51 protein-coding genes and 2 tRNA genes (1 of these 53 only partly in view) are annotated in these 56,862 nt (G+C 71.3%); 6 read left to right on the top strand and 47 right to left on the bottom strand.

Going from position 1 to position 56,862, the window contains the following annotated elements:
• Nucleotides 1–140: 140 nt before the first annotated feature.
• The 14 genes from nusB to ACGF3H_RS30550 all read right to left on the bottom strand — a co-directional run bounded on the left by nusB (nt 141) and on the right by ACGF3H_RS30550 (nt 13,457).
• Nucleotides 141–575 (bottom strand): transcription antitermination factor NusB, encoded by a 435-nt coding sequence (nusB, locus tag ACGF3H_RS30485; protein ID WP_362498416.1) that lies wholly within the window; start codon nt 573–575, stop codon nt 141–143.
• A 2-nt stretch (nt 576–577) separates the two neighbouring features.
• Nucleotides 578–1,144 carry an elongation factor P gene (gene efp, locus ACGF3H_RS30490; RefSeq protein WP_361569458.1) on the bottom strand — a complete coding sequence of 189 codons (567 nt, stop codon included), beginning with the start codon at nt 1,142–1,144 and terminating at the stop codon, nt 578–580.
• 63 nt (nt 1,145–1,207) lie between these two features.
• The gene (locus ACGF3H_RS30495) at nt 1,208–2,314 is read right to left on the bottom strand and encodes an aminopeptidase P family protein (protein WP_362498414.1); all 1,107 of its coding nucleotides are present in this window, start codon (nt 2,312–2,314) and stop codon (nt 1,208–1,210) included.
• A 180-nt stretch (nt 2,315–2,494) separates the two neighbouring features.
• Complete coding sequence (locus tag ACGF3H_RS30500) at nt 2,495–3,358, bottom strand: Pro-rich N-terminal domain-containing protein (protein ID WP_362498412.1); 864 nt, start codon at nt 3,356–3,358, stop codon at nt 2,495–2,497.
• A 195-nt stretch (nt 3,359–3,553) separates the two neighbouring features.
• Nucleotides 3,554–4,645 carry a 3-dehydroquinate synthase gene (gene aroB, locus ACGF3H_RS30505; RefSeq protein WP_189230637.1) on the bottom strand — a complete coding sequence of 364 codons (1,092 nt, stop codon included), beginning with the start codon at nt 4,643–4,645 and terminating at the stop codon, nt 3,554–3,556.
• Nucleotides 4,642–5,157 carry a shikimate kinase gene (locus tag ACGF3H_RS30510; protein WP_362498408.1) on the bottom strand — a complete coding sequence of 172 codons (516 nt, stop codon included), beginning with the start codon at nt 5,155–5,157 and terminating at the stop codon, nt 4,642–4,644. The genes aroB and ACGF3H_RS30510 overlap by 4 nt, the downstream gene beginning before the upstream one ends.
• Nucleotides 5,154–6,338, bottom strand: a complete 1,185-nt coding sequence (aroC, locus tag ACGF3H_RS30515; protein ID WP_362498405.1) for a chorismate synthase — start codon at nt 6,336–6,338, stop codon at nt 5,154–5,156. The genes ACGF3H_RS30510 and aroC overlap by 4 nt, the downstream gene beginning before the upstream one ends.
• Before the next feature lie 160 nt (nt 6,339–6,498).
• Nucleotides 6,499–6,819, bottom strand: a complete 321-nt coding sequence (locus ACGF3H_RS30520; protein ID WP_362498403.1) for a hypothetical protein — start codon at nt 6,817–6,819, stop codon at nt 6,499–6,501.
• Between the two features lie 48 nt (nt 6,820–6,867).
• Nucleotides 6,868–7,704, bottom strand: coding sequence for a shikimate dehydrogenase (locus ACGF3H_RS30525; RefSeq protein WP_362498401.1), 837 nt, complete (start codon nt 7,702–7,704; stop codon nt 6,868–6,870).
• On the bottom strand, nt 7,694–9,382 hold the full coding sequence (mltG, locus tag ACGF3H_RS30530) for an endolytic transglycosylase MltG (protein ID WP_362498398.1): 1,689 nt from the start codon (nt 9,380–9,382) through the stop codon (nt 7,694–7,696). The genes ACGF3H_RS30525 and mltG overlap by 11 nt, the downstream gene beginning before the upstream one ends.
• Nucleotides 9,383–9,510: 128 nt before the next feature.
• Entirely contained in the window at nt 9,511–9,975 is a 465-nt protein-coding gene (gene ruvX, locus ACGF3H_RS30535; RefSeq protein ID WP_361569473.1) for a Holliday junction resolvase RuvX, read from the bottom strand.
• Between the two features lie 8 nt (nt 9,976–9,983).
• On the bottom strand, nt 9,984–12,656 hold the full coding sequence (gene alaS, locus ACGF3H_RS30540; protein WP_362498394.1) for an alanine--tRNA ligase: 2,673 nt from the start codon (nt 12,654–12,656) through the stop codon (nt 9,984–9,986).
• A complete protein-coding gene (locus ACGF3H_RS30545; protein ID WP_362498392.1) occupies nt 12,656–13,006 on the bottom strand; it encodes a hypothetical protein in 351 nt (116 codons plus the stop codon). Before ACGF3H_RS30545 ends, alaS begins: the two co-directional genes overlap by 1 nt.
• A gap of 7 nt (nt 13,007–13,013) precedes the next feature.
• Entirely contained in the window at nt 13,014–13,457 is a 444-nt protein-coding gene (locus ACGF3H_RS30550) for a DUF948 domain-containing protein (RefSeq protein WP_318217756.1), read from the bottom strand.
• Nucleotides 13,458–13,627: 170 nt separating this feature from the next.
• On the opposite strand from ACGF3H_RS30550, the gene ACGF3H_RS30555 reads away from it, so the two are divergent.
• Nucleotides 13,628–15,811: a regulator gene (locus ACGF3H_RS30555; RefSeq protein WP_362498389.1), complete on the top strand. Its 2,184-nt coding sequence runs from the start codon at nt 13,628–13,630 to the stop codon at nt 15,809–15,811.
• 29 nt (nt 15,812–15,840) lie between these two features.
• Here ACGF3H_RS30555 and rpsD read toward each other — a convergent pair whose 3' ends face one another.
• The 5 genes from rpsD to ACGF3H_RS30580 all read right to left on the bottom strand — a co-directional run bounded on the left by rpsD (nt 15,841) and on the right by ACGF3H_RS30580 (nt 20,978).
• Nucleotides 15,841–16,455, bottom strand: a complete 615-nt coding sequence (gene rpsD, locus ACGF3H_RS30560; protein ID WP_030973190.1) for a 30S ribosomal protein S4 — start codon at nt 16,453–16,455, stop codon at nt 15,841–15,843.
• Nucleotides 16,456–16,748: 293 nt separating this feature from the next.
• A complete protein-coding gene (locus ACGF3H_RS30565; protein ID WP_362498386.1) occupies nt 16,749–18,104 on the bottom strand; it encodes a replication-associated recombination protein A in 1,356 nt (451 codons plus the stop codon).
• A 41-nt stretch (nt 18,105–18,145) separates the two neighbouring features.
• Nucleotides 18,146–18,808 carry a vitamin K epoxide reductase family protein gene (locus ACGF3H_RS30570; protein ID WP_362498383.1) on the bottom strand — a complete coding sequence of 221 codons (663 nt, stop codon included), beginning with the start codon at nt 18,806–18,808 and terminating at the stop codon, nt 18,146–18,148.
• A 189-nt stretch (nt 18,809–18,997) separates the two neighbouring features.
• Nucleotides 18,998–20,260: a histidine--tRNA ligase gene (gene hisS / locus ACGF3H_RS30575; protein ID WP_362498381.1), complete on the bottom strand. Its 1,263-nt coding sequence runs from the start codon at nt 20,258–20,260 to the stop codon at nt 18,998–19,000.
• 13 nt (nt 20,261–20,273) lie between these two features.
• Entirely contained in the window at nt 20,274–20,978 is a 705-nt protein-coding gene (locus ACGF3H_RS30580; protein WP_362498378.1) for an MBL fold metallo-hydrolase, read from the bottom strand.
• A gap of 181 nt (nt 20,979–21,159) precedes the next feature.
• Between ACGF3H_RS30580 and ACGF3H_RS30585 the strand changes: the two genes are divergently transcribed.
• Both ACGF3H_RS30585 and ACGF3H_RS30590 read left to right on the top strand, forming a co-directional pair.
• Nucleotides 21,160–22,011: a peptidylprolyl isomerase gene (locus tag ACGF3H_RS30585; RefSeq protein ID WP_362498375.1), complete on the top strand. Its 852-nt coding sequence runs from the start codon at nt 21,160–21,162 to the stop codon at nt 22,009–22,011.
• Between the two features lie 135 nt (nt 22,012–22,146).
• Nucleotides 22,147–23,376 (top strand): DUF349 domain-containing protein, encoded by a 1,230-nt coding sequence (locus ACGF3H_RS30590; protein WP_362498372.1) that lies wholly within the window; start codon nt 22,147–22,149, stop codon nt 23,374–23,376.
• 76 nt (nt 23,377–23,452) lie between these two features.
• Here the strand turns inward: ACGF3H_RS30590 and relA are convergent, their stop codons facing one another.
• The 15 genes from relA to pgsA form a co-directional block, all read right to left on the bottom strand.
• Nucleotides 23,453–25,993 (bottom strand): GTP pyrophosphokinase, encoded by a 2,541-nt coding sequence (relA, locus tag ACGF3H_RS30595; RefSeq protein ID WP_362498369.1) that lies wholly within the window; start codon nt 25,991–25,993, stop codon nt 23,453–23,455.
• 173 nt (nt 25,994–26,166) lie between these two features.
• On the bottom strand, nt 26,167–26,715 hold the full coding sequence (locus ACGF3H_RS30600; RefSeq protein ID WP_362498367.1) for an adenine phosphoribosyltransferase: 549 nt from the start codon (nt 26,713–26,715) through the stop codon (nt 26,167–26,169).
• Entirely contained in the window at nt 26,712–27,827 is a 1,116-nt protein-coding gene (secF, locus tag ACGF3H_RS30605) for a protein translocase subunit SecF (RefSeq protein ID WP_362498365.1), read from the bottom strand. Before secF ends, ACGF3H_RS30600 begins: the two co-directional genes overlap by 4 nt.
• 3 nt (nt 27,828–27,830) lie before the next feature.
• The gene (gene secD, locus ACGF3H_RS30610) at nt 27,831–29,642 is read right to left on the bottom strand and encodes a protein translocase subunit SecD (protein WP_362498434.1); all 1,812 of its coding nucleotides are present in this window, start codon (nt 29,640–29,642) and stop codon (nt 27,831–27,833) included.
• 122 nt (nt 29,643–29,764) lie between these two features.
• Entirely contained in the window at nt 29,765–30,262 is a 498-nt protein-coding gene (yajC, locus tag ACGF3H_RS30615) for a preprotein translocase subunit YajC (RefSeq protein ID WP_362498361.1), read from the bottom strand.
• Between the two features lie 175 nt (nt 30,263–30,437).
• Nucleotides 30,438–31,511, bottom strand: a complete 1,074-nt coding sequence (gene ruvB / locus ACGF3H_RS30620) for a Holliday junction branch migration DNA helicase RuvB (RefSeq protein ID WP_362498358.1) — start codon at nt 31,509–31,511, stop codon at nt 30,438–30,440.
• Nucleotides 31,512–31,538: 27 nt separating this feature from the next.
• Nucleotides 31,539–32,144: a Holliday junction branch migration protein RuvA gene (ruvA, locus tag ACGF3H_RS30625; RefSeq protein WP_362498355.1), complete on the bottom strand. Its 606-nt coding sequence runs from the start codon at nt 32,142–32,144 to the stop codon at nt 31,539–31,541.
• The gene (ruvC, locus tag ACGF3H_RS30630) at nt 32,141–32,725 is read right to left on the bottom strand and encodes a crossover junction endodeoxyribonuclease RuvC (RefSeq protein ID WP_362498352.1); all 585 of its coding nucleotides are present in this window, start codon (nt 32,723–32,725) and stop codon (nt 32,141–32,143) included. The genes ruvA and ruvC overlap by 4 nt, the downstream gene beginning before the upstream one ends.
• Before the next feature lie 117 nt (nt 32,726–32,842).
• The gene (locus tag ACGF3H_RS30635) at nt 32,843–33,595 is read right to left on the bottom strand and encodes a YebC/PmpR family DNA-binding transcriptional regulator (RefSeq protein ID WP_362498350.1); all 753 of its coding nucleotides are present in this window, start codon (nt 33,593–33,595) and stop codon (nt 32,843–32,845) included.
• A gap of 47 nt (nt 33,596–33,642) precedes the next feature.
• Nucleotides 33,643–34,251, bottom strand: coding sequence for a pyridoxal 5'-phosphate synthase glutaminase subunit PdxT (gene pdxT / locus ACGF3H_RS30640; protein WP_362498347.1), 609 nt, complete (start codon nt 34,249–34,251; stop codon nt 33,643–33,645).
• Between the two features lie 11 nt (nt 34,252–34,262).
• Nucleotides 34,263–35,174: a pyridoxal 5'-phosphate synthase lyase subunit PdxS gene (gene pdxS, locus ACGF3H_RS30645; RefSeq protein WP_362498345.1), complete on the bottom strand. Its 912-nt coding sequence runs from the start codon at nt 35,172–35,174 to the stop codon at nt 34,263–34,265.
• A gap of 127 nt (nt 35,175–35,301) precedes the next feature.
• The gene (locus tag ACGF3H_RS30650) at nt 35,302–35,844 is read right to left on the bottom strand and encodes a hypothetical protein (protein WP_362498342.1); all 543 of its coding nucleotides are present in this window, start codon (nt 35,842–35,844) and stop codon (nt 35,302–35,304) included.
• A gap of 231 nt (nt 35,845–36,075) precedes the next feature.
• Nucleotides 36,076–37,242 (bottom strand): glycosyltransferase family 4 protein, encoded by a 1,167-nt coding sequence (locus ACGF3H_RS30655; protein ID WP_362498339.1) that lies wholly within the window; start codon nt 37,240–37,242, stop codon nt 36,076–36,078.
• A complete protein-coding gene (locus ACGF3H_RS30660; protein ID WP_362498337.1) occupies nt 37,239–38,168 on the bottom strand; it encodes a phosphatidylinositol mannoside acyltransferase in 930 nt (309 codons plus the stop codon). The genes ACGF3H_RS30655 and ACGF3H_RS30660 overlap by 4 nt, the downstream gene beginning before the upstream one ends.
• Nucleotides 38,165–38,890: a phosphatidylinositol phosphate synthase gene (gene pgsA, locus ACGF3H_RS30665; protein WP_362498431.1), complete on the bottom strand. Its 726-nt coding sequence runs from the start codon at nt 38,888–38,890 to the stop codon at nt 38,165–38,167. The genes ACGF3H_RS30660 and pgsA overlap by 4 nt, the downstream gene beginning before the upstream one ends.
• 217 nt (nt 38,891–39,107) lie before the next feature.
• Here pgsA and ACGF3H_RS30670 point away from each other — a divergent pair, with 217 nt between their 5' ends.
• Nucleotides 39,108–41,306, top strand: a complete 2,199-nt coding sequence (locus ACGF3H_RS30670; protein WP_362498335.1) for an elongation factor G-like protein EF-G2 — start codon at nt 39,108–39,110, stop codon at nt 41,304–41,306.
• A gap of 219 nt (nt 41,307–41,525) precedes the next feature.
• Nucleotides 41,526–43,187 carry a hypothetical protein gene (locus ACGF3H_RS30675; protein WP_362498332.1) on the top strand — a complete coding sequence of 554 codons (1,662 nt, stop codon included), beginning with the start codon at nt 41,526–41,528 and terminating at the stop codon, nt 43,185–43,187.
• A 122-nt stretch (nt 43,188–43,309) separates the two neighbouring features.
• Here the strand turns inward: ACGF3H_RS30675 and ACGF3H_RS30680 are convergent, their stop codons facing one another.
• The 4 genes from ACGF3H_RS30680 to ACGF3H_RS30695 form a co-directional block, all read right to left on the bottom strand.
• Nucleotides 43,310–43,855, bottom strand: a complete 546-nt coding sequence (locus tag ACGF3H_RS30680; RefSeq protein WP_362498329.1) for an HIT domain-containing protein — start codon at nt 43,853–43,855, stop codon at nt 43,310–43,312.
• A gap of 83 nt (nt 43,856–43,938) precedes the next feature.
• Nucleotides 43,939–45,915, bottom strand: coding sequence for a threonine--tRNA ligase (thrS, locus tag ACGF3H_RS30685; protein ID WP_362498326.1), 1,977 nt, complete (start codon nt 45,913–45,915; stop codon nt 43,939–43,941).
• A 91-nt stretch (nt 45,916–46,006) separates the two neighbouring features.
• Complete coding sequence (locus ACGF3H_RS30690; protein ID WP_362498323.1) at nt 46,007–47,233, bottom strand: hypothetical protein; 1,227 nt, start codon at nt 47,231–47,233, stop codon at nt 46,007–46,009.
• Nucleotides 47,230–47,796: a DUF4365 domain-containing protein gene (locus tag ACGF3H_RS30695; protein ID WP_362498320.1), complete on the bottom strand. Its 567-nt coding sequence runs from the start codon at nt 47,794–47,796 to the stop codon at nt 47,230–47,232. Before ACGF3H_RS30695 ends, ACGF3H_RS30690 begins: the two co-directional genes overlap by 4 nt.
• A gap of 171 nt (nt 47,797–47,967) precedes the next feature.
• Between ACGF3H_RS30695 and ACGF3H_RS30700 the strand changes: the two genes are divergently transcribed.
• Complete coding sequence (locus ACGF3H_RS30700; RefSeq protein WP_362498318.1) at nt 47,968–48,693, top strand: 3'-5' exonuclease; 726 nt, start codon at nt 47,968–47,970, stop codon at nt 48,691–48,693.
• A 142-nt stretch (nt 48,694–48,835) separates the two neighbouring features.
• Here ACGF3H_RS30700 and ACGF3H_RS30705 read toward each other — a convergent pair.
• The 9 genes from ACGF3H_RS30705 to ACGF3H_RS30745 form a co-directional block, all read right to left on the bottom strand.
• Nucleotides 48,836–48,907 (bottom strand) — tRNA-Val (locus ACGF3H_RS30705).
• A 39-nt stretch (nt 48,908–48,946) separates the two neighbouring features.
• Nucleotides 48,947–49,396, bottom strand: a complete 450-nt coding sequence (locus tag ACGF3H_RS30710; protein ID WP_362498315.1) for an SRPBCC family protein — start codon at nt 49,394–49,396, stop codon at nt 48,947–48,949.
• A gap of 39 nt (nt 49,397–49,435) precedes the next feature.
• Nucleotides 49,436–52,174, bottom strand: coding sequence for a Tat pathway signal sequence domain protein (locus ACGF3H_RS30715; RefSeq protein ID WP_362498312.1), 2,739 nt, complete (start codon nt 52,172–52,174; stop codon nt 49,436–49,438).
• Between the two features lie 102 nt (nt 52,175–52,276).
• A complete protein-coding gene (locus ACGF3H_RS30720; RefSeq protein ID WP_362498309.1) occupies nt 52,277–52,876 on the bottom strand; it encodes a hypothetical protein in 600 nt (199 codons plus the stop codon).
• 12 nt (nt 52,877–52,888) lie between these two features.
• Entirely contained in the window at nt 52,889–53,779 is an 891-nt protein-coding gene (locus tag ACGF3H_RS30725) for a carbohydrate ABC transporter permease (protein ID WP_362498307.1), read from the bottom strand.
• Nucleotides 53,776–54,777 (bottom strand): sugar ABC transporter permease, encoded by a 1,002-nt coding sequence (locus tag ACGF3H_RS30730; RefSeq protein WP_362498305.1) that lies wholly within the window; start codon nt 54,775–54,777, stop codon nt 53,776–53,778. The genes ACGF3H_RS30725 and ACGF3H_RS30730 overlap by 4 nt, the downstream gene beginning before the upstream one ends.
• Nucleotides 54,777–56,066 carry an extracellular solute-binding protein gene (locus ACGF3H_RS30735; RefSeq protein ID WP_362498302.1) on the bottom strand — a complete coding sequence of 430 codons (1,290 nt, stop codon included), beginning with the start codon at nt 56,064–56,066 and terminating at the stop codon, nt 54,777–54,779. The genes ACGF3H_RS30730 and ACGF3H_RS30735 overlap by 1 nt, the downstream gene beginning before the upstream one ends.
• 385 nt (nt 56,067–56,451) lie before the next feature.
• Nucleotides 56,452–56,523, bottom strand: a tRNA-Val gene (locus ACGF3H_RS30740).
• Between the two features lie 79 nt (nt 56,524–56,602).
• Nucleotides 56,603–56,862, bottom strand: the 3' portion of a protein-coding gene (locus tag ACGF3H_RS30745; protein WP_362498300.1) for a TIGR02611 family protein. 193 nt of this gene lie beyond the right edge of the window; only the last 260 of its 453 coding nucleotides appear in the window; its start codon lies beyond the right edge, outside the window — the gene reads right to left on this strand; its stop codon occupies nt 56,603–56,605.

A 56,862-nucleotide genomic window follows, 5' to 3' on the forward strand; every position in this document is an offset into this window, starting at 1 on the left:
GTGGCCGGAAACCTGAGGGTTTCCGGCCACCCCGGCGGCGTGTGCGGGCACCGGCGCTCCGGGAGCACGAGGAGACGCCGATGGGCCTGCGGCGACCGTGTCGGTCGCCGCAGGCCCATCGGCGTCTGTGTCTGTCTCCGTCAGGCCTCGTCACGGCGCAGCGAAGGCTTCAGGTCCTTCAGCCGGCCGAGCAGACCGTTGACGAACGCCGGCGACTCGTCCGTGGAGAACTCCTTCGCCAGCTGCACCATCTCGTCGAGGACGACGGCGTCGGGGGTCGCGTCCACCCAGATCAGCTCGTACGCGCCGAGGCGCAGGATGTTGCGGTCGACGACCGGCATCCGGTCGAGCGTCCAGCCGACCGAGTACTGGGCGATGAGCTCGTCGATGCGCTTCGCGCGCTCGGCGTAGCCCTCGACCAGCTCCATCGTGTACTCGCTCACCGGCGGCTGCCGGGTGTCGGACCGGGAGTGCCGGACCCAGTCGGCGAGGACCGTCAGGACGTCGGCGCCGCGCTGGTCGCCCTCGAAGAGGATCTGGAAGGCGCGCTTGCGGGCCGTGTTGCGGGCAGCCACGGTTAGCTGTTCACCCGGCCGAGGTAGTCGCTCGTGCGGGTGTCGACCTTGATCTTCTCACCGGTGGTGATGAAGAGCGGGACCTGGATCTGGTGGCCGGTCTCCAGCGTGGCGGGCTTGGTGCCGCCGGTGGAGCGGTCGCCCTGGACGCCCGGCTCGGTCTCCTGGACGGTCAGCTCGACGGCGGCGGGCAGCTCGACGAAGAGCACCTCGCCCTCGTGCTGGGCGACGGTGGCGGTGAAGCCCTCGACCAGGAAGTTGGCGGCGTCGGAGACCGTCTTGCGGTCGACCATCAGCTGGTCGTACGTCTCCATGTCCATGAAGACGAAGTAGTCGCCGTCCATGTACGAGAACTGCATGTCGCGCTTGTCGACAGTGGCCGTCTCGACCTTGACGCCGGCGTTGAAGGTCTTGTCGACGACCTTGCCGGAGAGCACGTTCTTGAGCTTGGTGCGCACGAAGGCGGGGCCCTTGCCGGGCTTGACGTGCTGGAACTCGACGACGGACCAGAGCTGGCCGCCTTCGAGCTTGAGCACCAGGCCGTTCTTGAGGTCGTTCGTGGAAGCCACGGTTGCGGAATCTCCTGGACTGACGTGGACGACCCCGGTGCCGGCCCGCGCACAGCGCGAAGGCTAGAGCGCGAGCAGCTCCTTGGTCGTGATGGTGAGTAGCTCGGGTCCGCCGTCCGCCTCGGGGCGCACGACGAGCGTGTCATCGATCCGGACACCGCCCCGGCCCGGGAGGTGGACCCCCGGTTCGACGGTGACCGGCACACAAGCGTCCAGTTTACCCATGGCCGTCGGGGCCAACTGCGGGTCCTCGTCGATTTCGAGTCCCACACCGTGACCCGTGAGGGCCGGAAGGTTCTCCGCGTACCCGGCGGAGTCCAGCGCCTGGCGGGCCGCGCGGTCCACGTCACGGCAGGCGGCGCCGGGTGCGAGCGCCTCCCGGCCGGCCCGCTGCGCGGAGAAGACCAGGTCGTACAGGTCGATCTGCCAGTCGGCCGGCGAGGTGCCGATGACGAACGTACGGCCGATCTCGCAGCGGTAGCCGCGGTACGTGGCCCCCAGGCACACGGAGAGGAAGTCGCCCTCCTCCACGCGCCGGTCGGTGGGCCGGTGACCGCGGCGCCCGCTGTTCGGACCGGTGCCGACGGAGGTCGGGAAGGCGGGGCCGTCGGCACCGTGGTCGACCAGGCGGCGTTCCAGTTCCAGAGCGAGGTGCCGCTCCGTGCGGCCGACGAGGATGGATTCCAGCAGCTCGCCGAGGGCCTGGTCGGCGATCTCGGCGCCGATCCGCAGGCAGGAGATCTCCTCCTCGTCCTTGACCACCCGCAGCTGCTCGACCGCTTGGCCGAGGTCCGTCAGGCGCAGCCCGGGCGCGACCGAGCGCATGGCCCGCTGCCGGGCGACGGTGAGGTGGTGGTCCTCGGTGCCGAGGGACTCGGCGCCCTGTTCGGCGGCGAGTCCGGCGGCGGCGACGGCCGGGTCACCGCCGGGGCCGGGCAGGGAGCGCAGCGCCAGGGCCTCGTCGGGCCTGCCCTCCGTGGGCCGCTCGTCCGGCGGGCCGGAGCACACCAGGAGATCCTCGGTCTTGCCCAGCAGCAGCACGGCGCCGTGCGGGGCGGCGCCCGCGAGATAGCGCACGTTGGCGGGCCGGGAGACGAGCGCCGCCGCGCTGCCGCCCGCGTTGCAGCGTTCTCGTAGGCGCGTCCGGCGGGCCGCGTACACCTCTGACATGACCCGAGCGTATGGGCTCCGCTGCGGGGGCGCCGCTCGGGAGAGGCCGAGTGGGGAGGTGCGGGGCGTGCCGGGTGCGCGGTCCGGGGTGGCGGCTCCGGTTGTTCGGCGGCTCGCGGCCCGTGGGGGGCTGGTCGCGCAGTTCCCCGCGCCCCTGGAAGGGCGCGTCCTGGCCCCTGCCTACCAGTTCGGGGGGCTGGCTATCGAACGGGTCAGGACCTCGTTCAGGACCTGGGCCGTTTCCGGGACGTCGAGCTGGGAGTTGTCGATGATCGGCAGGCCCGAGCCGTACCAGCCGGCCATGCGGCCGTGGATGCGGGCGACCTCCTCGTCGGTCAGCCGCCGGTTCCCGCTGCGCTCGGCGTTGCGCTCGAGGACGACGTCCAGCCCGGGCAGGAGGACGACCGGGAGCAGGCCGGGCCCGACGTGCCGTTTCCAGCCGCCGAGGCCGACGACCGGGCGGTCCGGGAAGACGGCGTCGTCGAGGATGCACGAGATGCCGTTGGCGAGGAAGTTGCGCGCGGAGAAGCCGCAGGTACGGCGGGCGAGGCGGTACTGGGCCTCGGAGTTCTCGTTCCACCCGGACTGGGGGTCGGCGAAGCCCGATCGGACCCATTCGCGCACGTCGTCGAGGCTGATGTGGGCGGTGGGGACCCTGCGGTGGTCCGCCCAGTACTTGGCGACGCTGGTCTTGCCGGCGCCCGCGGGGCCGATGAGCAGCACCGCCAGGGTGGTGGTCGCCGGGTCGGGCACCGCGGCCGCGGCGGGCGGCATGCTGGGCGCGGCGACGGGACCGCCGGGCGGCAGTGGGACGTGTCCGGTGGTGTCCGGCACGGGCGGAGGGGCCGGGGCCTGCTGCGGGGGCCCGGGGTGCGGGGGCCCGGGGTGCGGGGCCTGCAGGGGGTAGCCCGGCGCCACCGGTGGGGGCACGGGGGCGGAACCCTGGTGCGGGCCCGGGTGGTGCGCGGCCGGGGACCAGCCGACGGCCGGTCCGTGCCCCGGCTGAGGGGGCGGCGGCAGCGGAGAACCCACTGCGTGCTGCATCCGGTGCCACTCCGTCTCGTACAGGCGATGGGCGCTGACAGCGGGACGGGTACCCGCTGTTCCCCACACCCTAAAGGGCGTGGGAGGGGCCCCACCCGAACGGTACCGTCCCCGGCCGTCCTTTGGTGAACGGCCGGGGACGGTCCGAAGTGCCCGCCCCGCAAGGCGAATCGGACGGAAGGTGCGACGGGGTACTTACTCGCCCACCTCGCCGTAGGCGGCGAGGAGGACGGCCGGGTCGGGTCCCTCCAGGACGGTCGGCTTGGCCAGGCCGTCCAGGACGATGAAGCGCAGCAGGTCACCGCGGGACTTCTTGTCGACCTTCATGTTCTCCACCAGCTTGGGCCACTGGTCGTAGCGGTAGTGCAGCGGCAGGCCGACCGCTTCGAGGATGCTGCGATGGCGGTCGGCGGTGGCGTCGTCCAGGCGGCCCGCGAGGCGGCCCAGTTCGGCGGCGAAGTGCATGCCGACGGAGACAGCGGCGCCGTGGCGCCACTTGTAGCGCTCGTTCTTCTCGATGGCGTGGCCCAGGGTGTGACCGTAGTTCAGGATCTCCCGCAGGCCCGCCTCCTTCAGGTCGGAGGAGACGACCTCGGCCTTGACCTTGATGGAGCGCACGATCAGCTCGGCGGTGTGCGGTCCGGCCGGGGTGCGCGCGGCCTGCGGGTCGGACTCGATCAGGTCGAGGATCGCCGGGTCGGCGATGAAGCCGGCCTTGATGACCTCGGCGAGGCCCGAGACGTAGTCGTTGACCGGGAGGGAGTCCAGGGCGGCCAGGTCGCACAGGACGCCGGCCGGCGGGTGGAAGGCGCCGACGAGGTTCTTGCCCTCGGCGGTGTTGATGCCGGTCTTGCCGCCGACGGCCGCGTCCACCATGGCCAGCACGGTGGTCGGGACGGCGATCCAGCGCACGCCGCGCAGCCAGGTCGCGGCCACGAAGCCGGCGAGGTCGGTGCTGGCACCGCCGCCGACGCCGACGATGACGTCGGTGCGGGTGAAACCGGACTGGCCCAGCGCCTTCCAGCAGTAGGCGGCGACCTCGGCGGTCTTGGCCTCCTCGGCGTTGGGCACCTGGATGGCGATCGCGTCGTAGCCCTGCTCGGCGAGGTCGGCGCGCAGCGCGTCGCCGGTCTCGGCGAGGGCCTCGGGGTGGATCACGGCGACCCGCTTGGCCTTCGGGCCGATCAGGCCGGCGAGTTCGCCCAGGAGCTGACGGCCCACCAGGACCTCGTAGGGGTCGGACCCCGCCGTGCCGCCGACCTGGATCCGGGTGACTGCCTCGCTCATGCTTCCTTCAACTCCAGTGCGTCCAGCGCCGCTTGGGTGACTTCTTCGGGCGTGCGTCCGTCGGTGGCGACGACGACCGTGGCGACCTCCTCGTAGAGGTGGCGCCGGGCCTCCATCAGCTCGCGCCACTGCTTGCGCGGGTTGACCGCGAGCAGCGGGCGCGCGGCGTTCAGGCCGGTGCGCTTGACCGCCTCCTCGACGTCCATCGACAGATAGACGACGCGCTGCCCGGCGAGCAGGCCGCGGGTGTCCGCGTCGAGGACCGCGCCGCCGCCGAGGGCGAGGACGCCGTCGTGCCCGGCGAGGGCCGTGTGCACGGCCTGCTTCTCCAGGGCGCGGAAGGCCGGCTCGCCCTCGTCCACGAAGATCTCGGCGATGCTCCGTCCCTGCGCGGAGACGATGTCGTCGTCGGTGTCCCGGTACGCCGTGCCGAGGCGCTCGGCGAGCAGCTGCCCGACGGTGGACTTGCCCACGCCCATCGGGCCGACCAGGACGATCAGCGGGGTGCTCATCGGATGGCCAGGTTGTCGAGGTACGAGGTGACGTTGCGGCGGGTCTCGGTGACGCTGTCGCCGCCGAACTTCTCCGCCACGGCGTCCGCGAGGACCAGGGCGACCATCGCCTCGGCGACGATGCCGGCCGCCGGGACCGCGGAGACGTCGGAGCGCTGGTGGTGGGCCTGCGCGGCCTCGCCGGTGCTCACGTCCACGGTCTTCAGGGCGCGCGGGACGGTCGCGATCGGCTTCATCGCGGCGCGGACCCGCAGCAGCTCACCGGTGGACAGGCCGCCTTCGGTGCCGCCGGCGCGCCCGGAGACGCGGCGGATGCCCTCGGGCGTGCCGACGATCTCGTCGTGCGCCTTGGAGCCGGGCACCCGGGCCAGCTCGAAACCGTCGCCGATCTCGACCCCCTTGATCGCCTGGATGCCCATCAGGGCGCCGGCCAGCCGGGCGTCCAGCTTGCGGTCCCAGTGCACGTGCGAGCCCAGGCCGACCGGAACGCCGTACGCCAGCACCTCGACCACGCCGCCGAGCGTGTCGCCGTCCTTGTGGGCCTGGTCGACCTCCGCGACCATCGCCTTGGAGGTGTCCGCGTCCAGGCAGCGCAGCGGGTCGGCGTCCAGCCTCTCGACGTCCGCCGGGGTGGGGTACGCGCCCTGCGGGGCCTTCACGGAGCACAGCTCGGTGACGTGGCTGACGATCTCGATGCCGGCCGTCTCCTTCAGGTACGACCGTGCCACGGCGCCCAGGGCCACCCGGGCGGCCGTCTCGCGCGCGGAGGCGCGCTCCAGGATCGGGCGGGCCTCCTCGAAGCCGTACTTCTGCATGCCCGCGAGGTCGGCGTGGCCGGGGCGGGGGCGGGTCAGCGGGGCGTTGCGGGCCAGTCCGGCGAGCACCTCCGGGTCGACCGGGTCGGCCGCCATGACCTGCTCCCACTTGGGCCATTCCGTGTTGCCCACCATGATCGCGACCGGGGAGCCCATGGTGAGTCCGTGACGGACACCGCCGAGGAAGGTGACCTCGTCACGCTCGAACTTCATCCGCGCGCCGCGCCCGTAGCCGAGCCGCCGCCTCGCCAGATGGTCCGCCACCATGTCCGTGGTGATCGGCACGCCGGCGGGCAGACCCTCCAGCGTCGCGACGAGTGCGGGACCGTGGGACTCCCCCGCGGTCAGCCAGCGCAACCTGCTCAACGGTGCTCCTCAGTGCTCGCGCCCCGGTATGCCTCGTACGCGTCTTCTCTGGCGTACGGCGACGGCGTGTCCGGGTGCGCGGGCCCCGGTCCGCCATGTCCGATCCTCCCACGTCCGGCCGCCGGGCCCGCCCGCCGGTCCATCTGACGGACGGGCGGTCTCAGGCGGAGCCGTCGCCCTGGCGCTGCGCGGGCGCGTAGGAACCGAGGAAGTCGGCGCCGCTCTGCTGCGGCCGGGGCGGGGCGTAGGGGCCCAGGTGGTCGGCGCCGCGGCCCTGGCCGTACTGCGCCGCCGCGGCCGGCGCACCACCGCGTGCCGCGCGCCGGCCGGCGATGCGGCGCGTCACCTTGACCACCCAGGACGCCACCAGGGCCAGCAGGACCAGGGCGATCACCGTGATCTGCACCCAGTCGGGCAGGAAGCCGAGCACGGCCTCGAACATCTGGCTCTTCACGGACGCCAGAGGCACGCCTGTGGACATGGATCGCTTTCCCCTCCCGGTTCCGCCCCCTGCGGAACCGGACGGATCCTAGCGCTCCGCGAGGGCGTGCTCGCCCGCTTTTCGCATGGCGGCCAGCGGGGCCGGGGTGCGGCCCGTCATCTGCTCGACCTGGAGCACCGCCTGGTGCACCAGCAGGTCGAGTCCGCCGACCACGGCGCCGCCGTACGCCGACCAGCGGGCCGCGAGCGCGGTCGGCCAGGGGTCGTACAGCACGTCGAAGAGGGTCCCGGGCATCTCGGGCACCGCGGAGGCCAGCGCGTCGGTGGTGCCGGCGGGAGTGGTGGCCACGACCAGCGGGGCGTGCAGCGCCTGCTCGGCGTGCGCCCAGTCGGCGATGCGCACGTCGACGTCCAGCCGCTCGGCCCAGCCCCGCATCTCGGCGGCGCGTGCCTCGCTGCGCACGTACACGGTGACCTCGCCCGTGCAGACCCGGGCCAGCGCGGCCAGCGCGGAGGAGGCGGTGGCGCCGGCGCCGAGGACCGCGGCGGCGTCGACCTTCTCGATGCCGTGCTCGCGCAGGGCGGCGACCATGCCGGGGATGTCGGTGTTGTCGCCGGTCCTGCGGCCGTCCTCGGTGAAGACGACGGTGTTCACCGCGTCCACCGAGGCCGCCGTGGCGCTGATCCCGTCGAGCAGCGGGATCACGGCCCGCTTGAGCGGCATGGTCAGCGACAGCCCCGCCCACTCCTGCCCCAGCTTCTCGAAGAAGCCCGGCAGAGCCGCCTCGTCGACGTCGAAGCGGTCGTACGTCCAGCCCTCCAGGCCCAGCTCGGCATAGGCGGCGCGGTGCAGCACCGGGGAGAGGGAGTGGGCGATCGGGGAGCCGAGTACGGCCGCCCGTCGCGCCCCGGCCCTAACTGGCATTGAACTTGTCCTTCAGCTTCAGGAACTCTTCGTGCGTCTTCGCGAACTCGGTCTTGTTCATGCCGTCCGTGGCCACGAAGTAGATCCAGCCGTCGTCCGTCGGGTCCATCGACGCCTGCAGCGCCTCGTCACCGGGGTTGCCGATGGGTCCGGGCGGCAGGCCCGTGTTGGTGTACGTGTTGTACGGGTCCTTGTCGCCGTTGATCTCGGACTCGCCGATGTGGATGTTGCTCTGGCCCTTCGCGTAGTTGAAGGTCGAGTCGAACTGGAGCAACCGGTTGGTCTCGGTGTTGTCGGGCTTGAGCCGGTTGTAGACGACCTCGGACATCTTGCGGAAGTCCTCGTGGGTCTTGCCCTCCGCCTGCACGAGGCTGGCCACGGTGAGCAGCTCCCAGGGGCCGTCCAGACCGAGGCTCTCCGCCTTCGACGCCAGGCCGAGCTCCGTGTACCGCTCGTTGGCCCGCGCCACCATCTGCTTGAGCACGTCCTCGGGCTTCTGGCCCTTGGCCGCGGGATAGCTGGACGGGAAGAGGAACCCTTCCAGCGGGTCCTTGACGTTCTGGTGGTTCATCGCCCAGGCGGGCAGGCCGAGGTTCTTCCACTGGCTCTTGGCGACGCCGGCGGTGGTGCCCTTCTTGAGCCCGAGCTGCTCGTCGATCTTCTGGTAGATCTGTACGTTCCGCCAGCCCTCGCCGATGATCAGGTTGCTGCGGCTCTTGGGGTCGAGCAGCCTCTGGACCGCGCTCGCGGCCGACATCTCCTTCTGCAGCGTGTACACGCCGTCCTGGATGCTCTTGCCGTCGGGGTTGCTCTGCTGGGCGCTGACGAAGGCGTCGACGCTCTTCACCACTCCCTGGCGCTTGAGCTCCTGGCCGATCGTCGCGCCGCCCGCGCCCTTGGGGATGGTGACGGTGACCTTCTGGCCGTTGCCGTCGCCCGCGTAGTCCGGGGCCGCGCCGAAACGATCCTGGTAGAACTGCAGGCCGAAGTAGCCGACGCCCGCCACACCGCCGCCGAGCACCAGGCAGACGACGAGGCAGGCGAGGCCGCTGCGGCCCTTCTTCTGCTTGCCGCCCCGGCCCCTGCGACCGCCGCTGCCGCCGCCGTCCTCGGGTTCACCGTCGTCCCCGCCCGCGAAGAAGGCGTGCTCGCCCTGGTCGGGACCGGGGTCCCAGTCGGTGTCCCGCGGTTCGGGTTCGGCGCGCCGGCGACCGGGCGGCTCCGGCGGCGGGTACGCCTCCGGGGTGCCGTAGAAGTCGGGCTGCTCCGCGCCGTAGGCGGCGCTCTGCTGGCCGTAGGGGTCCGACGGGTCGCCGGGGTACTGCGCGTGGGGATGCGCGCCGGTCCCCCAGCCGCCGTCGTCGTGGCCCTGGCCCTGCTGCGGCTGCGCCGCGTACTGCTGGTCGTACTGCTGCTGACCGTACTGGTCGTACTGCGGCGCGGGGAGCTGCTGACCGTACTGGTCGTACTGCTGCTGACCGTACGCGCCCTGGCCGCCGTCACCGCCCCACTCGCCGTACTGCGTCTGCTGCGGCTGCTGCGGGTAGTGCTGCGGCTGGCCGCCGTAGGGGGACTGCTGACCCGTCTGGGCCTGCTGTCCGCCCCATCCGCCGTCCCCGTACAACGGGTCCTCCGGATGCCACGGTTCGGAGCCTTGGCCCCGGCCATACTCAGTCATCGATCCCCTAGAGCCGCGAGGCGGCGGTGCGCGCGGCCTGACGTGGGGGGCCGGCTTCCGTTCCGCCTCTTGCTGTGCGGGGGCTGTTCGAATGCCGCCGCATCGCGCGGAACGTTACCGTATCGCGATCAGATGACCACTTCGACGCCCTCGCCGGGTGCATTGCCTGACACCCGTTCGGATTCCAGCGCCTGCTGGAGGATGATCACAGCGGCGGCCTGGTCGATGACCGATCTGCCCTTCTTGGACTTCACGCCCGAGGCACGCAGCCCCTGACTCGCCGTCACCGTCGTCATCCGCTCGTCGACCAGCCGTACGGGTACGGGCGCGATGCCCTTGGCCAGTTCCTGGGCGAAGCCCCGGACCTTGGCCGCGGCCGGGCCCTCGCCCCCCTTGAGGGAACGAGGGAGACCGACGACGACCTCGACGGGTTCGTACTCCTCGACCAGCTGGCGCAGGCGGCGGTGCGCCGCCGGGACGTCCCGCCCGGGAACCGTCTCCACGGGGGTGGCGAGGATCCCGTCGGGGTCGCACGAGGCGACCCCGATACGGGCGTCCCCGACGTCGATCGCGAGCCGGCGGCCTCTGCGCATCGCCGGTCCTACTTCGCGGTCTCGGCGACGAGGCGCTCGACGGCGTCGACGGCGTCGCCGATGGCGGCCGCGTTCTGGCCGCCGCCCTGGGCGACGTCCGGCTTGCCGCCACCGCCGCCACCGAGGGTCTTGGCGGCGGTGCGGACCAGGTCACCGGCCTTGAGACCGCGCTCGCGGGCGGCCTCGTTGGTGGCGATGACCGTCAGCGGCTTGCCATTGGCCGTCGTGAAGAGGGCGACCACGGCGGCCCGGCCGCCCTGGATGCGGCCGCGCACGTCGAGGACCAGCTTGCGCAGGTCGTCGGCGGTGGTGCCGTCGGGGACCTGACCGGTCACCAGGGCGACACCGCGCACGTCCTTGGCGGAGTCGGCGAGCGAGCCGGCGGCCTGGAGGACCTTCTCGGCGCGGAACTTCTCGATCTCCTTCTCGGCGTCCTTCAGCTTGCCGAGCATGGCGGAGACCTTCTCCGGGAGCTCCTCCGGGCGGCCCTTGATCAGCTCCTGGAGCTGGGCGACGACCGTGTGCTCGCGGGCGAGGAAGTTGTAGGCGTCCACGCCTACCAGGGCCTCGATGCGGCGCACTCCGGAGCCGATGGACGACTCGCCGAGCAGCTTGACCAGGCCGAGCTGGGCGGTGTTGTGCACGTGGGTGCCGCCGCACAGCTCCTTGGAGAAGTCGCCGATGGTCACGACGCGGACGCGCTCGCCGTACTTCTCGCCGAACTCGGCGATGGCGCCCTGCTTCTTGGCCTCGTCGATGCCCATGACGTCGGCGCGGACGTCGAGGTCGCGGGCGAGCACCTCGTTGATCTTCTGCTCGACGTCGGTCATCACGGCCGTCGGCACGGCGGACGGCGAACCGAAGTCGAAGCGGAAGCGGCCGGGCTGGTTCTCGGAACCGGCCTGGGCGGCCGTCGGGCCGAGGGCGTCGCGCAGGGCCTGGTGGGTGAGGTGGGTGGCCGAGTGGGCGCGGGCGATGGCGTGCCGGCGCCGGTCGTCGATGGAGGCGTGGGTCTTGGCACCGACGGTGATCTCGCCGACCTGGACGACGCCCTTGTGGACGTAGACCCCCGGGACCGGCTTCTGGCAGTCGCGGATCTCGATGACGGCACCGGAGTCGGCCTTGATCCTGCCGGTGTCGCCGATCTGACCGCCGCCCTCGGCGTAGAAGGGGGTGCGGTCGAGGACGATCTCGACCTCGTCGCCCTCGGTGGCGGCCGGCGAGGAGACGCCGTCGACGAGGATGCCGACGACCGTGGACTCGCCCTCGGTGTCGGTGTAGCCGATGAAGTCGGTGGCACCGGCACGGTCGGCGATCTCGCGGTAGGCACCGAGGTCGGCGTGGCCGGTCTTCTTGGCCTGGGCGTCGGCCTTGGCGCGCTCCCGCTGCTCCTTCATCAGGCGCCGGAAGCCGTCCTCGTCCACGGACAGCCCCTGCTCGGCGGCCATCTCCAGGGTGAGGTCGATCGGGAAGCCCCAGGTGTCGTGGAGCAGGAAGGCCTTGTCGCCTGCCAGGACGGTGCCGCCGGCGGCCTTGGTGTCGCTGACGGCGGTGTCGAGGATGTTGGTGCCGGCCTTGAGCGTCTTGAGGAAGGCGTTCTCCTCGGCGAGGGCGACCTTCTCGATCCGCTCGCGGTCGGTGATCAGCTCGGGGTACTGCTGCCCCATCATGCCGATCACGACGTCGATCAGGTCCTTGACGACCGGGCCGGTGGCGCCGAGCAGGCGCATGTTGCGGATGGCGCGGCGCATGATGCGGCGCAGGACGTAGCCGCGGCCCTCGTTGCCGGGGGTGACGCCGTCGCCGATGAGCATCACGGCGGTGCGGATGTGGTCCGTGACCACGCGCAGGGAGACGTCCGACTCATGGGTGTCGCCGTAGGCCACACCGGTCAGCTCGGTGGCCTTGTCGATGACGGCCATGGAGGTGTCGATCTCGTACATGTTCTGCACGCCCTGCAGAATCATGGCGAGGCGCTCCAGGCCGAGCCCCGTGTCGATGTTCTTGCTCGGCAGGTCCCCGAGGATCTCGAAGTCCTCCTTGCCGGTGCCCTCGCCCCGCTCGTACTGCATGAAGACGAGGTTCCAGATCTCCACGTACCGCTCGTCGTTGACGGCTGGGCCGCCCTCGACGCCGAACTCGGGGCCGCGGTCGTAGTTGATCTCGGAGCACGGGCCGCAGGGGCCGGGCACGCCCATGGACCAGAAGTTGTCCTTCTTGCCCAGGCGCTGGATGCGCTCGGCGGGGACGCCGACGACCTCGCGCCAGAGCTGCTCGGCCTCGTCGTCGTCCTGGTAGACGGTGATCCACAGGCGCTCGGGGTCGAGGCCGTAACCGCCCTTGTCCTGGGGGCTGGTGAGCAGCTCCCAGGCGAGCTTGACGGCGCCTTCCTTGAAGTAGTCGCCGAAGGAGAAGTTGCCGCACATCTGGAAGAACGTGCCGTGCCGGGTGGTCTTGCCGACCTCTTCGATGTCCGGGGTGCGCACGCACTTCTGGACGCTGGTGGCACGGTCGTAGGGCGGCTTGACCTCGCCGAGGAAGTACGGCTTGAACGGCACCATGCCGGCGTTGACCAGCAGCAGAGTCGGGTCGTCCGCGATGAGCGACGCCGAAGGGACGACGGTGTGCCCGCGCTCCTCGAAGAAGCTCAACCAGCGGCGGCGGATCTCGGCCGACTCCATCAGTGGTCCTCATTCCGGTTGTACGAGTACGTCGTCCTGTCGACGTACCTCGGGTCGTTGCTGTTCTCGATGGCCCGGTACCGCCTGGCAGCGGGCAGTTCGCGGTCGACGGGGGCGTTCAGCCCGAGCGCGTCGTCCAGTTCGGCCTCCCGCTGGGCCATGTTGTCGCGGACGTCGAGCGCGAAGCCCACCGCGCGGTCCTTGATCCGGGTGCCCGCGTCGATCGCCTTGTTCGCCGCGGCGGCGGCGAGGCTGTCGGGGGTCAGCTGCTTGAGCTTCCGGTTGACCTTGGTGGTGGCCCACACACCGGCGGCAACACCGGTGCCGAACCAGAACGTACGGCGGAACATCGCTGGATCAGTCCTTCTTCCGCTTCGTCCGCCGCGCGGCCGGGATCGTACGGCCGACGATCACGGTGCGCCGCGGCTCCTTGGCCGGGCCCGCGGGCACGTCCTCCTTGCGACCGCCGAGTGCCCTGCGCACGCCGTATCCGAACGCCGCGACCTTCACCAGTGGCCCGCCGAAGGTGGAGGCGACGGTGGTCGACAGCGCCGAGGCGTTCGACGTGACCTCCTGGACGTCGGAGGCGATCGCGTCGACCCGGTCGATCTGGGTCTGCGCGGAGCGCACCGCCGAGGAGGCGTCGGCCAGCAGCGGGACGGCCTGGTCGGTCACGTCCGCCACCAGCTTGGTGGTCGCCCTGAGCGTCTGGGCCAGCCTCGCCAGTGCGACGGCGAGGAAGGAGACCAGGATCGCCCAGAAGACGGCCACCAGGATCCCGGCCACCTCACCACCGGACACTTGTGCACCCGCTCCCTGAAACGTGCCTGAACATCGAGAACATCGAGAAAGTCGTGCACCGAGCCTATCGCGCCGGGCGCCGGGCTCCGTACCGGATATCGGTCCGCGGGCGGTGGAGTCGGGCGAAGCGATTGTACGGAGTGAATACGGGCCAGTACGCTCCGTGTTCCATGCGAGACCAACGGCGCGACGACAGCTCACCGCCCGGCAACCTTCCGCTGGAGCTCGACGTCTTCGTGGGGCGCGCGGCGGAACTCGCCGGGCTGGCCCGGGCTCTCGGCGCCGGCCGGCTGGTGACGGTGACCGGACCGGGCGGGGTGGGCAAGTCCCGCCTGGCGGCACGGGCGGCGTCCCGGTGCGCGCCCCGGGACGGCGTGTGGCGGGTGGACCTGGCGCCGGTGCGCGATCCGGAGTTCGTCGACTACGCGGTCGTGGAGGCCCTCGGCCTGACGGACCACACGACGCGCCTGCCCCGCGAGACGCTGCTCGCGCACCTCGCCGAGCGGGAGCTGCTGCTGGTCCTGGACGGGATCGAGCACCTCGTGGACGCCTGCGGTGCGCTGGCGACCGCCCTGCTGGGCCGCGCGCCGGGGCTGCGGGTGCTGGCGGTGGGGCGCAGGCCGCTGGGCGTGGCCGGGGAGCGGCTGGTCCCGCTGGCGCCGCTGGGCCCGGAGGAGGCGGTGGAGCTGCTGGCGGTCCGGGCGGCGCAGCGGGACCTCGCGTGCGCGGACGCCTTGGACACCGAGGCCGAGGGGGTGCTGCGGGAGCTGTGCCGGCGGCTGGACGGGATCCCGCTGGCGATCGAGCTGGCCGCCGGGCGGCTGGACGCGCTGTCGCCGGGGCAGGTGCTGCGGCGGCTGGACGACCGCTTCCGGCTGCTGACCGGCGGGGACCGCACGGCGCTGCCCCGGCACCGGACGCTGCGGACCGCGATCGGCTGGAGCCACGAGCTGTGCACGTCCGAGGAGCGGCTGCTGTGGGCCCGGCTGTCGGTGTTCACCGGGTCGTTCGACCTGGAGGCCGCCGAGTACGTGTGCAGCGGCGAGGGACTGCCCGCCGACGAGGTGCTCGACGTGGTCTGCGCGCTGCTGGCCCAGTCCGTGCTGACGCGTGAGGAGACGCCGGCCGGGGTCCGGTACCGGATGCTCGACACGGTGCGGGCGTACGGCGCCGACTGGCTGGAGGCGGCGGGCGACGCGGCCCGGCTGCGGCGGCGCCACCGGGACTGGTACGTGGGACTGGCGACCTGGTGCGAGCTGGAGTGGTTCTCGCCGCGCCAGCGTGAGGTGGCCGCCCGGGTCGAGGCGGAGCTGCCGAATCTGCGCGGCGCCCTGGAGCACTGCCTGGCGGAGCCCGACGAGGCGCACCTGGGGCAGTACCTGGCCGGTGCCCTGTGGTTCCACTGGGTCGGCTGCGGGCGGCTGTCGGAGGGGCGGCGGTGGCTGGAGCAGGCGGTGCGGCTGGACGTGGAGGGGCCGGCGGGCGAGCAGTCGCGGCTGAAGGCGCTGTGGGTGCTCGGCTACGTGGCGATCCTCCAGGGCGACACCGTTCCGGCGCTGGCGGCGCTCCACGAGTGCCGGGAGGAGGCCGAGCGGGCGGAGAACCCGACGGCGGTGGCGTACGCGGAGCACCGCACGGGCTGTCTGGCGCTGATCACGGACGACATGCCGCGTGCGGAGGCCCTGCTGCGTTCGGCGCTGCGCCGTTACCGGCAGATCGGCGAACTCAACACCAATGTGCTGATGGGCCAGGTGGAACTGGCGATGACGCGGGCCTTCCAGGGCGATCTGCCGGACGCGGTGCGGCTGTGCGAGGACGTGCGGCAGGTGTGCGAGGACCACGGCGAGCGCTGGGCCCGGGGGTACGCGCTGTACGTGCTGGCGTACGCGGCGTGGAGCGACGGCGATCCGGTGCGCGCCCGTGAGCTGCTCACCGACTGCCTGGCCGGTGCCCACCGCTTCCGGGACCAGCTGGGGTCGGTGCTGGCGGTGGAGCTGCTGGCCCTGGTCACGGCGGCGGAGGGTCATGCGGCGGAGGCCGCGGTGCTGCAGGGGGCGGCGGGGCGGATGTGGCCGTCGGTGGGGCTGCCGCTGTTCGGTTCGGCGCACTACAACGCGCCGCACGAGCTGTGCGAGGCGACGGCCCGGGAGCAGCTGGGCGACGAGCGGTACGAGGAGCACGTGCGGCACGGGGCGAGGCTCAGCCGTGCGGAGGCCGTGACGCGGGCGCTGCGGCGGCCGGGGGCGGCGGCGCTGCCGGCGCCGCGCGGGCCGGGCCGGCCGGCGACGGCGGGTGCGCACAGCGCGAAGCCCGCCGCCTCGCCCACCCGGAGGGGCGGGGAGACGGCGGGCTGAGGTACCGCTGGGTACTGCGTCCGGCTGGATCAGCGGGCGTAGTACTCGACGACGAGCTGCTCGTCGCAGATCACCGGGATCTCCTTGCGGTTCGGCTCACGGTCCAGGCGGAACGCCAGGGCCTTGAGGTTCACCTGGAGGTAGCGCGGGGTCTCGCCCTCGGGGGCGAAGCCACCTTCACGGGCGATCGTGAAGAGGGTCTTCTCCTTGGAGCGCTCGCGCACCTGCACGACGTCGTCCGGACGGACACGGAAGGACGGCTTGTCGACCTTCTGGCCGTTGACCTGGATGTGGCCGTGGACGACCATCTGGCGGGCCTGGTAGATCGTGCGGGCGATGCCCGAACGCAGGACCAGCGCGTCGAGACGGCGCTCGAGCTCGATGACCAGGGCCTCGCCGGTCTTCATGTTGGTCTTGGACGCACGCTCGTAGGCGCGGACGAGCTGGCGCTCGCTGAGGTCGTACTGCGCGCGCAGACGCTGCTTCTCGAGCAGACGGACCTTGTAGTCCGAGTTCTGCTTGCGGCCGCGGCCGTGCTCACCCGGCGGGTAGGGGCGGGCCTCGAAGTACTTGACGGCCTTCGGCGTCAGCGCGATGCCGAGGGCACGCGACTTCTTGACCTTGGGGCGGGACTGGTTCGCCACTGTCTGTGTCTCTTTTCTGAGTTTCCGGCTTGTCAGGGTTGAGGGAGGTCGCATCCGCAGCCGGGGAAACCCGCCGGGTCCGTGTGGACCTGCCGGGCAGCCGCTCCCCTGGTCTGGGCACATACGTGCAGCACGCGAGTGGCCCACCGACCGCTCCCGGAGCTCCGGGTGGTGGTGGGCTGCCCGCGACACCGATCGACGGTGCGCGACGCTCCTGGAACCCGCTGGGTTCCGGCTGGTTGTCCCGTTCTGACTGCACGGGACTCAGCGCTTCGGGCGATTCTACAGGCTGCTCAGGACCGCTTGCGACCGAGGTGCTCCCGGGTCCACTCCACCGCGTCCGCGTATCGGGCCTCGGCTCCGTGCCGGGTCGGGGTGTAGTACGTCCGGTCCTTCAGCTCGTCCGGGGCGTACTGCTGGGCGGCGATGCCCTCGGGCAGGTCGTGCGGGTACACGTAGCCCTGCCCGTGCCCGAGCTTGCCCGCGCCCTTGTAGTGGCTGTCGCGCAGGTGCGCCGGGACGGGTCCGGCGTGCCCCTTGCGCACGTCGTCCAGGGCGGCGCCGATGGCGGTGGTCGCGGCGTTGGACTTGGGGGCGAGGGCCAGGGCGATGGTGGCGTGGCTGAGGGTGAGGGCGGCCTCGGGGAAGCCGATCATGGCGACGGCCTGGGCGGCGGCGACGGCGACGGGCAGCGCGTTCGGGTCGGCGAGGCCGATGTCCTCGCTGGCGGAGATCATCAGGCGGCGCGCGATGAAGCGGGGGTCCTCGCCGGCCTCGATCATCCGGGCCAGGTAGTGCAGGGCGGCGTCCACGTCGGAGCCGCGGATGGACTTGATCAGGGCGCTGGCGACGTCGTAGTGCTGGTCGCCGTCGCGGTCGTACTTCACGGCCGCCCGGTCGACCGTCTCCTCCAGCGTCGCCAGGGTGATCTCGGCCTCGCCCTTGTCGAGCGCGGCCCCGGCTGCGGCCTCCAGGGCGGTCAGCGCGCGGCGGGCGTCACCGCCGGCGATGCGCAGCAGGTGGTCCTCGGTGTCCCCGGGGAGCGTGACGGCCTCCCCCAGACCGCGTCCGTCGGTCAGGGCGCGCCGGAGCAGGCCCCGGACGTCGTCGTCGGTGAGGGGTTCGAGGGTGAGGAGGAGGGAGCGGGAGAGCAGCGGGGAGATCACCGAGAAGTACGGGTTCTCCGTGGTGGCTGCGATCAGGGTGACCCAGCGGTTCTCGACGGCCGGGAGCAGAGAGTCCTGCTGGGCCTTGCTGAAGCGGTGGATCTCGTCGAGGAAGAGGACGGTCTCCTTGCCGTATCCCCCGACGGCGCGGCGGGCGCCGTCGATGACCGCGCGGACCTCCTTGACGCCCGCGGTGATCGCGGACAGCTCCACGAACCGCTTGTTGGTGGCCTTGGACACCACGTACGCCAGGGTCGTCTTGCCGGTGCCCGGCGGGCCCCAGAGGATCACCGAGGAGGGCCCGGCCGGACCGGACGCGCCCTCGCCGACCAGTCTGCGCAGCGGTGATCCCGGTTTGAGCAGGTGCTGCTGACCGACGACCTCGTCGAGGGTGCGCGGGCGCATCCGCACGGCGAGGGGGCTGCCGGTCGGGTCCTTCTCCTGGCGTTCTTCTGCTGCGGCGGTGAACAGGTCGGGCTCCACGCAAGAACCCTAAAGGACCGCACTGACAACGCGGCGCGCTGTCAGCTGGTCCAGAAGTCCCACCAGCGGGTGAGGATCATCATGCCGATGATGCCGATGTGCAGCACCGGCATGACCCAGGTGAACTCGCCGAAGAAGCCGCGCAGCCAGGTCGGCGCGGGCAGGAAGCCCTTGCGGACGTTGAAGGACGTGACGTACCAGAACATCAGGATGGTGGCGACCCAGGCCAGGCAGCACCACAGGCACAGCGCGTTGATCCGGTACAGGGACTGGAACTGCAGCCAGGTGCAGAAGCCCACGCCGAAGAGCGTGCCCGCGTTGAAGGTGAGCCAGTACCAGCGCGGGAAGCGGGCCCGGGCGAGCAGGCTCATGCCGACGCAGACGACGATGCCGTAGGTGACCAGGCCCAGCATCGGGTTGGGGAAGCCGAAGACGGCGGCCTGGTCGCTCTCCATGACGCTGCCGCAGGAGACGACCGGGTTGAGGCTGCACCCGGGGGTGAACGTCGTGCCCGCGACCTTGGCCTCGAGCAGCTTGAACTTGTCGAGCGTGATGACCCACGCGGCGAGCACCCCGGCGGCGCCCGTGATGACGAGCAGCAGGGCGAAGGCGCGGCCGGCGCCCTCGGTGCGCGGCGTTCCGGCGGTGGGTTCCGGCGCGGGCTCTGCCACGGTGGAGACGTCCTTCATTGTCGTCTTGCTCATCACGCCGATTCCGTCACTTGAGTCGGACCTGCTTCGGGCAGGGCCATTGTGCCGCATGGGCCTGTGCGGGCACCGTTCGCTGAACATAAGAACGCACCGGTGGCGGCCCTGGGCGAGGCATTCGGGCCGACGTCCGTTCGCCCGGGGCGCACGCGAGCGAACGCGTGCACCCCTGGGGCGTACGGGCCGTCAGCCGAGGCGTGACTCCAGCTCCGCGACGATCTCGTTGACGCCGATCGCGCTCTGCTCGCCGGACTCCATGTCCTTGAGCTGGACGACGCCTTCGGCGAGGTCGCGCTCGCCGAGGACCAGGGCGTACCGGGCGCCCGAGCGGTTGGCCGCCTTCATCGCGGCCTTCAGGCCCTTGCCGCCGTAGGAGAAGTCGGCGGCGACGCCGTTCTTGCGCAGCTCGGTGACCTTCGCGAACAGGATCCGGCGGGCCTCCTCGCCGAGCGGGACCGCGAAGACGGAGGTGGCGGACGGGATGTCCAGTTCGATGCCCTCCGCCTCCAGGGCGAGGACGGTGCGGTCGACGCCGAGTGCCCAGCCCACGGACGGCAGGGACGGGCCGCCGATCATCTCGGACAGACCGTCGTAGCGCCCGCCGCCGCCGACCGCGGACTGCGAGCCGAGGCCGTCGTGGACGAACTCGAAGGTGGTGCGGGTGTAGTAGTCCAGGCCGCGCACCAGCTTCGGGTCGTCCTCGTAGACGACGCCCGCCGCCGTGATCAGCTCGCGGACCTCCTCGTGGTACGCCTTGCAGGCGTCGCACAGGTAGTCGCGCAGCAACGGGGCGTCGGTGAGCTGCTTCTGGACGTCGGGGCGCTTGTCGTCCAGCACGCGCAGCGGGTTGATCTCGGCGCGGCGCAGCGTCTCCTCGTCCAGGTCGAGGCCGCGCAGGAAGTCCTGCAGCGCGGCCCGGTAGACCGGGCGGCACTCCTTGTCGCCCAGGGAGTTGAGCAGGATGCGGAAGTTCTGCAGGCCCAGCGAGCGGTACGACTGGTCGGCCAGGATGATCAGTTCGGCGTCCAGCGCCGGGTCCTCGGCGCCGATCGCCTCGGCGCCCACCTGGGAGAAGTGGCGGTAACGGCCCTTCTGCGGGCGCTCGTAGCGGTACTGGGAACCCGAGTACCAGACCTTCACCGGCAGGTTGCCCGCCTTGTGCAGGTTGGCCTCGAGGACGGCGCGCAGCACGGGGGCGGTCGTCTCCGGGCGCAGGGCGAGCCGGTCGCCGCCCTTGGTCTCGAAGACGTACATCTCCTTGGTCACGATGTCGGTGGACTCGCCGACACCGCGTGCGAACAGCTCGACGTTCTCGAAGCCGGGCGTCTCGATGTAGCCGTAGCCGGAGTTGCGCAGCGGGGCGGCGATCGCCTCGCGGACGGCCAGGTACTTCGCGGAGTCCGGCGGCAGCAGGTCGTACGTGCCCTTGGGGGCCTTGAAGGTGCTCACGGAAGGTCTCTCGTCACATTCCTCGTCGGGGCGCCTCGGCGCCCTGGCCGGCCGCCACCTGCCGCAGATACGGGTTGGTGGCGCGCTCCTGGCCGATGGTCGTCTGGGGGCCGTGGCCGGACAGCACCACGGTCGGGTCGTCGAGCGGCAGGACCACGCGGGCGAGGGACGCCAGCATGTCGTCCATGGAGCCGCCCGGCATGTCGGTGCGTCCGATGGAGCCGGCGAACAGCAGGTCGCCCGAGAAGAGGATCGGCGGGATGTCCGCCGCCTCGGGCATGCCGAAGGTCACCGACCCCTTGGTATGGCCCGGCGCGTGCGCGACCGTCAGCTCCATGCCCGCCAGCTCCAGCTTCGCGCCGTCGGTCAGCTCCTTGACGTCGTCCGGCTCCCCCACGGTGAGCTCGCCCATGAGCGGCATGCCGATGGTGCGGCCGATCCCCTTCTCGGGGTCGCTCATCATGTAGCGGTCGTCGGGGTGGATCCAGGCCGGCACGTCGTGCGCGCCGCACACGGGGACGACCGAGGCCACGTGGTCGATGTGGCCGTGGGTGAGGACGACGGCGACGGGCTTGAGCCGATGCTTGGCGAGTGCCTCCTCGACGCCCTGCGCGGCCTGGTGGCCGGGGTCGATGATCACGCACTCCTCACCCGCGGCGGGGGCGACGAGGTAACAGTTCGTCCCCCAGGCCCCGGCGGGGAACCCGGCAATGAGCACGATCGTCCTTCGTTTGTGTCGGTACGGGTGGCTTGCGGGCGGGCTGCGCCCGTGGTCAGAGCCTACCGGCGGTGCCGTTTCCTCAGCGAACCCATATACGGTACGGGGCTACACGCACGCGGTCGGTTCGTCACGCGCACGCGTACCGGTCGGCACACACGACGCATGAGGAGAGAACCCGGTGGTCAGCCAGGAGCAGCGGCGGCGTCAGCTCGCCCGGGAGAAGTTCTTGCGGCAGCAGCAGCGACGTACCTCCGCGCGACGCAAGGCGCGCATGCGCAACGCGGCGATCGCCTCGGTGCTCGGCGTCATCCTGATCGGCAGCGTCGCGCTGTACACGACCGGGGTGGTCCTGGGGGACGACGACGACAAGACGAACGCGAGCGCGGAGGCCACACCGAGCGCCTCCGCGAGCAGCAAGGCGCCGGACCCGTGCGACAAGCCCGCCGGGGGCAAGGTCAAGACGCAGACCTGGAAGAAGGAACCTGCGATGACCATCGACAAGTCGGCGAAGTACACGATGAAGCTGTCGACGAGCTGCGGCGACATGGACATCGCGCTGAAGGCGTCGGCGGCGCCGCACACCGTCAACTCGTTCGACTTCCTCGCGGGCAAGGGCTACTTCGACCACACGAAGTGCCACCGGCTGACCGACCAGGGCATCTACGTGCTGCAGTGCGGCGACCCGCAGGGCACCGGCGCCGGCGGGCCCGGCTACACGATCCCGGACGAGAACCTGAAGGACAAGAGCCTCACGGGCAACGTCTACCCGGCGGGCACGGTGGCGATGGCCAACCAGTACAACGCGCAGACCGGCGAGGGACGGAACACCGGCGGCAGCCAGTTCTTCCTGGTCTACCAGGACAGCCAGCTGCCGCCGGACTACACGCCGTTCGGCACGGTGTCCGAGGCGGGCATGAAGGTGCTCAAGAAGATCGCGGACGCCGGGGCCCAGGCCATGGACCCGACGACCGGGAACACCGCGCCCAACGCGACGGTCGTGATCAACAAGGCGACGGTCAGCGCATCCTGAGCCCCAACTGCGGAATTTCGGTCGCGCGGGATGCGGACAGGCCCCCCGCCGGTCGCCTATGTTGGCCGTGACGAAACTGTGGACGATGCCCGGGGGCAGCAGAGCCCTCCGCAGGCATCATGTGGAGGAGGCGCTGTGAGCAGCGACCCGTGGGGCCGCGTCGACGAGACGGGGACCGTGTACGTGCGTACGGCCGACGGCGAGCAGGTCGTCGGTTCCTGGCAGGCCGGATCTCCCGACGAGGCGCTGGCCTATTTCGAACGCAAGTACGAGGGCCTGGTTGTCGAGATCGGCCTCCTCGAGAAGCGTGTGAAGACCACCGACCTGTCCTCGAAGGACGCCCTGGCCGCCGTCGAGCACCTGCGCGAGCAGGTCGACGCGCACCACGCGGTCGGTGACCTGGAGGCGCTGCGGGCCCGGCTGGACAAACTGGTCGAGCTGGTGGACAAGCGCCGCGAGGAGCGCAAGGCACAGCGGGCCAAGCAGTCCGACGAGGCGCGGGGCGCCAAGGAGGCACTGGTCACGGAGGCCGAGGAGCTGGCGCAGTCCGACCAGTGGCGGGCGGCCGGCGAGCGGCTGCGGTCGCTGGTGGACACCTGGAAGGGGCTGCCGCGCCTGGACCGCAAGTCCGACGACGAGCTGTGGCACCGCTTCTCGCATGCGCGCTCGGCGTTCTCCAAGCGGCGCAAGCAGCACTTCGCGCAGCTGGACGCGCAGCGCGAGGAGGCCCGCCAGATCAAGGAACGGCTGGTCGCGGAGGCCGAGGCGCTGTCGGGCTCGACGGACTGGGGCCCGACGGCCGCGCGGTACCGCGATCTGATGTCCGAATGGAAGGCCGCGGGCCGCGCCCAGCGCGAGCACGAGGACGACCTGTGGAACCGCTTCCGCGGCGCCCAGGACGTCTTCTTCGCCGCCCGCAGCTCGGTCTTCGCCGAACGGGACGCGGAGCAGGCGGAGAACCTCAAGCTCAAGGAGGAGCTCGCCGAGGAGGCCGAGAAGATCCTGCCGGTCACGGATCTCAAGGCCGCCCGCGCCGCCTTCCGCTCGGTCAACGAGCGCTGGGAGGCCATCGGTCACGTGCCTCGTGACGCCCGGCCGAAGGTCGAGGGCCGGATGCACGCCGTGGAGCGGGCGATCCAGGAGGCCGAGGAGTCGGAGTGGCGCCGGACCAACCCGGAGGCACGTGCGCGTGCCGAGGGTCTGACCGGTCAGCTCCAGGCCGCCGTGGACAAGCTGCGTTCGCAGATCGACCAGGCGCGCGCCCAGGGCAACGACGCCAAGGCCGACAAGCTCCAGCGGGAGCTGGACGGCCGCCAGGCACTGCTGGACCAGGCCCTCAAGGGCCTGCAGGAGTTCGGCGGCTGAGGTCCGCCGAGCACGACGAGAGGGGCTCCCGTACTCGCTGTACGGGAGCCCCTCTCGTCGTGTGCCGTGCGGGCCGCTACGACGGCCTGCGCGCCGATGTCACCCGGTACACGTCGTACACGCCCTCCACGCCCCGGACGGCCTTCAGGACGTGCCCGAGGTGCTTCGGGTCGCCCATCTCGAAGGTGAAGCGTGAGGTGGCGACGCGGTCGCGGGAGGTCTGGACGGCCGCGGAGAGGATGTTGACGTGCTGGTCGGACAGCACGCGCGTGACGTCCGACAGCAGCCGCGAGCGGTCCAGCGCCTCGACCTGGATGGCGACGAGGAAGACCGACGACTGGGTGGGCGCCCACTCGACCTCGAGGATGCGCTCCGGCTCCCGGGACAGCGAGTCCACGTTCACGCAGTCGCTGCGGTGAACCGATACGCCGCTGCCTCGGGTGACGAAGCCGATGATCGGATCGCCGGGGACGGGCGTACAGCAGCGGGCCAGCTTGACCCAGACGTCCTCGACGCCCTTGACGACGACACCCGGGTCGGCGCTGGTGCGGCGTTTGCGGCCGCGGCCACGGGCCGGCGGAACCGATTCGTCGATCTCCTCGGTGGCGGCCTCCTCGCCGCCGAGCGCCTGGACCAGCTTCTGCACGATGTTCTGCGCGGAGACGTGTCCCTCGCCGATCGCCGCGTACAGCGCGGAGATGTCGGAGTACCGCATCTCGTGCGCCAGCGTGACCAGGGAGTCTCCGGTCAGGATGCGCTGGATCGGCAGGTTCTGCTTGCGCATGGCGCGGACGATGGCGTCCTTGCCCTGCTCGATCGCCTCGTCGCGGCGCTCCTTGGAGAACCACGCCCGGATCTTGTTGCGGGCCCGCGGGGACTTCACGAAGCCGAGCCAGTCGCGGGAGGGGCCCGCGCCCGCGGCCTTGGAGGTGAAGACCTCCACCAGGTCGCCGTTGTCCAGCGTGGACTCCAGCGGGACGAGCCGGCCGTTGACCCGTGCCCCTATGGTGCGGTGGCCGACCTCGGTGTGGACGGCGTAGGCGAAGTCCACGGGCGTGGCCCCGGCCGGGAGCGCTATGACGTCGCCCTTGGGCGTGAAGACGAAGACCTCGTTGCGGGAGAGGTCGAAGCGCAGGGACTCCAGGAACTCGCCGGGGTCCTCGGTCTCCTTCTGCCAGTCCAGGAGCTGCCGCAGCCACGCCATGTCGTTGATGGCGTCCTTGTCCTTGCCGGCCGACTTGGGCACGTCGGTGCGGACCTTGGAGGCGCCTGCGACGGCCTCCTGCTTGTACTTCCAGTGCGCGGCGATGCCGTACTCGGCGCGGCGGTGCATGTCGAAGGTGCGGATCTGCAGCTCGACGGGCTTGCCGTTGGGTCCGATGACCGTCGTGTGCAGCGACTGGTACATGTTGAACTTGGGCATCGCGATGTAGTCCTTGAACCGCCCCGGAACCGGGTTCCAGCGGGCGTGGACCGTGCCCAGCGCCGCATAGCAGTCGCGGACGGTGTCCACCAGGACGCGGATGCCCACCAGGTCGTAGATCTCCGCGAAGTCACGGCCGCGGACGATCATCTTCTGGTAGACGCTGTAGTAGTGCTTGGGGCGGCCGGTGACGGTCGCCTTGATACGGGCCGCGCGCAGGTCCTGCTGGACCTCGTCGGTGACGATGGCGAGGTACTCGTCGCGCTTGGGGGCGCGCTCGGCGACCAGGCGGACGATCTCGTCGTACATCTTGGGGTAGAGGATCGCGAAGGCGAGGTCCTCCAGCTCCCACTTGATGGTGTTCATGCCCAGCCGGTGGGCGAGCGGCGCGTAGATCTCGAGGGTCTCGCGCGCCTTCTTCTCCTGCTTCTCGCGCTTGAGGTAGCGCATGGTGCGCATGTTGTGCAGGCGGTCGGCGAGCTTGATCACCAGGACGCGCGGGTCCTTGGCCATGGCGACGACCATCTTGCGCACGGTCTCCGCCTGCGCGGCCTCGCCGAACTTGACCTTGTCCAGCTTGGTGACGCCGTCGACGAGCAGGGCGACGACGTCGCCGAAGTCGCGGCGCAGGTCCTCCAGCCCGTACTCGGTGTCCTCGACCGTGTCGTGCAGCAGGCCGGCCATCAGCGTGGCCGGGTCCATGCCGAGCTCGGCGAGGATGGTGGTGACGGCGAGCGGGTGCGTGATGTACGGGTCGCCGCTCTTGCGCTTCTGACCGCGGTGCCAGCGCTCGGCGACCTGGTAGGCGCGCTCGATCTGGCGCAGCGTCGCCGTCTCGATCTTGGGGTCGTTGCTGCGCACTATCCGCAGCAGCGGCTCCAGGACCGGGTTGTACGGGTTCGCGCGCTGCACGCCGAGACGGGCGAGGCGGGCACGGACGCGGTTGGAGGAGCCGGAACGCGCGGGCTGGCCGGCGGGCGTGCGGACCACGGGCGCGTTCTGGGGGCGCTCGGGCGGCAGCGGCTTGGGGCGCGGCTGCTGCTCCGCGGGCTTGTCGACCGGCGCGGACGGGGCGTGCTGGATCGGCCCGTGCGTGTCGTTCTTCGCCTGGGGCGTGCTCGGCGCGGGCTTCGCCGCGGGCGCCGAGGCGGACTCGGGCTTTGCGGCGGTCAGTGGCTGGGCCTCGTCTGGCAAGAGGACTCCTCGTGCGCGATCCGGGTCCCCCGGTCAGGCTCCGGAAACCCCATGGTAGCGATCCTGCCCCCCAGGATCGCCTTCAGGCCGGAGTGAGGGCCTTCTACGGGAGAAACGCCTGAGGCGGGCGCCGGATTCCTCCGGGCCCGCCTCCCTGTGCGGCACAGGCCGCGTCAGACGGTGAGCAGCGCCTCCAGCGGGGCGCCCGCCAGAGCGGGCTCCAGCCGGGCACGCCCGTCCAGGAAACCCAGCTCCATCAGCACGGCGAGGCCCGCGACCTGCGCGCCCGCCCTGCGGATGAGCTGGACGGAGGCCTCGGCGGTGCCTCCGGTGGCCAGTACGTCGTCGACGATCAGCACGCGGTCGTCGGCGTTCAGGTCCTCGGCGTGCACCTCGATCTCGGCCGACCCGTACTCCAGGTCGTAGGCCTGGCCGAGGGTGGCTCCGGGGAGCTTGCCCGCCTTGCGCACCGGGACGAAGCCGAGGCCGGAGCGCAGGGCGACCGGGGCGCCGAGGATGAAGCCCCGGGCCTCCAGGCCGACGACCTTGGTGGCGCCGGTCCGCCCGGCGACCTCGGCTAGGGCGTCGGTGAGCGCGGTGAACGCCGCCGGGTCGGCCAGGAGCGGGGTGATGTCCTTGAACACCACGCCCGGCTCCGGGTAGTCGGGCACGTCGCGGATGCGGCTGAGCAGCAGCGCCGGGACGTCTGCGAGCCCGGTCATCGGCGCTTCCCCGAGGGTCGGCCGCGGCCCCGGTTGCGGGACGCGGGCTGGTTGCGCGGGCCGACGACCGCGGGCGCGGCGTCCTCGGGCTCGTCGTCGTACGGCTCGTCGGCGACGGGTGTCTCCGGCTCCCCCTTGGCCCCGGCCTGGGCGCGCTTGGCGAGGACGCGCTTCTTGAGGGCCTTCATCTGCGGCTGGGCCTCCTTGAGGTCGGCGACCAGCGGCGTGGCGATGAAGATCGAGGAGTACGCACCGGCCGCGAGGCCCACGAACAGCGACAGCGAGATGTCGTTGAGCATGCCGGCGCCGAGGACACCGCCGCCGATGAACAGCAGGCCGCCCACCGGGAGCAGCGCGACCACCGTGGTGTTGATGGAGCGGACCAGGGTGCTGTTGATCGAGCGGTTGGCGATCTCGCTGTAGGTCCAGCGGGTCTGCTTGGTGATGTCCTTCGTCTGCTCCTTGAGGCTGTCGAAGACGACGACCGTGTCGTAGAGCGAGTAACCGAGGATCGTGAGCAGACCGATCACCGTGCCCGGCGTGACCTCGAAGCCGACGAGGGCGTAGATGCCGGTGGTGATGGTGATGTCGTGGATCAGGGCGATGAACGCGGCGAGCGCCATGCGCCACTCGAACGCGATCGCCAGGTAGATCACCACGAGGACCATGAAGATCGCGAGGCCCTGCCAGGCCTTGTTCGCGATCTGGTCACCCCAGCTGGGGCCGACCAGGTCGGCGTTGATCTTCTCCGCGTCGACCTTCAGGTCCTGGGAGAGGTCGTCCTTGATCTGGTCCGACTTGTCGGTGTCGATGCCCGCGATCTGGATGCGCAGGCTGCCGTCGCCGAGCTTCTGGACGATCGCGTCGTGGCCGGACGCCTCTTCCGCGTACGTCTCGGCCTGGGACACCGAGGCGCTCATGTTCTTCGGGGTGGTGAAGACCGCACCGCCCTGGAACTCGATGCCCATGTGCAGGCCGCGCACCGCCAGGCCCACGATCGCCGTGATGGTGATCAGGATGGAGATGCCGTACCAGATCTTGCGGTTCTTGATGAAGTCGTAGCCGACCTCGCCATGGTGCAGCCGGGCGCCGAGCTTGCCGAGCTTCGACATCTCTCACGCCTCCTTCGGGTCGACAGGGCCGGCGGACGGACGGCGGGTGCGGCGGAGCGGCGGCTTGGCACCCAGGCTCTTCGGGTCGAGGCCGGACCACTTGTGGCCGCTCGCGAAGAACTTGCGGCGGGCCATCAGCGTGAGCAGCGGCTTGGTGAAGAGGAACACCACCACGACGTCGAGCAGGGTGGTCAGGCCCAGCGTGAACGCGAAGCCCTGGACCTTGCCGACGGTGACGATGAAGAGCACCGCGGCGGCGAGGAACGACACGAAGTCGGAGACCAGGATGGTGCGCCGGGCGCGCGGCCAGCCACGCTCGACCGCGGGGCGCAGCGAACGTCCTTCGCGGATCTCGTCGCGGACGCGTTCGAAGTACACGATGAACGAGTCCGCCGTGATGCCGATGGCGACGATGGCTCCGCAGACGGCCGGAAGGTTGAGCGCGAAGCCGATGGTCGGGCCGAGCAGCGCCATGATCACGTACGTCAGGCCCGCGGACACCAGCAGCGAGGCGACGGCGATGAACGACAGACCGCGGTAGTAGAGCAGCAGGTAGAGGACGACCAGCGCGAGGCCGATCGCGCCGGCGATCAGGCCGGCCTTGAGCTGCTCACCGCCGAGCGCGGCGGTGACGGTGGTGACGCTGTCCTCCTTGAAGCTCAGCGGCAGGGCACCGTAGGACAGCATGTTGGCGAGGCTCTGCGCCTCTTCCTGGTCGAAGCTGCCGGAGATCTCCGCGTTGCCGCCGGTCAGGGCCTGGCTGACGTACGGGTCGGAGACGACCTCGTTGTCCAGGACGATGGCGAACTGGTTCTGCGGGGACTGGTTCTGGGCGAGCTTGCCGGTGATGTCCGCGAACTTCTTGGAGCCGGAGCCCGTGAACTTCATGGTGACGGTCCAGCCGGCGGCGGTCTGCGTGTTGAAGACCGCCTTGGCCTCGTCGACGTCGGTGCCGTCGACCGCGGCGGGGCCGAGGATGTACTTCTGCCACTGGCCCTGCGAGTTCTGGCCGCAGGCCACCGTCGAGTCGCCGGGCTTGGCGCCGTTGCCGGCCTTGGCGCGGTCCGCCTTCTTCGTGCAGTCGAGGGCCGCGTACTGGGCCTGGAGCTTGGCGGTGGCGTCGTCGCCGGTGGCGCTGGCGCTCGGGGACGGGGAGGCGTCGCCGGTGGCCTTGGCGGAGGCGGACGGGCTGGGGTCGGCCTTCAGGGCGTCGGTGACCGCGCGGCCCTGGGTGGTGGCACTGGCCGAGGCGGCGTCGGAGGGCGTGGCGCTCGCCTTCCCGTCGTCGGTCGCCTTCTCGGTGGACCCGTCGGTCGCCTTGTCGGTCGCCTTGTCCGTGGCCTTGTCGGTCGCCTTGTCCGAGGCACCGGAGGCGCTCGGCGTGGGGCTGCCGGAGGCGGCGGCGCCGGAGAGTTCGGTGGCGAGGACCGGACGGAAGTAGAGCTTGGCGGTGGTGCCGACCTGAGCCCGGGCTTCCTTGGAGTTCGTGCCCTTGGGGATGTTGACGATGATGTTGCGATCGCCCTGGGTCTGAACCTCGGCCTCGGAGACACCCAGACCGTTGACACGGTTGTTCATGATGTCAACGGCGGTGTCCATGTTGGTCTTGTTGATCGCGGATTCCTGGCCGGGTTCCGAGACCGCCCTGAGGGTGATGCTCGTGCCGCCGGCCAGGTCGATACCGAGACGCGGAGTCGTGTGTCCGGAGGCGAACATGCCTCCCGTGAGCGCCGCGATGACGATCACGATCAGGGCCAGCGAGCGCCCGGGCTTGCTCTGAGCGCTCGCGGTCTTTCCCTTTTTAGGTGCTACCACCTGTTCGTACTCCCTCTCGAGCCGCGTCACGCCGGGGCGGCGCACCGGCGGCCATCACATGGTGTGGGGATCCGCGCGACGCGCGGGGTGCGCGGGAACGGTCCGCGCACCTCGGGGCGCGGCTACTTCGCCTCGGAGCCGCCGTCGGCCTTCTTCGGCTGCTCGTCCGCCGTCGCCTCGGCGGGCGCGGCGTCGGCCGTCGGCTCGTCGGCCACGTCCTTCTTGCCGAGGTCGACGGACTTCTCGTCGGAGTCGTCGGCGGCGGCCGGGGCGTCGGTCTCGGTGAGGGAGGAGACGTCGTCCGGGACGACGTCGGCGTCGGACTTCAGGTCGTGCTCGATGCCGTGCACGATGCGGTTGTACTCGTCGTCGGTGAGGACGGCACCGATGGAGTTCTTGGCGAAGAGCAGCTCGACGCCGGGACCGGCGTCGAGGAGGACCGTGTCCTCGCTTACCTCCTTGACCGTGGCGTACATGCCCCCGATGGTGCGGACCCCGGAACCGGGTTGCATCTCGTTCCGCATGTTGGCGGCCTGCTGCTGCTTCTTCTTCGCCGACCGGGTCATCAGGAACATGGCCCCGATGAGCACGATGAACGGGAGGAGGGTCACGAGACTCACGGGTCGGTACTTCCTTCACACGACCGCGATGGTGAGCGGCCTGATGGTTGGGGGTGTGTGCGCCGCCGACTGGGGCGGCATCGGCGGAGTCTAAGCGAGTCCGCGCGCATGGAACAACGCTCAGCATGGCACCGGGGTTCCTGCTCCGGCGAATGTCCTCGCCGTGACGGGGGTGTCACGCCCCGAACAAGTCCTGTTGTCCGTTTCCGGAGTTCTGCGCATGCGGCGGGGTGAGGCCGAGATGCGCCCATGCTGCCGGGGTCGCGACCCGTCCGCGCGGGGTGCGGGCCAGGAGGCCCTCCCGTACGAGGAAGGGTTCGGCGACCTCCTCCACTGTCTCACGCTCCTCCCCCACGGCGACGGCGAGCGTGGAGAGGCCGACCGGGCCGCCGCCGAACAGCTTGAGCAGCGCCTCCAGCACGGCCCGGTCGAGGCGGTCCAGGCCCCGGGCGTCGACCTCGTAGACCGCGAGGGCGGCGGCGGCGATCTCCTGGGTGATCAGGCCGTCGGCCTTGACCTGGGCGTAGTCGCGGACACGGCGCAGCAGCCGGTTGGCGATGCGGGGGGTGCCGCGGGAGCGGCCGGCGATCTCGGCGGCACCGGCCGGGTCGATCTCGACGTCGAGCAGGCCCGCGGAACGGTGGACGACGCGCTCCAGCTCGGCCGGTCCGTAGAACTCCATGTGCGCGGTGAAGCCGAAGCGGTCGCGCAGCGGGGGCGGCAGCAGGCCCGCGCGGGTGGTGGCGCCGACCAGGGTGAAGGGGGGCAGCTCCAGCGGGATGGCGGTGGCACCCGGGCCCTTGCCGACGATGACGTCGACGCGGAAGTCCTCCATCGCCATGTACAGCATCTCCTCGGCGGGCCGGGACATGCGGTGGATCTCGTCCAGGAAGAGGACCTCGCCCTCCTGGAGGGAGGAGAGGATCGCGGCGAGGTCCCCGGCGTGCTGGATGGCGGGACCGGAGGTGATGCGGATGGGGGCGTCCATCTCGGCCGCGATGATCATGGAGAGAGTGGTCTTGCCGAGGCCGGGTGCGCCGGAGAGCAGGACGTGGTCGGCGGTGGCCCCGCGCGCCCGTGCCGCGCGCAGCACGAGGTCGAGCTGCTCACGGACCTTCTCCTGGCCGATGAACTCGCCGAGGTCCTTGGGGCGCAGGGCCGCCTCCACGGCCTGGTCCTCGCCGTCGGCGACCGAGCCCACCAGCCGCTCTCCGGCGGCCTCGGCGTCGGTCGTGTCGTCCCAGTTCATGAGGTGTGCCTCGGCTCTCGCTACGGACTATCGGGCGCGGTTGAGGGTCTGGAGGGCGGCCTTGAGCAGCTGTCCCACCTGCGGCGTGCCCTCGGCGGCCTCGGCCTGGGGCGCGACGGCGGACACGGCCTCGTCGGCCTCGCGGGTCGCGTACCCCAGGCCGATCAGGGCGGCGTGGAGCTGGTCGCGCCAGCCGGTACTGACCGGGGCGCCGACGGCGGGGGCACCGACGGGCGCGCCGAGGCGGTCCTTCAGTTCCAGGAGGAGCTTCTGGGCGCCCTTCTTGCCGATGCCGGGGACGGCGGTCAGGGCCTTCTCGTCCCCGGTGGAGACGGCTCGGCGCAGGGCGTCGGGGCTGTGCACGGCGAGCATCGCCTGCGCCAGGCGGGGGCCGACGCCGCTGGCGGTCTGGAGCAGCTCGAAGACCTGGCGTTCGTCGTCGTCGGCGAAGCCGTACAGCGTCAGGGAGTCCTCACGGACGACGAGCGAGGTGGCGAGCTTGGCGGGCCGGCCGACGCGGAGGGCGGAGAGCGTGTTCGGCGTGCACTGGACGGCCATGCCGACACCGCCGACCTCGACCACCGCGGTGTCGGGGGCGAGGGCGGCGACGGTGCCGCTGACGAAGGCGATCATGTCGTCTGGCCTTTCGGTGCGTGCGTGGCTTTCGGGGTGCGCGCGTTCCCCGGGGCCTGGAGGGTCCGGGAGGCGTGCCGGGCGGCGGCCTGCTGGAGCCGGTTCTGCGCGGGGGCGCGCCAGATGTGGCAGATGGCCAGGGCGAGCGCGTCGGCGGCGTCGGCGGGCTTCGGGGGCGCGGCCAGCCGCAGCAGGCGGGTGACCATGGCGCCCACCTGGGCCTTGTCGGCCCGTCCGCTGCCGGTGACGGCGGCCTTGACCTCGCTGGGGGTGTGCAGGGCGACGGGGATCCCGCGGCGGGAGGCGCACAGGATGGCGACCGCGCTGGCCTGGGCGGTGCCCATCACCGTGCGGACGTTGTGCTGGCTGAAGACGCGCTCCACGGCGACGAACTCCGGGCGGTGCTCGTCCAGCCACTGCTCGATGCCCTGCTCGACGGCGACGAGACGGTGACCGAGCTCGGCGTCCGCGGGGGTGCGGACGACGCCGACGCCGAGCATGGTCAGCGGCCTGCCCGCGACCCCCTCGACGACACCGATCCCGCAGCGGGTCAGCCCCGGGTCCACCCCCAGTACACGCACGCCTACGCCCTCCCGTCGATCACCTGTTTGTGCAGGCTATCGGGTGCCACTGACAACGGCGGCGGGCCGGGGGACGTGTCCCTCCGGCCCGCCGGGATGCCGCTGCGCGCGCGGACGCTACGCGTCGACCTTCTCCATGACCTCGTCGCTCACGTCGAAGTTGGCGAAGACGTTCTGCACGTCGTCGCTGTCCTCGAGGGCGTCGATCAGCTTGAAGATCTTCCGGGCGCCGTCCTCGTCCAGCTCGACCTGCATGGTCGGGACGAAGTTGGCGTCGGCGGACTCGTAGTCGATGCCGGCGTCCTGGAGGGCGGTGCGGACCGCGACCAGGTCGGTGGCCTCGCTGATGACCTCGAAGGTCTCGCCGAGGTCGTTGACCTCCTCGGCGCCCGCGTCCAGGACGGCGCCGAGCACGTCGTCCTCGCCCAGCTCGCCCTTGGGGACGATCACGACGCCCTTGCGGTTGAACAGGTACGACACCGATCCGGGGTCGGCCATGGAGCCGCCGTTGCGGGTCATGGCGACGCGGACGTCGGAGGCGGCGCGGTTGCGGTTGTCGGTGAGGCACTCGATGAGCACCGCGACACCGTTCGGGCCGTAACCCTCGTACATGATCGTCTCGTAGTCGGCGCCGCCGGCCTCCAGGCCGCCGCCGCGCTTGACCGCGGAGTCGATGTTCTTGTTCGGGACCGACTGCTTCTTCGCCTTCTGGATGGCGTCGTACAGCGTCGGGTTGCCCTCGACGTCGACGCCGCCCATGCGCGCCGCGACCTCGATGTTCTTGATCAGCTTCGCGAAGAGCTTGCCGCGCTTGGCGTCGATCACGGCCTTCTTGTGCTTCGTCGTAGCCCATTTAGAGTGGCCGGACATCTGCCTGTCTCCTTCGCGTAACCCGTCTTTGAACGAACGCAGGAATCCTACAAGGACTCCGCCGCCCGGTTCGCGCGGACCATGTCGGCGAAGAGGCGGTGGACGCGGTGGTCGCCGGTCAGCTCCGGGTGGAACGACGTGGCCAGCGCGTTGCCCTGGCGGACCGCCACGATGTGGCCGCCGTGCTCGGCGAGCACCTCGGCCGCGGCGCCCACGGACTCGACCCAGGGGGCCCGGATGAAGACGCCCTCCACGGGCCCGCCCTCGACGCCCTGGACGTCGACGGCCGCCTCGAAGGACTCGTTCTGCCGTCCGAAGGCGTTGCGGCGCACGATCATGTCGATGCCGCCGACGGTCTCCTGCCCGGAGCGCGGGTCGAGGATCTTGTCGGCCAGCATGATCATGCCGGCGCAGGTTCCGTAGACGGGCATGCCGTCCCGCACGCGCGCGCGGAGCGGCTCCATCACTCCGAAGAGGACGGCCAGCTTGGAGATGGTGGTGGACTCGCCGCCCGGGATGACCAGGCCGTCGACCTCGGCGAGTTCTTCGGGGCGCCTCACCGGCCTGGCCACGGCGTCGGCCGTGGCCAGGGCGACGAGGTGCTCCCGTACGTCGCCCTGGAGGGCCAGGACGCCGATGACGGGGGTGTCACTCATGGTTCGGTGCCTTACCAGCCGCGGTTGGCGTAGCGCTCGGTCTCGGGGAGGGTGTCGCAGTTGATGCCGACCATGGCCTCGCCGAGGTTGCGGGACGCGTCCGCGATGATCTTCGGGTCGTCGTAGAAGGTGGTGGCCTTCACGATGGCGGCGGCGCGCTTGGCCGGGTCGCCGGACTTGAAGATGCCGGAGCCGACGAAGACGCCCTCGGCGCCGAGCTGGCGCATCAGCGCGGCGTCGGCGGGGGTGGCGACACCGCCGGCGGAGAACAGGACGACGGGGAGCTTGCCCAGCTCTGCGACCTCGCGGACCAGCTCGTACGGGGCGCGCAGCTCCTTGGCGGCGGCGTACAGCTCGTTGTTGTCGTAGCCGCGCAGGCGGGCGATCTCGTTCTTGATCTGGCGCAGGTGGCGGACGGCCTCGACGACGTTGCCGGTGCCGGCCTCGCCCTTGGAGCGGATCATGGCCGCGCCCTCGGCGATGCGGCGCAGGGCCTCGCCGAGGTTGGTGGCGCCGCACACGAAGGGGGTCGTGAAGGCGAACTTGTCGCTGTGGTTGACCTCGTCGGCCGGGGTGAGGACCTCGGACTCGTCGATGTAGTCGACGCCGAGGGACTGCAGGACCTGGGCCTCGACGAAGTGGCCGATGCGGGACTTGGCCATCACGGGGATGGAGACGGCCTCGATGATGCCCTCGATCATGTCCGGGTCGGACATGCGGGCCACGCCGCCGTCCTTGCGGATGTCGGCCGGGACGCGCTCCAGGGCCATGACGGCGACGGCGCCCGCGTCCTCGGCGATCTTCGCCTGCTCCGGCGTGACGACGTCCATGATCACGCCGCCCTTGAGCTGCTCGGCCATGCCGCGCTTCACGCGGGCGGTGCCGGTCTCGGGGGCCTGGTTTTCGGAGAGCGTGCTGGACACGGGTACCTCACTGACGAGAAAGGGGGGTTTCTGCAGCACTGAGGGAACGCGATGGGACCAGGCCACGGCAAGGGCCAATGGACAGCCGGTGGATCCTTTTGCGGCGAAGGGGCCGGAACGACACCCTCTAGGCGGCCCTGTCCACCAGCGCGGCCGGCGGCTCGTCGTCCATCTCGAAGGCCAGTGGGAAGGGGGCGTGGCCGGCCAGCCGGAACCAGCGCACCTTGCGGTGTTCGCGCAGGCGGCGCGCGGCGCCCACGGCGTCGTTGTGGAAGCGGCGGGCCATCGGCACCCTGCGGACCGCCTCGGTCAGTTCGCGGGCCGCCTCCTCTCCCCCGGGTGCCTCGCGCACCGCCTCGACCTGCCGGGCGTCCTCGAACACCGCCCGCAGGGCCTGGCTCAGCTCGCTCTCGGCGACCTCGCGCTGCTCCTCCTCGGACTGCCGGGCGGCGTGCGCGGCCTCGTACAGGACGATCGAGGCGGCCGGGTCGAGCACGCCCGAGGTGGCCAGTTCCTGGGCCACGGAGGCCCTGCGCAGCAGCTGTGCGTCGAGCGCGGCACGGGCGGCGTCGATGCGGGCGTGCAGGCGGTCCAGGCGGCCCGCCGTCCAGCTGAGGTAGAGGCCGATCGCGACGAGGGCGACCAGGATCCAGATGAGGGTTGGCGTCACGGGCGGCAACCCTAACGCCACGCCCGTGCCGGGGGTGCCGGTGGTGGCCACCGGGGGCCTGCCCCGGACCCCGCTTCGGCCCGGACGGCCTCGTCCGCGGGCACCGGACAGGCCGGAACGACCGGACGGGCCGGAACGACCGGGCGGGCCGGAACGACCGGGGGGACGGGCGGACGGGCGGGCCGGAACGACCGGACGGGCGGACGGGCGGACGGACGGTAAGTCCCCGCCTCAGTCCTTCGCCGCCAGGCCGAACCTCGCGCGCAGGCCCGTCGCCCGCTCGTCGGCCGCCACCGCCGCCGCCCCCGCCGTCACCGTCTCGTAGACGGACAGGATGTCCGCGCCGACCGTCGACCAGTCGAAGCGCCGCACGTGCGCGCTGCCCCGCTGCCGCAGCTCGGCCCGGCGTCCGGGATCGGCCAGCAGCCGCACCGCCGCCTCGGCCAGCGCGTCGGCGTCCTCGTTGGCGAAGAGCTCGCCGGCCGCCCCCTGGTCGAGGACCTGGGCGAAGGCGTCGAGGTCGGACGCGAGGACCGGGGCGCCCGCCGACATGGCCTCGACGAGGATGATGCCGAAGCTCTCGCCGCCGGTGTTGGGCGCCACGTACAGGTCCACGCTGCGCAGGAGGCGGGCCTTGTCCTCGTCGCTGACCATGCCGAGGAACTCCACGCGGGAACGCAGTTCGGCGGGCAGGGACGCCACCGCCTCCTGCTCGTCTCCGCGCCCGGCGACCAGCAGGCGGGCCCCCGGACGGGCCGCGAAAATCTTCGGCAGGGCCCGCATCAGCACCGGCAGTCCCTTGCGGGGTTCGTCGATGCGCCCGATGAAGCCGATCGTGTCGCCCTGCCACTCGGGGTTCGGCTCGGCCCCGGCGAAGAACCCGACGTCGACGCCGTTGGGGATCACGACGGCGTCCCCGCCCAGGTGCTCGACGAGCGTGCGGCGGGCGTACTCGCTCACCGCGATCCGGGCGCTGATCTTCTCCAGGGCGGCCTGGAGGATCGCGTAGGCGGCGATCATCGCCCGGGAGCGCGGGTTGGAGGTGTGGAAGGTGGCCACGATCGGGCCCTGTGCCGCCCAGCAGGTCAGCAGGCCCAGTGACGGCGAGGTCGGCTCGTGGATGTGGATGACGTCGAACGCGCCGTCGTGCAGCCAGCGGCGTACCCGGGCCGCCGACAGGAAGCCGAAGTTCAGGCGGGCCACCGAGCCGTTGTAGGGCACCGGCACCGCGCGGCCGGCCGAGACGACGTACGGCGGCAGCGGGGTGTCGTCGTCGGCGGGCGCGAGGACGGACACCTCGTGGCCGAGGCGGATGAAGTACTCGGCGAGGTCGCGGATGTGGAACTGGACGCCGCCCGGCACGTCCCAGGAGTACGGGCAGACGATGCCGATCCTCACGAGGCGTCCCGCTCGCCGGCGGCGGGCGCCTTGGCCGGGTCGAGATCCTTCAGCCACAAGCGCTGCAGCATGTGCCAGTCCTCCGGATGGTCGGCGATCCCCGTGGCGAAGGCGTCGGCCAGCGCCTGTGTCATGACGGACGCCTTCTCCCGCCGGGTACCTGGCTCCGGTACCTCGACCGGGGGATGGACCCGGCCCTGCATGACCGGCGAGTCGTCGTACCACAGCGTCACCGGCAGCAGCCGTGCGCCGGTCTGCTGGGCGAGCAGGGCGGGGCCGGCCGGCATGCGGGCCGTCTCGCCGAAGAAGTCGACCTCCACCCCGGAGGCGGACAGGTCGCGGTCGGCGACCAGGCAGACCAGGCCGCCGTCGCGCAGCCGCCGCGCCAGCGTGCCGAACGCGGTGCCGCCGCTGTGCGGGAGGACCTCCATGCCGAGGCCCTCGCGGTAGGCGACGAAGCGGTCGTAGAGGGTCTCCGGCTTGAGGCGCTCGGCGACCGTCGTGAACGGGATGCCGAGATTCGTCGTGACCCAGGCGCCGGCGAGGTCCCAGTTGGCCAGGTGCGGCAGGGCGAGTATCACGCCCTTGCCCGCGTCCATGCCCTCGGTCAGGTGGTGCAGGTCCTTGGGGGCGAAGCCCTCCTTGACGCGCTCGGCGCTCCAGGCGGGCAGCCGGAAGGACTCCATCCAGTAGCGCAGGTACGAGCGCATGCCCGCGCGCGAGAGCTCGGCGAGCCGCTGCGGGCCCGCGCCCGGCACCACGCGCGCGTAGTTGCTCTCCAGCCTGCGTACGCCCGTGCCGCGCTGCTTCCAGGCGAGGTCCGCGACGGTACGGCCGAGCCGCACCGCGGCCGGCTCGGGCAGCTTCTTGACGGTGCTCCAGCCGGCACCGTACAAAGCGTCGGAGAGCCGGTCCCGAGCGCTCACTTCGCCGCCTCGGTGCCCTGGTTCTCCTGTGCGGCGGCGTCCGCCTCGGCGGACTCCCGGCGGACCGTGACGACCCGCTGGACCAGCGTGACGAGACTGCCGACGGCGACGATCCACAGGGCGATCGGCAGCAGGTACTGGATGCCGGGCACGCCGAACTTGTGCAGTCCCGCGAAACCGGCCGCGACCAGGGAGACGACGAGGCGCTCGGCGCGCTCGACCAGCCCGTTGACGGCGACCGGGAGACCGATCGCCTCGCCGCGCGCCTTGGTGTAGGACACCACCTGGCCGCTGGCCAGGCAGAAGATCGACACCGCGCACAGCACGTTGTCGTCACCGCGGCCCGCGTACCAGAGGGCGAAGCCGCCGAAGATCGCGCCGTCGGCGACCCGGTCCAGGGTGGAGTCCAGGAAGGCGCCCCAGCGGCTGGAGCGGCCGAGCTGGCGTGCCATGTTGCCGTCGACGAGATCGGAGAACACGAACAGCGTGATCACGACCGTGCCCCAGAAGAACTCGCCCATGGGGTAGAAGACCAGCGCACCCGCGACCACACCGGCGGTGCCGATCAGCGTGACCGTGTCCGGGCTGACGCCCCTGCGGATGAGAAACGCGGCGAACGGTGTGAGGACACGCGTAAAAAATGCACGCGCGTACTTGTTCAGCATGGCCTTCCCGACGGTCGGTGTGGCCGCGCGGCCCTTGCTGGCCACCGGCTGGCCCATCGTAGTCACGCGCGCGCGTGCGCGGCGGACGGGCACCCGAACCCCGGGCCGCCCGGCCGGTGGGCGCCCCGGCCGGGCGGTCGTGCGTCCGTCGTATGGACGCGGCGTGACGGGAGTGGGAATCTCGAAGGACCGCGGGCGTCGCCGGAGCCGCCGTGCAACGCGGTCCCGCGCGTCCGCGCCCACAACGACCTCACCGTGCACGGGAGGCAAGGACATGGGCGACAAGGCACATACCCACCCCGGAGCCGCCGGCAGGGCAACGGCGGCCGACCATCCCGCGTCCGTACGGAATGTGGTGCTGGTCGGCCACTCCGGATCGGGCAAGACGACTCTGGTGGAGGCTCTCGCGCTGACCGCGGGAGCGGTGAACCGGGCCGGCCGCGTGGAGGACGGCGGCAGCGTCTCGGACTACGACGAGATCGAGCACCGGCAGCAACGCTCGATCCAGCTCTCCCTGGTGCCGGTGGAATGGGACGGCATCAAGATCAATCTGCTGGACACCCCCGGATACGCCGACTTCGTCGGTGAGCTCAGGGCCGGTCTGCGCGCCGCGGACGCGGCCCTCTTCGTCGTCTCGGCCTCCGACGGGGTGGACGGCTCGACCCGCATGGTGTGGGAGGAGTGCGCGGCCGTCGGCATGCCGCGCGCCATCGTCGTCACGCACCTGGAGGCGGCGCGGGCCGACTTCGAGGAGATGACGCGGATCTGCGCCGACGCGTTCGGCGCGGACGACCCCGACGCCGTGCTGCCGCTGTACCTGCCCCTGCGCGGGCCGCGGGCACCCGACGGGCACGCGCCCGTGACGGGGCTGATGGGGCTGCTCACGCAGCGGCTGTTCGACTACTCCTCCGGCGTGCGCGAGGAGTCCGAACCGGTCGGGGACCAGCTGCCGCTGATCGAGGAGGCACGCAACCTGCTCATCGAGGGGATCATCGCGGAGAGCGAGGACGAGACCCTCATGGACCGCTACCTCGGCGGCGAGCAGGTCGACGTCAAGACCCTGATCCAGGACCTGGAGCGGGCCGTCGCACGCGGCGCGTTCTTCCCCGTGCTGGCCGCGGCGCCCGCAGCCGAGGGCGCGCGGCAGGGCCTGGGCACCGTCGAGCTGCTGGAGCTGATCGTCCGCGGTTTCCCGACGCCCCTGGAACGCGAGGCGCCCCGGGTCACCACGCCCGACGGCGCACCGCGCGAGCTGCGGATGTGCGACCCCGACGAGTCGCTGGCGGCGGAGGTCGTGAAGACGTCCTCCGACCCCTACGTCGGCCGGATCTCGCTGGTCCGCGTCTTCTCGGGCACCCTGCGCGCCGACCAGACGGTGCACGTCTCGGGGCACGGGCTGGCCGACCGCGGCCACGAGGACCACGACGTCGACGAGCGGATCGGCGCCCTGTCGACGCCGTTCGGCAAGCAGCAGCGGCCGGTCAGCCACGTGATCGCGGGTGACCTGGCGTGCGTGGCCAAGCTGAGCCGCGCGGAGACCGGGGACACGCTGTCCGCCAAGGACGACCCGCTGCTGATGGCTCCCTGGGCGATGCCCGACCCGCTGCTGCCGCTCGCCATCCAGGCGCACAGCAAACCCGACGAGGACAAGCTCTCCCAGGGGCTCGCCCGGCTGGTCGCCGAGGACCCGACGATGCGGCTGGAGCAGAACCAGGACACGCACCAGGTGGTGCTGTGGTGCCTGGGCGAGGCCCACGCGGACGTCGCCCTGGAGCGGCTGCGCAGCCGGTACGGCGTCCAGGTCGACGTCGTCCCCCACCAGGTGTCCCTGCGGGAGACCTTCGGGAGCAGGGCGGCCGGGCGCGGGCGGCACGTCAAGCAGTCCGGCGGGCACGGGCAGTACGCGATCTGCGAGATCGAGGTGGAGCCGCTGCCGGGCGGTTCGGGCATCGAGTTCGTGGACAAGGTGGTCGGCGGGGCGGTGCCCCGGCAGTTCATCCCGTCGGTCGAGAAGGGCGTGCGGGCGCAGGCCGCCAGGGGCGTCGTCTCGGGTCATCCGCTGATCGACGTCCGCGTCACGCTGCTGGACGGCAAGGCGCACTCGGTGGACTCCTCCGACGCCGCCTTCCAGACCGCCGGCGCGCTGGCGCTGCGGGAGGCCGCGGCCGACGCCCGGATCCATCTGCTGGAGCCGGTGGCCGAGGTGAGCGTGCTGGTCGGCGACGACTACGTGGGCGCCGTGATGAGCGACCTGTCGGGCCGGCGCGGACGGGTGCTGGGCACCGAGCAGACCAACGGCGGACGGACCCTGATCCGGGCCGAGGTCCCCGAGATCGAGATCGGCCGGTACGCGGTGGACCTGCGGTCCCTGTCGCACGGCACCGCGCGCTTCGACCGCCGCTACGCGCGGCACGAACCGATGCCGCAGCAGGTCGCGGAACGGCTGCGGGAGGAGGTGCACGCGACGACGTGACGGTGCTCCGACCGGCGCGGGCCGCCCCGCGCCGGCGGCCCGCCACCCCGGCGCGCGACGGCGCATCTCGGCGTCGACCCGCGCACGCGGGGGCGCCTTTGACCGTCCGCCGACGCGTGCCGACCGCTGCGGATACGCTGATGACCTGATCAACAGGTGTGCGGGGCAGGGAAGTCGGGAAGGCCGCAGGAGCGACAGTGGTGGCGATCGGGGGCGGGAATGACCGTTGACGGCGGTTACGCGGACTTCTTCGGACCGCAGGTTCCGCGTACGGACGACGGGGGGCAGACGGCCACCTTCGCGCTGGCCTCGGCCGCGTACCGGGACAACCCGATGGAGGAGATCAAGAAGGCCGACAACGAGTGGCACCAGACGACCGTCAACGCGGGCCGTTCCTGGGCCACGATCTTCCGCCCCAACCTCGGCGAGGCGTTCTCCCGCGCGGTGGCCGACCGGATGCTCGGCGGCGACCGCAAGCCGCTCATCCAGTCCTTCGGGGCCGAGCCGCAGGTGGTCGTGGAGCACTGCCTGGCGGCCAACGGCATCCGCAAGGCCCGCGACAACCGGCTGACCATGGTCAGCGTGCTGTGCGGTCTGCTGTTCCTCCCGGGCGCGCTGGTCTGGCTGCTCGGCTTCCAGATCCGCACCACCGTCTCCAAGGCGGAGAACAAGCAGGCCGGGGCCCTGGGCACCGCCGTCCTCGTGGCGATCGCCGCCCTGGCCGCACTGTTCCTGATCAAGATGCCGTTCTCCGGCTTCTGGGCCTGGTACGCGCGCGCGGCCGTGGTGATGCCCGTCGTCGGATGGTTCTGGGCCAAGCGGATCTGCGAGCGGACGGCCAGGGACCTCCGGGAGCGCTGGGACGGCCTGCTGTCCGGCAGCGGCGTCGGCGCCAAGGTGCCCGAGGCGGTGCCCAGCAACCCGAACGAGACGTCGGCCGAGCAGCTGCGCCAGTCCCTGGCCAGGCTCGGCGCCGAGCAGCAGTCCAACTCCGTCTTCTACGCCGGTCCCAAGGGCATCCTCGGCATGGGCACCCGCTGGGGAAGCTGGCAGCTCGCCGAGGAGCTGGTGCCGGCCGACCCGGCCCGGGAGATCCACCCGTTCCGCAGCTGGGACGTCATACGGTCCGTCCACGACCAGCTGCGCATGCTGGAGCGCGGCCCGCTGAACACCGGCGGCTTCACGAAGCCGTCCATACGGCACTGGATCGTCACGCCGATCGGGGAGAAGGCCACGGCGGTCTCCCGCCCGGAGGGCACGGACGTCGAGGCGTACCAGGTCAAGCCGCACGCGATCCAGGACATCTGCAACAAGCAGCAGTTCGGCGCCGGCGACCGGCACTACCTGGGCGTCCAGTGGACGCTGTGGGACGGCCAGCTGGTCATCACCATGCTGATCACGGTGACCGTGCTGCACTCGACGCTGCGCATCGAGGTGACCGGGCACGCCCTGGGCCCGGTCAACCCGCTCTTCACGACCAAGCCGGAGGCCCCGTCCAAGGAGGTCGCCAAGTCGTTCAAGCCGTGGGAGACGCGCAAGGTGATGCTCCCGCTGGTCACGGCCAACGAGGTGGTACGGCTCGCCGTCCGCGCCCCGTTCACCTGGTACCCGCCCCTGCTGAACTGGCTCGGCGGCACGATCGGCCTGCCGGAGCCCTTCGGACTGCGGCACGCGTGGGCGGACCAGCCGTGGCGGCACCGCTTCATGGCCGACGACGCCCTGCGGGCGGCCACGCCGGTGCTGCGGGTGGTGCACTCGGCGGCGATCCGGGTGCTGGAGGAGAACGGCGTGGACACCGAGAAGTTCGGCGCGCGGTCGGCGTTCCTCAGCACGGCGGTGCAGGACCCGTCACCCCGGAAGGCCGACGTCTACGACGCGTAGAGCGCGGCCGCCCGCGGGCAGTCGTGCCGCTGGGGCGGCACGGGTGGGCGCGGGCGGCACCCCGAGAGCGCCGGGCCGCGCGCCCCACCCGCCGGCCCCAGTACCTGCGGCTCGGTGCAGAGCTACGCCGGCCAGGCCTCCGCGAGCATCTTCCGGGTGTCCCCCAGCAGCTGCGGCAGCACCCTCGTGTGGCCGACGACCGGCATGAAGTTCGTGTCGCCGCCCCAGCGGGGCACGATGTGCTGGTGCAGGTGCGCGGCGATGCCCGCGCCGGCCACACTGCCCTGGTTCATGCCGATGTTGAACCCGTGGGCGCCGGAGGCGGTCCGCAGGGCCGTCATCGCCTGCTTGGTCAGCAGTGCCAGCTCGGCCGTCTCCGCGTCGGTCAGGTCGGTGTAGTCGGCGACGTGCCGGTACGGCACCGTCATCAGGTGGCCACCGTTGTACGGGTACAGGTTGAGCACCGCGTACACGTGCTCGCCGCGCCGGACGACGAGGCCGTCCTCGTCGGACTTGGCCGGGATCGAGCAGAAGGGACAGCCGTCGTCGGCGCCGGGGCCGCTGGGCTTGTTCTCACCCTGGATGTAGGCCATCCGGTGGGGCGTCCACAGGCGCTGGAACGCGTCCTGCGTCCCGACTCCGTTCTGCTGCTCCGGCTCACTCGTCATGCGTGCAGCATATGGCGTCGGCGGGATACCACGGAAAAGGCCCCCGGGATCGCTCCCGAGGGCCCTGCTCACCGTCCGTACGGTCAGACCTGCGCCCGCTCCTCGACGACCTTCGCGATCTTCGCGATGGCCTCGTCCACGGGGATGCCGTTCTCCTGCGAGCCGTCGCGGTAGCGGAAGGAGACGGCGCCGTTGGCCATGTCCTCGTCACCGGCGATGACCATGAACGGCACCTTCTGCTTCTGGGCGTTGCGGATCTTCTTCTGCATGCGGTCGGAGGAGGAGTCGACCTCGACGCGCAGGCCCTGCCGCTTCGCGGCCGCGGCGAACTTCTCCAGGTACTCGACGTGCGCGTCGCCGATCGGGATGCCGATCGCCTGGACCGGGGCCAGCCAGGCCGGGAAGGCGCCCGCGTAGTGCTCGAGGAGCACCGCGAAGAAGCGCTCGATGGAGCCGAACAGCGCACGGTGGATCATGACCGGGCGGGTCTTGCTGCCGTCCGCGCCCGTGTACTCCAGGTTGAAGCGCTCCGGCAGGTTGAAGTCGAGCTGGATGGTCGACATCTGCCAGGTGCGGCCGATGGCGTCCTTGGCCTGGACGGAGATCTTCGGGCCATAGAAGGCGGCACCGCCCGGGTCCGGGACCAGCGGCAGGCCCTGCTTCTCGGCGACCTGGCGCAGCGTCTCGGTGGCCTCTTCCCAGGCCTCGTCGGCACCGACGAACTTCTCCGGGTCCTTGGTGGACAGCTCCAGGTAGAAGTCGGTCAGGCCGTAGTCGCGCAGCAGGTTCAGGACGAAGGTGAGCGTCTTGTCGAGCTCCTCCGACATCTGCTCACGGGTGCAGTAGATGTGCGCGTCGTCCTGGGTGAAGCCGCGGGCGCGAGTGAGGCCGTGCACGACACCCGACTTCTCGTACCGGTACACGGTCCCGAACTCGAACAGGCGCAGCGGCAGCTCGCGGTAGGAGCGGCCGCGCGCGTCGAAGATCAGGTTGTGCATCGGGCAGTTCATGGGCTTGAGGTAGTAGTCCACGCCCTCGTCGAGCTGCATGGGCGGGTACATGCCGTCGGCGTACCAGTCCAGGTGGCCCGAGGTCTCGAAGAGCTTCCCCTTCGTCGCGTGCGGGGTGTAGACGAACTCGTACCCCTCCTCCTCGTGGCGGCGCCGCGAGTAGTCCTCCATGACGCGGCGGACGATGCCGCCCTTGGGGTGGAAGACGGCGAGGCCGGAGCCGATCTGCTCGGGGATGGAGAACAGGTCCAGCTCGCTGCCGAGCTTGCGGTGGTCGCGCTTCTCGGCCTCGGCGAGGAAGTCCAGGTGTGCCTTCAGCTCGTCCTTGGTGGGCCAGGCCGTGCCGTAGATGCGCTGGAGCATCGGGTTCTTCTCGCTGCCCCGCCAGTAGGCGGCGGCGTTGCGCATGAGCTTGAACGCCGGGATGTTGCGGGTGGTGGGCAGGTGGGGACCGCGGCAGAGGTCCTTCCAGCACAGCTCGCCGGTCTTGGCATCCAGGTTGTCGTAGATCGTCAGCTCGCCGGCACCGACCTCGACGTCCGCGCCGTCGTCGTGCGAGGCGGAGCCCTTGAGGCCGATCAGCTCGAGCTTGTACGGCTCGTCGGCGAGCTCCTCGCGGGCCTCCTCGTCGGTGACCACGCGGCGGGAGAAGCGCTGGCCGCGCTTCTGGATCTCCTGCATCTTCTTCTCGATGGCCTTGAGGTCATCGGGGTGGAAGGGCTTCTCGACGTCGAAGTCGTAGTAGAAGCCGTCCTTGACGGGCGGGCCGATGCCGAGCTTGGCCTCGGGGAACAGCTCCTGCACGGCCTGGGCCATGACGTGCGCCGTGGAGTGGCGCAGGATGTTCAGGCCGTCCTCGGAGGAGATCTCGACGCCCTCGACGGTCTCGCCGTCCTTCGGCTCGTACGCGAGGTCCTTGAGCTCGCCGCCGACGCGGGCGGCGACGATCGAGCGCTCGCCGGCGAAGAGCTCGGCGGCCGTAGTGCCCGGCGTCACCACGCGTTCTTCCCGCTCGGAATCGCGTTGGATGATCACACGGACGTCTGACACCGGTCTCTCCTGACTGAAGTGGGGCCGCGGCGCCATACCGGAGCGCACGCATGAGGGCGATCGTACCGACCCGGGCCCACCCCGGTCGAAATCACTCCCCGCCGCAGGCCTCTCCGAAGACGTCCAGGTTCTCCTGGAGGCTCTTCAGCAGCCGGTCCCGCTCGGCGTCGTCGACCTCGACGGGGGCGACCTCGCAGGCGCCGGTGAGGCGGCGGAACCCGCCCCGGCTCTCCAGCCGGCCCAGCACGCGCACGGGCAGCCCGACCAGGTGCGCGTGCCCGGCGATCCGGTACGCCTCCTCGTCCAGGGTGATCCGCACGTGCGGGACGTCGGCCCCGGCGAGCACCCGCAGCCGCACGGTCCCGGCGCCGCGCGGACCGGTCCGGCGCAGCCGCACGACCGTGCCCGTGAGCCGCACCGGCACGGAGGGCTCCGCGCGCAGGTAGCGGGCGCCGGCCTCGCGCAGGGCGGGCAGGTCGCCCGGGGAGAACTCGACGGGTTCGGCGAGGGCGGCGCAGCCTTCCGGGACCCCGGCGGCCGGGGCCCACGCGACGGCGACGCGGGCGCCCTCCGTACCGCGGACGAGGGCGACGAGCGCCTCGGTGAGTTCGTGGCTGACGCCCGCCGCTACGGCGCTGTCGAAGGCGTCCATGGCGCCGGTGGCCCGCCGGTAGTCGACGGCCTCGCGGGCGGCGAACAGGGCCTGGTGGAGGCGGACGGCCAGGGGGCGGCCGGTGGTCACGGGCACGAAGGCGGTGAGGCGGCGGCCGTCGGGGGCGGGGCCGACCAGGACGCCCGCCAGGGACGCGGCGGCGGAGCGGCGGTGCCGGGCGCCGTGGTAGCCGGCCCGCGCGCGGGTGGCGAGGGCGCCGGCGAGCAGGACGCCCCGGGCGGCGGAGCGCAGTTGCTCCTCCACCGTCCAGGACGCGGTGCCGGCGGGGCCGGTCGGCAGGTCGCGCCACCAGCGGATCTCGTCACTGGGTACGGAGAGGGAGACGAGGATCTCGCGGGCGGAGGGCGTGCCGCTGCGGGACAGGGCGAGCAGGGCCTCGCCGAGCAGGTCGTCGCTGTCGGGGAAGGCGCGGCTGTCGGGCACCAGCAGGCTGGTCGTGCCGCCGGGTCCGGGCGGGGTCCAGCGGCCGTAGCGGCCCGGGGCGCCGCCGCGGCGCTGCCAGCCGTGCCGGTGCAGGAGGGCGGCGAGCACGGCCGGGTCGACGGCGGCGGGCTCGGGCGTGCCGCCGTCCCAGGCGGTGCCGCCGGTGTCCACGGGATGCGGCCGGACGGTGCGCAGCGGCTCGTGGGTGGGGCGGTGCGTCATGGTTTCCCTCCCGTCCCGACCCGCGTCATGATCTCGCACAGCGCCCGGTCGTCGAAGACCCGCGCGGTCGGTATCCGCACGGTGGTGCGCCGCCGGCCCGTGATCGGGTGTCCGGCGAGGTTGGTCCAGTAGCAGCAGTGCCTGAGGTCCAGCCGGTCGTGGCCGGCGCGCAGCCACTGGTCCCGGGACCGCGGGACGATCATCACGACCAGGATCTTGTGCACGGACACCGGTGTGCGGGCGAGCTTGGCCAGGTGGTCGTTGTCGAGGGTGAAGGAGAAGAAGCGGCCCGGCGGGCCGGGCGGGATCTGGTAGGTCGCCTTGAGCTGCACCTTGATGGTGACCTCGTCGTCGACGATGTGCCCGGGTGCACTGTGGCTGACGTGCCAGTCGATGCCGTTGTCCGGGAAGGGCTGGGACAACGAGCAGCCGGCCGCCGCGGCGACCGCGTGCAGATAGCCGACCTGCAGGGTCTCCATGCAGGCGGTGGTGGCGAGGGACCCGCGAGTGGGCGCCGTGCGCTCCGGCAGCAGCCCGCCCCGTTCGGGCTGCGCTACGGCCATGGCCAACAGCCTTCCAGAACTGGTGTAACCACGCTGCGGGTCGCTGAACTGCAAAGACCCGTACTCCTGTTGTGTCCTTCCGGCGTACGCCGCAAACAGCCCGGGTATCACCGAACCGGGACAGAAGACGGCGCGTCAGCTGCCGTGCTTGGACGAGGAGTTGAGTGCCCTATGACGTGCTGGTTCGAGGGGCCCCTGGCCGCCTTCGACACGGAGACCACGGGTGTGGACGTCGAGACCGACCGGATCGTGTCGGCCGCCCTGGTCGTCCAGGACGCTCCGGGACTCAGGCCCCGGGTCAGCCGCTGGCTGGTGAACCCGGGTGTGCCGGTGCCCGAGGCGGCGACGGCGGTGCACGGGCTGACCGAGGAGCATCTGCAGCGCAACGGACGCTGGCCGGCGCCGGTGATGCACGAGATAGCCGAGGCCCTGGGCGAGCAGGCCCGGGCCGGCCGGCCGCTCGTGGTGATGAACGCGCCGTTCGATCTCACGCTGCTGGACCGGGAGTTGCGCCGCCACCGGGCGTCGTCGCTGGCCGCGCGGCTGGAGCGGACGCCGCTGTACGTCCTCGACCCGCGCGTGCTCGACAAACACCTGGACCGCTACCGCAAGGGCCGGCGCACCCTCACCGACCTGTGCGCGCACTACGGCTTCGAGCTGGAGGGCGCCCACGACGCGGCGGCCGACGCGCAGGCCGCGCTGGGGGTCGTCCGGGCGGTGGGGCGCCGCTTCCAGGCACGGCTGGAGCGCCTCTCCGCCGCCGAGCTGCACACGCTCCAGGCGGTGTGGCACGCGGGGCAGGCCCGGGGGCTCCAGGCGTGGTTCGCGCTCAACGGCACGGAAGAGGCCGTGGACCCCGCCTGGCCGCTGCGCCCGGATCTGCCGGCGGCGGCGTGACCTTGTGTCTCCGGCCCGGGACGACGCCGGGGTCGGGGGTGTGGGTGGCGTAGCCCCCACAACGCGCGGCGCAGCCGCGCAGAAAACGAAGAGAGCGACGTGTGTCCGCGTATGGTGCGGACACACGTCGCTCTCGCGAGCGTGGGCGATACTGGGTTCGAACCAGTGACCTCTTCGGTGTGAACGAAGCGCTCTCCCACTGAGCTAATCGCCCGGGAACGCACTGAACAATACAGGTCCGGGGACGCTCTCTTCAAACCGTGTGCAGGCGGGCCGCCAGTCCGCGCCGGCCCGCGCGCATCATCAGCCGGTGGTTGGCCCGGAACAGGGGCCGTCCCGGCACGGCGAGGCGGCGCAGCAGCGGCTTGCGGACGTCGACCTCCTGGTAGAAGCGGACGCTGCTGCCGCCGGTGCCGTCGGGGGCGACCGTCCAGCGGGCCCGGCCCTCGATGTCGCCGGACAGGGAGACCTCCAGCACGCCCGCCGCCGGGTCGCGGCGCAGCTCCCGCACGGTCTGGGTCAGGTCGTACGGGAGCAGGGAGCGGATGCGGACGGTCCCGCCGGTGGCGTCGAGGCGGGTGACCTCGCGCACCTGGGGCCACCAGCGGGGGTAGTCCTCGATCCGTTCCAGCTCGCGGTAGACGGCGGGGGCGGGCGCGGGCAGGGCCCACAGGCTGCGGAAGACGTAATGGTTCCAGTCCACCCGTGGAGTGTGCCCGGGTCCGGGTCCGTCACGTGCGGGCTACGGCATCCTGTCGCCCAGGAGTGCGAGGTTCTCGATGGCGGCGAGGCCGTACAGCGCGGTGTCGTTGGTGGACACCCAGCCCGCCTCGCTGCCCGGCACCAGGCCGACCGGGCCGCTCAGCTTCTCCGTGGTCCAGGGTGCCGACTCCTTGTAGCCGTCGGAGTTGTAGAACTTGTCCCAGGCGCGCGCGGCCAGCTTGTCGTCCCCGGTCCGGACGGCCGCGTAGGCGTCCAGGCGGGAGTGGCCCTGGAAGAGGATGAGGCTCCCGAAGTTGCTGCCGTAGCGGGCGGCCTGTTCGGTCTTGGAGGCGTTGAAGTAGCGGCAGTAGTCGTAGTACGCCTCGTTGAACTCCGGCATGTCGACCAGGTCGATCAGCTCGGCGCAGAGTTCGTTCAGGCCGAAGACCGCCGAGAGGTGCGAGACGGAGACGGCGGGCTCCTGGGCGATGGCGAACTTCCCGGTGTCCAGGTCGTACAGGCCGCTGCCCTGCACGAATCCGTTGGGCTGGGCGGCGATGGTCTCCATGGTGGACAGCACGCGGGCCCTGGCCTTCTCCCACTGGGGGCCCTTGCGTTCCCACTCGGTCAGCCAGGCCGACACCAGACCGCTCCAGTCGGTGCCGAAGCCGATCGACAGGGCGTGCGGGTCGGGCGTGTAGTCCGGGTCGGGGCGGACCTTGCGCTGCGGGTCGAGCACGAGGAAGGTCTCGTCGGAGTCGACGTTGGCCCGCATGAGGTCGCCGACGCGTTCGTCCGCGGTGAGGAAGTAGTAGAAGCGGCGGTAGGTGGTGTTGGCGATGCGCTGCTGCTTGGCGCTGTCGGCGTAGTGCTGGACACCGTGCCGGGTGCCGAGGCCGGCCCACTTGCCCAGGTGGTAGACGTCGACCTCGCCGGTGTGCCGGGTCATGGCCTCGGCGAAGCGGAAGATGTCGGCGCGGCCGGAGCGCAGGTAGGCGTACCAGAGCCACAGGTCCGGGGAGAGCTCGGAGTTGTCCCAGGCGTAGCCGCCCACGTCGTAGCGCCAGACGTGCCGGGCCGTGTCGTAGGTGTGCATGATGTCGCCGTAGTCCCAGAAGCCGTACCAGCGGCGCTGCTCCACCTGGTCCTTGTAGTAGGTGAAGAGGAAGTCGAGGTGGTCCTCGATCTTCGCCTTGGCGGGGGTGGAGCGGTCGGGTTCGGCGTACAGACCCTTGCCGAAGACGCCCGCCTTGACGAGCTGCTTCGGCGGCGCGGCGAGCTGCGGGAGCACGCGTACGGCCTCGACCTGTCCGGCGAGCGTCTCGGCGCTCGGGGTGGCGGCGTTGGCCCAGAACAGCAGCTCCGAGGTGCGGGCGATGCCGTAGGGGGTGCCGAAGCCGGGTTCGTAGTCCTCGTAGGTGATGTTGAGGCCTTCGAGCTGCTCGGCGTAGGTGTCCTGCTCCATGCCGTCGTGGTAGAAGCGCAGGTCCATGGGCTGGGCCTCGGGGGACCAGAGCCAGAGGGTGACCTCGGCGTTGTCGGTGTGGGCGTCGCGGATGTCGAGCTGGGCGGGGTGCTTCTCCCAGAAGTCGCGCAACCCGAAGGAGAGCCCGCCGCTCGCTCCGCCGACGTAGCCGAAGCCGGAGGCGCGGCGCCCGCCGCCCGCGCCGATCCAGCCGTGGCCCTTCTTGGTGCGCTTGCGCACGGTGAAGCCGTCGGCGGAGAGCTGGGAGAGGGTGTAGTCGCCCCATTCGGGAATGTACTGGAGGCGGGTGGTGACGCGTTGGTCCCAGGTGGACGGGTCGGGCAGCTTCTCGCCGGCGAACTGTGCGGCCTGCACGGCCGCTCCCGGGTCGCGGCGCAGTCCGGTGATGCCCTTGACGGCCTCGCGCAGCAGGCCGGTGCCCTCGCCGCCGATGCGGATGTGACGGTCGTAGGACCGGTCGCGCATCGGGACGGTGAAGCGGACGCCGAGGCCGCGCACGAAGTCGCCGCTCGCCCTGCCCGGCTCCTGGGTCCCGTCGAAGGTGATGGTGTGCACCATGCGGAAGGAGTCGGCGCCCGCGTAGAAGTACAGGCGGACGGAGAAGGGCAGCCAGCCGCGGTCGCCCTTGCGGTGCTTGCCGTCGATGCGGACGACCGCGCGGACGGGACCCTCCTGCTCGACCGCGACCTTGTCGATGGCGCCGTCGAAGCGTTCGTGTTTGACGGTGCCCTGGTCGCCGTCCTCGATCTCGGGCTGGCGCAGCAGGACGAGGCGGCCGTTCTTCGCGATCTCGGTGGAGCCCCGGGTGACCGATTTGATCAGTGTGGCGCCGGACTTCCCGATCCTGGCGGTGATGACGCCGGTCGATATGTCGATGGTGCCGCCCCGCTGGTCGACGGTGACCTTCCTGGCGGGCGCGGCGGGGGTGCCGGCGGTCAGCGTGAGCGCGCCGTCGCCCGAGCCGACGGCGTGCGCGGTCCACTTGAGGGAGCCGTCGGGCCAGTACGCGAGGGGCCAGGACTGCACGGGTACGGCCTTGCCGTCCGCGTCCGTCACGGCGAACGACTGGTCCTCCTGGTAGGTGCCCCGGGGCCAGGGAACGCCGACGGTGGAGCCGGGGGCGGCCCCGAGGCCGCCGTCCTCCAGCCAGGTCAGGGTGACGGGGCTGTCGTCGGCCGGCGCGGCGGCCGGCGCGGCCTGGGCGTTCCTGGCGCCGAGGGCCCAGCTGAACTGGGCGGCGGCACCGGCGACGGCGGCCGCCTTGAGGAGGGACCTGCGGGGGATGGGGGACATGGCCTTTCCTTTCCGTTCCGTGCACCAGCAGGGATGTCAAGGGCATGACAGACAGAGGTGCGGCGCCGGGGCGCCGGCCTCGGTACGGGGAGACACCGCCGGTCAGCGGTGCCGATGACGCTCCTCCACGGCGACGGCAGCCGCCGCGACGGCGCCCAGCACGGCGACCCCGAGCGGCGCGCTGAACCAGGCGGAACAGACGACCAGGGCGAGCCCGCCGACGATCAGGAAGGAGCCGGCGGGGTCGAGCACGGTACGGCGCACGGCCGCGGCGAGCAGGGACCGCCAGGAGGCGCCGGGCCGCCAGGCCGCCGCGGCGCGCAGCCCGGCCACGGCCGCGCCGATCAGGGCGAGCACGCCGACGGCGCCCACGAGGGGGCCGCCGGGCAGACCGTTGCGCGCGGCCTGCACGTCCACCCACACCGCGGCCAGGGCGGCCCATCCGCCGAGCCCGACGGTCCACCCGCGGCGCACCGCGGCCCGGAAGTCGGCCGCGAACTCGCGCAGGCCGCCCCGCTCGTGGGCGAGCCGGCGCCCGAGGTGCCGCGCGCCGGCCGCGAACGCGGCGGGGAAGGTGACCAGCGGCAGCGAGGCCACCGCGATCCAGACCCCGGTCAGCAGGCACTCGGCGAACAGCGCGAACCGCTCGGCGAGCCGTGACTCCCCGCGTTCCGTGCGGGCCTTCGCGCGCAGCTCGGTCATGACCGGATCACCTCAGCCCTTCAGACCGGACGTCGCCATGCCGTCGATCAGGTAGCGCTGGAAGGCCAGGAAGAAGGCGAGGACGGGCAGCAGGGCGACGAGCGACATGGCGATCATGCCGCCGTAGTTGGCCAGCCCTTCCTGGTCCACGAACATCTTCAGGCCGAGGGAGACGGTGTACTTGCCGGGCTCGTTGAGGTAGATCAGCGGGCCCATGAAGTCGTTCCAGGAGTTGATGAAGGTGAAGATCGCGCTGGTGATCAGCGCGGGGCGGCACAGCGGGAGCACGATCGACCAGTAGATGCGGAGGTGCCCGCAGCCGTCGAGCCGGGCCGCCTCGTCCAGTTCCCTGGGCAGGTTGCGCATGAACTGCACCATCAGGAAGACGAAGAACGCCTCGGTGGCGAGGTACTTGCCCAGCAGCAGCGGGGTGTAGGTGTTGATCATGCCCATGTTGCGGAACAGCACGTACTGCGGGATGAGCAGCACGTGGTACGGCAGCAGCAGCGTGCCGATCATCAGCGTGAAGAGCAGATTGCGTCCCGCGAACCTGATCTTCGCGAAGGCGTACGCGGTGAGCGAGCAGGACACCAGGATCCCGACCACCGAGCCGACCGCGAGGAGGAGGGAGTTGGCGAAGAACGTGGAGATCGGGATGTCCGCGATGCCGTCGGCGAGGCTCGTGTAGTTGGAGACGACCGGGTCGCCCGGGAAGAGGTCCAGGCTGCCGACGATGTCCTCGCTCTTCTTGAACGAGCCGCCGATGACCCAGATCACCGGGTAGAGGAGCACCGCCAGGATCGCCAGCGAGCCGATGTGCCAGGCGAGCGATCCCGGCAGTCTGCGCCGCAGCGCCCCCGTCGTGGACCGGGCCGGCGTGACGTCGGTGGCCTGCGCGCTCATCGGCCGCCCTCCTCGTAGTGCACCCAGCGCTTCTGGGACCAGAACAGCACCGCCGTCACGAGGGCGACCGCGACGAGCAGCATCCACGCCATGGCGGAGGCCAGGCCCATGCGGCTGTTCTCGAAGCCCTGGACGTACAGGTAACAGGTGTAGACCATCGAGCCGTCGGCCGGACCGCAGGCGTTGCCTCCGGCGCCGCCGCCGACGATGTACGCCGAGCTGAAGATCTGGAACGAGTGGATCGTCTCCAGCAGGACGTTGAAGAAGAGGACCGGGGAGATCATCGGCAGGGTGATGTTCCAGAACTGCCGCAGCCTGCCCGCCCCGTCCACGTCGGCCGCCTCGTACAGCTCGCGCGGCACCTGCTTGAGGCCGGCCAGGAAGATGACCATGGGGGCGCCGAACTGCCAGACGGTCAGCGCCACGAGGCTGTAGATGATCAGGTCCGGGTCACCGGTCCAGCCGCCGGCGCCGATCCCGAAGAACTGCTGGGTGCGGTCGACGGCGGCGTCGTCCGAGAAGATCGCCTTCCACACGATGGCGACGGACACGCTCGCGCCGATCAGCGACGGGGCGTAGAAGGCGGCCCGGTAGAAGGCCTGCCCGCGCCGCTTCTGCGCCAGCAGCAGCGCGACACCGAGGGCGGCGATCAGTTTGACCGGCGTGCCGACGACGACGTACCAGAGCGTGACCTGCACCGAGTGGCGCCAGCGGGGATCGCCGAACATCTCGGAGAAGTTGTCCAGGCCGATCCACCGGGGCGCGTCGAACAGGTCGTAGTCGGTGAAGGCGAAGTACAGGGAGGCGACCATCGGCCCTGCCGTCAGCAGCAGGAATCCGGCGATCCAGGGGGACATGAAGAGGTAGCCGGCCAGGTTGTCCCGGCGCCGCCGCCGCTTCAGGGCGGCGGGGCGCGGGGTCTTCACCGGACCGTGCCGAGGCTCGGAGTCCCGGGTCAGGTCCTCCATCGCGGGGGCGTGTGTCACGGCGCTTCCCATCAGCCGGCGAGAGCCGTCTTCGACTCGTTGAAGAACTGCTCGACCGCGTCGTCCACGGACCGCTTGCCCAGCGCCATCTCCTCGGCGATGCGCAGGAACGCGGCCTCGCAGACGTCGGCACCGGCGGGGTGCGGGGTGATGGGCTCCAGGACGCCCGCCTTCACGAGCGACTCCTCGTAGGCCGCGATGGCCTTGTTGACCGGGTCGGTCGGCCGGTAGGCGTCGTACTGGGCCTGCGTCGCGGGGACGCCGCGGTCGTAGCCCATGATCGTGGCGACCTCGGGGTCGTGGACCATGAAGTCGATGAACTGGGCGACTTCCTTGGGGTGCTGGGTGCGCCTGGAGGCGCTGAGCATCAGGGAGCCGAGGTACTGGCCGGTCTTCTTGCCGTCCGTGGTGGGGATGGGCGCCAGGCCGTACTCGCTCTTGCCCTCCGAGGTGTAGCGGACAGTGAAGTTGTCCCAGGTGAATTCGCTGCCGGCCAGTTCGGCGGAGAGCGCCGACTTGGGCTTGACCTGGACGACCTTCTTGGCGTCGGCGAACAGACCGGACTTCACGCCCTTCTCCGCCTTGGTCCACCACTGGGTCAGGTCCGCCTCGGTGAAGCCGAGCCCGTCCTCGGTGAAGAAGGCCTTGCCGTTCTGGCGCAGGTACAGGTCGTAGAGGTACATGACGCCGTACATGCCACTGTCCCCGGCCCGGCCCGTCCTGTCGCGGATCCTCGTCATCGCCTCGTCGAAGTCGTCCCAGGTCCAGCCCTGTGCGGGCGTGACGCCGGCCCGGGTGTAGACGGGCTTGTCGATGACGAGGGCCATCGAGTTGGAGCCGACGGGCACGCCGAGGAGCTTGCCGTCGATCTCGCCGAACTTCTCCAGGCCCGCCCGGAATCCGTCCATCGAGAGGTTGCCCGACTCGACCTGCTCGCTCAGGTCGAGCAGCACATTCTTGGCGTCGTATTTGCGGAGAAATCCGATGGCATTCTGGAAGACGTCCGGTGGATTGCCGCCGGAGGCCTGCGTGTTGAACTTCTTCCAGAAGTCTCCGTACGGCTGGAAGTCGGTCTTGACCTTGATCTTCGGGTACTTCTTCTCGAAGAGCGCGATGGTCTTGTTGATGCGCTCGGCCCGGTCCTCGGCACCCCACCAGGAATAACGGATCGTCACCGTTCCGTCTCCCGCGCCGCTGCCGCCGCCGCACGCGGTGGCCGTCGCGCCCAGTCCCGCGACGGCCAGCGAGGCCCCCGCCGCCTTGAGGATCGTCCGCCTCTCGACATTCCCGTTCTGCTGCATAGGAGCCTCCCCGCGCTGGCGCGTTGCATCGTGAATCGTTTCAAGTAAGCGCTTGCTGGCACAAGTTACGGAGGGCCGGGGGGCGCGTCAATGATTCGGACAGGAATTGATGGCGCGCGGGAGCTGGCGAGGACGGCGGCAGCCGCGGCACACCGGGCCGGCCCGGAGGGGAATCCGCTGGTCGACGCCGCGTGCCCGACCGGTCGAACGCCGACGGCCCCGACGGGGGCGGCGCCGCGGAAGGTCACGGTTGGGTGACGGCGGGCCGAAGCGGAACGGCCGGGACTGCCGCCGGCGCACCGACGGGACCGGCCGACCGGCCCGGCACGCGCACGACAGAGCGGCCCGGCTCACGATCGGTGAGCCGGGCCGCCTGATGATCCGGTGGGCGATACTGGGTTCGAACCAGTGACCTCTTCGGTGTGAACGAAGCGCTCTCCCACTGAGCTAATCGCCCGGACGCAGGAAGAACATTACCCCATGTCAGGGGGTGCCCGTGACCAGCGGGTGCCGGGCGGCCGGGCCCCCGCCGCAGGTCACTGGTCCTTGATCTTCCAGGGCAGCTGCAGACCGAACTTCCACAGGTAGATCCCGGCCAGCACGGCGATGATCACGACGCCGATAGAGGTGAGGATGATGTTCCGGCGCCGCACCCTGGGGTCGAGGGCGCGCTGTGCCGCCTCGGTGACCTTGCGCTTGGTCCAGCGCAGCACCAGCTGGGCCCACACGAACTCGGTCGCCCAGATCGCCATGCCGCCGAAGATCACGACCCAGCCGGGCCCGGGCAGCGGCAGCA

The organism is Streptomyces sp. NPDC048185, from assembly GCF_043202495.1.
Lineage (GTDB): Bacteria > Actinomycetota > Actinomycetes > Streptomycetales > Streptomycetaceae > Streptomyces.

Bases quoted from the DNA above. Each gene is read 5' to 3' on its own strand.
- ACGF3H_RS30715 (WP_362498312.1), bottom strand. From the start codon at position 52,174: ATGTCCCCCATCCCCCGCAGGTCCCTCCTCAAGGCGGCCGCCGTCGCC.
- ACGF3H_RS30495 (WP_362498414.1), bottom strand. From the start codon at position 2,314: ATGTCAGAGGTGTACGCGGCCCGCCGGACGCGCCTACGAGAACGCTGC.
- ACGF3H_RS30555 (WP_362498389.1), top strand. From the start codon at position 13,628: ATGCGAGACCAACGGCGCGACGACAGCTCACCGCCCGGCAACCTTCCG.
- ACGF3H_RS30510 (WP_362498408.1), bottom strand. From the start codon at position 5,157: ATGAGCACCCCGCTGATCGTCCTGGTCGGCCCGATGGGCGTGGGCAAG.
- mltG (WP_362498398.1), bottom strand. From the start codon at position 9,382: ATGACTGAGTATGGCCGGGGCCAAGGCTCCGAACCGTGGCATCCGGAG.
- pgsA (WP_362498431.1), bottom strand. From the start codon at position 38,890: ATGGGCCAGCCGGTGGCCAGCAAGGGCCGCGCGGCCACACCGACCGTC.
- ACGF3H_RS30600 (WP_362498367.1), bottom strand. From the start codon at position 26,715: ATGACCGGGCTCGCAGACGTCCCGGCGCTGCTGCTCAGCCGCATCCGC.
- ACGF3H_RS30670 (WP_362498335.1), top strand. From the start codon at position 39,108: ATGGGCGACAAGGCACATACCCACCCCGGAGCCGCCGGCAGGGCAACG.
- ACGF3H_RS30720 (WP_362498309.1), bottom strand. From the start codon at position 52,876: ATGACCGAGCTGCGCGCGAAGGCCCGCACGGAACGCGGGGAGTCACGG.
- ACGF3H_RS30545 (WP_362498392.1), bottom strand. From the start codon at position 13,006: ATGTTCCGCCGTACGTTCTGGTTCGGCACCGGTGTTGCCGCCGGTGTG.
- ACGF3H_RS30525 (WP_362498401.1), bottom strand. From the start codon at position 7,704: ATGCCAGTTAGGGCCGGGGCGCGACGGGCGGCCGTACTCGGCTCCCCG.
- ACGF3H_RS30695 (WP_362498320.1), bottom strand. From the start codon at position 47,796: ATGGCCGTAGCGCAGCCCGAACGGGGCGGGCTGCTGCCGGAGCGCACG.
- ACGF3H_RS30730 (WP_362498305.1), bottom strand. From the start codon at position 54,777: ATGGGAAGCGCCGTGACACACGCCCCCGCGATGGAGGACCTGACCCGG.
- alaS (WP_362498394.1), bottom strand. From the start codon at position 12,656: ATGGAGTCGGCCGAGATCCGCCGCCGCTGGTTGAGCTTCTTCGAGGAG.
- secF (WP_362498365.1), bottom strand. From the start codon at position 27,827: ATGTCGAAGCTCGGCAAGCTCGGCGCCCGGCTGCACCATGGCGAGGTC.
- ACGF3H_RS30570 (WP_362498383.1), bottom strand. From the start codon at position 18,808: ATGAGCAAGACGACAATGAAGGACGTCTCCACCGTGGCAGAGCCCGCG.
- ACGF3H_RS30675 (WP_362498332.1), top strand. From the start codon at position 41,526: ATGACCGTTGACGGCGGTTACGCGGACTTCTTCGGACCGCAGGTTCCG.
- ACGF3H_RS30680 (WP_362498329.1), bottom strand. From the start codon at position 43,855: ATGACGAGTGAGCCGGAGCAGCAGAACGGAGTCGGGACGCAGGACGCG.
- ACGF3H_RS30735 (WP_362498302.1), bottom strand. From the start codon at position 56,066: ATGCAGCAGAACGGGAATGTCGAGAGGCGGACGATCCTCAAGGCGGCG.
- ACGF3H_RS30635 (WP_362498350.1), bottom strand. From the start codon at position 33,595: ATGTCCGGCCACTCTAAATGGGCTACGACGAAGCACAAGAAGGCCGTG.
- ACGF3H_RS30700 (WP_362498318.1), top strand. From the start codon at position 47,968: ATGACGTGCTGGTTCGAGGGGCCCCTGGCCGCCTTCGACACGGAGACC.
- ruvB (WP_362498358.1), bottom strand. From the start codon at position 31,511: ATGAACTGGGACGACACGACCGACGCCGAGGCCGCCGGAGAGCGGCTG.
- ACGF3H_RS30725 (WP_362498307.1), bottom strand. From the start codon at position 53,779: ATGAGCGCGCAGGCCACCGACGTCACGCCGGCCCGGTCCACGACGGGG.
- ACGF3H_RS30520 (WP_362498403.1), bottom strand. From the start codon at position 6,819: ATGTCCACAGGCGTGCCTCTGGCGTCCGTGAAGAGCCAGATGTTCGAG.
- ruvA (WP_362498355.1), bottom strand. From the start codon at position 32,144: ATGATCGCCTTCGTCAGCGGCACCGTCGCCGCCCTCGCCCCCGACACC.
- pdxT (WP_362498347.1), bottom strand. From the start codon at position 34,251: ATGAGTGACACCCCCGTCATCGGCGTCCTGGCCCTCCAGGGCGACGTA.
- ruvX (WP_361569473.1), bottom strand. From the start codon at position 9,975: ATGCGCAGAGGCCGCCGGCTCGCGATCGACGTCGGGGACGCCCGTATC.
- ACGF3H_RS30500 (WP_362498412.1), bottom strand. From the start codon at position 3,358: ATGCAGCACGCAGTGGGTTCTCCGCTGCCGCCGCCCCCTCAGCCGGGG.
- aroB (WP_189230637.1), bottom strand. From the start codon at position 4,645: ATGAGCGAGGCAGTCACCCGGATCCAGGTCGGCGGCACGGCGGGGTCC.
- ACGF3H_RS30690 (WP_362498323.1), bottom strand. From the start codon at position 47,233: ATGACGCACCGCCCCACCCACGAGCCGCTGCGCACCGTCCGGCCGCAT.